We start from the raw sequence: 56,357 nt of genomic DNA on the forward strand, positions 1-56,357 counted from the left end.
CCGTCGGGCTGCTGGTCCTCCTCGGCGGGCTCGCCGTCGGGCTCCTGCGCGGCGGCCGCGGCACGACCAAGGAGCTGCCGCCGCAGCAGCGACCGCCGGAGCGGCCCAAGGGCACGACCGACCACCGCAGCGGCACGATCGTCCTCGACCGGCCGAGCGAGCACGCCCAGCCCCAGGCTCCGCCGGCCGAGGCGAAGGGGGGGGACCAGCCCCCGGCCGATGAGACCCCTGTGGCGAAGCCTGCCGCGGAGAAGCCGGTCACCGAGACGCCGGACGAGAGCGCACCGGCCGAGGACTTCACCCCCGTGGAGTCCGACGCCGACGTCGATCGGGCGCGCACCGTCCCGCCCGTCACCCCGCAGGACGAGACCGCCGAGACGCCGGCCCCGGCCGAGCCGGAGACCACCGAGCCGGAGACCACCGAGCCGGAGGTCACCGAGCCGACCCCCGCCGAGCCCGAGGCCCCCGCCGAGCCCGAGCCGGAGCTCGACACCCCCGCACCCACCCGCGACCGGATGCGTGCGCTGCGCAGCCGCCTGGCCCGCTCCAACGGCGCCATCGGCAAGGGTCTGCTCGCGCTGCTGTCGCAGGGCAAGCTCTCCGAGGAGGACTGGGAGGAGGTCGAGGACACCCTGCTCGTCGCCGACCTGGGCATGGAGCCGACGACCGAGCTCGTCGACTCGCTGCGCAACCACGTCTCTGTCGACGGCACGACCGACCCCGAGGTGGCCAAGGACTGGCTCTACGCCGACCTCCTCCAGCTCGTCGACCCGACGATGGACCGCGGCCTGGCGGCCTCGCGCGTCGACGGTCGCCCCGCGTGCATCCTCGTCGTGGGCGTCAACGGCACCGGCAAGACGACGACCGTCGGCAAGCTGGCGCGCGTCCTCGTCGCCAACGACCGCGACGTCGTGCTGGGGGCGGCCGACACCTTCCGCGCGGCGGCCGCCGACCAGCTGGAGACCTGGGGTGCCCGCGTCGGCGTGCCCACGATCCGCAGCGACCGCGAGGGCGCGGACCCGGCGGCCGTCGCCTTCGACGCGGTCAAGGCCGCGGCCGAGATGGAGTCCGACGCGGTGATCATCGACACCGCCGGCCGGCTGCACAACAAGGTTGGCCTCATGGACGAGCTGTCCAAGGTCAAGCGGGTCATCGAGAAGCAGACCCCCATCGACGAGGTCCTGCTCGTCCTCGACGCGACGACGGGGCAGAACGGCCTGGCCCAGGCCAAGGTCTTCGCCGAGGCGGTCGACGTCACCGGCGTCGTACTCACCAAGCTCGACGGCACCGCCAAGGGCGGCATCGTCGTGGCCGTGCAGCGCACTCTCGGCGTCCCGGTCAAGCTCGTCGGCCTCGGTGAGGGACCCGACGACCTGGCGCCCTTCGTGCCGGAGGCCTTCGTCGACGCGATCGTCGGCTGACCCGCTCGCGCCACCGCGGCGCAGGCAGGGACGGCGAAGGGGGCGCCGGTCGCGACCGGCGCCCCCTTCGATCTGCCCACCGGGCCCTGACGGCACCCGGCGGCACGGATCAGGTGCGCTGGTTGAAGGTCAGGTAGTAGCGCAGCTGGGTCGAGGTGTTGACCGCCCAGGCGACCTTGACGTTGACCGTCGAGGTGCGGCTGGAGTCGCCCGGGACGGGCGCGGTGCACGTGGCGGTGCGGCCCTCGATGAGGACGATCCCGCCGATGCAGTTGATGTCGGACTTGGTGTGGCCGTACTGGCTCATGCCGCGCGCGATCTGGCCCTCGAGCTCGTCGGCGCTCAGCTGGTGCCTGCTGCTCGTGTTGGGCGTGCCGGAGGGGGCCGGCGGGACCGACTGCGTCGTCGAGGAGGGCGGCGTGTACGTCGACGAGGGCGTCGTCGGCTCGGTCGTCGTCGTGGGCTCGGTCGTCGTCGTGGGCTCGGTGGTCGGGTCCTCGGTGGTGGGGTCCTCGGTGGGGTCCTCGGTCGACGACGCGCTCGTCGTCTCCTCGTCACTGTCGTTGAGGGCGACCAGGCCGATGCCGCCGGCGCAGACGAGGGCGAGCACGAGGCCGATGGCGCCGACGACCCAGGCCCACACGGGGACGCCGCCCTTGGCCGGGGGAGTGCCGCCGGGGCCGCCGGGCTGACCGCCGTAGGGGTTGGTCGCCTGCTGACCGTAGGGCTGCTGGCCGTAACCGGGCTGCTGGCCGTAGGGCTGCTGCTGCCCGTAGGGCTGCTGGTGCGGACCGGGCTGTCCCGGAGGGGTGGGGGGCTGCGTCATGACTCTCCCTGCTCGCGATGCGCCGGGAGGCTGCATGCTGGCGTTCCCCCCGGAAATACCTGTCTGTGTCCTGCAACCCAACGGTATCCAACACCTGCCAGTGCGTGCAGACCGGGCAGGCGCAGCAGCAGCGCCACCGGCCTGACCCACCACCGGGAGGCGGCGAGGAGGTCGGCCACCGCGTCGTGCCCAGAGCTGGTCCGCCCGTCGGCGGCCACCCACTGCAGGGCCTCGTCGCACTGCTCCTGCGTCAGGCCGAGCGAAGGGAGGTCCAGCCGCTGGCTCGGGGCGACGTCGTAGTCGTCGGGGGAGCGGCGCAGGCGACGCTGCACGAGGTCGGCGCACGTGGTGCACATGCCGCAGTCGCCGTCGAAGACGAGGATCGGTCGCATGGACCGATCGTCCCACCCAGTGGGACGCACCCGCTCGCGACACAGAGGATTAACACGTACGGGTGAGGGGAAACACCACCGAAACATCTCGCGCGCCGTGGTGAAACTGCGGCGCACGAGTCTTCCACCTATGAGTCCAACCATTGCGCCCCTTGCGGCGACACCACCAGAGATTGACACGTCAGCGACGGCCTTCATGATCATCTGCGCAGCCCTCGTGCTCCTGATGACTCCGGGCCTGGCCCTCTTCTACGGCGGCATGACCCGTGCCAAGTCCGTGCTCAACATGATGATGATGAGCTTCGGTGCCATGGGGGTGGCCGGTGTCGTCTACGTCCTGTGGGGCTACTCGATGTCCTTCGGCGGGTCCGACATCGGCGGTGTCCTCGCCAACCCCTTCGACAAGTTCGGCCTGCGCGGCGTCGCCAGCACGGTCGAGGGCGTCACCGGGACCGTCGGGGCCGACGGCATGCCGGTCATCGACGTCTTCGGTGCCGACGTCTTCATCCCCGAGGTCCTCTTCGCCGGCTTCCAGCTGACCTTCGCGATCATCACGGTCGCGCTCATCAGCGGGGCCATCGCCGACCGGGCGAAGTTCTCCACCTGGTTGGTCTTCGTCGCCATCTGGCTGACGGCCGTCTACTTCCCGATCGCCCACATGGTGTGGGGCGGCGGCCTGCTCTCCGGCGCCGAGCGGAGCGTCGCGTCGTGGATGTTCGGCAGCTCGGACGGTGCAGCCGACGTCGCGCCCATCGACTTCGCCGGCGGCACCGTCGTGCACATCAATGCCGGTATCGCCGGCCTCGTCCTGGCGCTCGTCGTCGGCAAGCGCCTGGGCTTCGGCAAGACCGCGATGCGGCCGCACAACGTCCCGCTCGTGATGATCGGTGCCGGTCTGCTGTGGTTCGGCTGGTTCGGCTTCAACGCCGGCTCCGAGCTGGCCGCGGACGGTGTCGCCAGCCTCGTCTGGGTCAACACCACCGCTGCGACCGCGGCCGCGATCCTTGGCTGGCTGCTCGTGGAGAAGCTGCGTGACGGCCACGCGACCTCGGTCGGCGCAGCCTCCGGTGTCGTCGCCGGTCTTGTCGCCATCACCCCGGCCTGCGGCGCCCTATCGCCGGTCGGCTCGCTGGTCCTCGGTGCCGTCGCCGGTGCCCTGGCCGCCCTCGCCGTCGGCCTGAAGTTCCGCTTCGGCTACGACGACTCGCTCGACGTCGTCGGCGTGCACCTCGTCGCCGGCCTCTGGGGCACCGTCGGTGCCGGCCTCCTCGCCACGGACGGCGGGCTCCTCTACGGAGACGGCTTCGACCAGACGCTCCTGCAGATCGTCGTCGCGCTCATCAGCCTGGTGATCTCCGCGGTCCTCACCTATGTCATCGCCATCGCCCTCAAGGCGACGATGGGCTGGCGGATCACCGAGGAGGACGAGGTGTCCGGCATCGACGCCGCCGAGCACGCCGAGTCCGGCTACGACCTGGGTGGAGTCGGCGCCAGCCGTGCCCGCTCCGTCCTCAGCAGCACCCTCCCCACCACCGCCGCGACGGACACCGAAAGCGAGGTCCGGGCATGAAGCTCGTCACCGCCATCATCAAGCCGCACCAGATCGACGACGTCAAGGAGGCCCTCGAGTCCTTCGGCATCACCGGCATGACCGTGAGCGAGGCGAGCGGCTACGGCCGCCAGCGCGGCCACAGCGAGGTCTACCGCGGGGCCGAGTACACCGTCGACTTCGTCCCGAAGATCCGCCTCGAGGTCCTCGTCGAGGACATCGACGCCGAGTCCGTCGTCGGCGTCGTCGTCTCGGCGGCCCGCACCGGTCGGATCGGTGACGGCAAGGTCTGGGTCACCCCCATCGACGACGTCGTGCGCGTGCGCACCGGGGAGAAGGGAGTCGAGGCGATCTGAGCCTCGGACACCATGACCCGCACCGGAAGCGACATGCGATCCGCGCGGCTCGATCTCGCCGGCACCCGGGAGTTCACGCTCCCGGGTGCCGGCGAGGCCCGCCGCGCCGCGATCAGCGAGGCGACCCGCAGCTGGCTGACCGATCTCCACCTCGACGCCGTGGGGGAGCGCCCCGGCATCGCGCTCGCTGCGGTGGGCTCCCTGGGGCGTGGCTGGTCCGGCCCGCTCAGCGACCTCGACCTCGTCCTCGTCCACGACGGCCGCAGCATCCGCGCCGACGACCTCACGGCCATGGCCGACCGGCTCTGGTACCCGATCTGGGACTCCGGGCTCGCGCTCGACCACTCGGTCCGCTCCGCGGCCGAGTGCCGCAGCGTCGCCCGGGAGGACCTTTCAGCGGCGGTCGGCCTGCTCGACCTCTCCCTCGTCGCCGGCGACGAGGAGCTCGTCGCGGGGGTCCGCTCCACCGTCTCCCACGACTGGCGCTCGGGTGCCCGCACCCGGCTGCCGCAGTTCGTCGAGTCCGTGCGCGCCCGCCACCACCGGCACGGCGACCTCAGCCAGCAGATCGAGCCGGACCTCAAGGAGGCCCTCGGCGGCCTGCGGGACGTCACCGTGCTCGACGCCCTCACCCGGGCCTGGCTCACCGACCGACCGCACGGTGCCGTCGGACCGGCCCTGACCCGGCTGCTCGACGTGCGTGACGCCCTGCACGTCGTGAGCGGGCGCGGCCGCGACCGGCTGCTGCGCGAGGAGCACGACGCCGTCGCCGCACTGCTCGGCCACGCCGACGCCGACGAGCTGCTCACGAGCGTCTCGAGCAGCGCCCGCACCATCGCCTGGGCCCTCGAGTCGACGATGCGCCGTGCCGGTCAGAGCCAGCGTGCCCGCGTCCTGCGGGTCGGCCCGCGCCGCCCGTCGATGACCCCGCTCGGGCACGGACTCTTCGCGCACGACGGCGAGGCCGTCCTCGGTACAACCCGGCTCGTCGGCGTCGACCCGACCCTCCCCCTTCGCGCCGGTGTCGTCGCCGCACGCCACCGCCTGCCGCTCGCGCCGCAGACCCTGACCAACCTCGCCGACTGCCCGGACCTGCCGACACCGTGGGACCGTCAGTCCCGCGACCTGCTCACCGACCTGCTCGCCGCCGGACCCGGGCTCGAGGCCGTCTGGGAGGGGCTCGACCAGGTCGGCGTCGTCGAGCGCTGGCTGCCGGAGTGGGCCGCTGTGCGGTGCCGCCCGCAGCACAACCCCGTGCACCGGCACACCGTCGACCGGCACCTGCTCGAGACCGTCGCGCAAGCCACGGCGCTCGCCCGCGATGTCGCCCGCCCGGACCTGCTGCTGCTCGCCGCGCTCCTCCACGACATCGGCAAGATCGCCGGGGCCCGTGACCACTCCCGCACCGGTGCCGACATCGCCGACACCGTCCTGCGGCGCTGGGGACTGGCCGACGCCGACCGCGAGCTCGTCGTGCTCCTCGTGCGCGAGCACCTGACGCTCATCGAGATGGCCACGCGCCGTGACCTCTCCGACCCGGCGACGTCGGCCGCCGTGTGCGACCTCGTGGGCCAGGACCCGCAGGCCTTCGAGCTGCTGCGGGCGCTCACCGTCGCCGACGCCCGGGCCGCCGGCCCCACCGCGTGGACCGACTGGCGCGCCAGCCTGCTCGACACGTTGACCGGGCAGGTTCGCGACCGGCTCACCGGGGTGGCGCCGCCGGTGCCGCCGCTCGCCCCTGACCCGCAGGTCGACGAGGAGGCCCTCGGCGACGTCGTCGCCGGCCGGCCGCACGTGCGCGTCGACCCGGGGCCGGGTGGCTGGACGCTGACGATCCACGGCCGCGACCGCACGGGGCTCTTCGCCGACACCGCCGGCCTGCTCGCGGCCCACGGCATGACCGTGCGCCGCGCCCGGCTGGCGACGGTCGACGGCATCGCCGTCGACGAGTGGTTCGTCGAGTCGCCAGGGGGAGACCCTCCGGAGCCGCTGCGGATCACGGCCGGGCTGACCCGGCTCGAGGCCGGTGACCGCGCGGCACTCGGCTCGCTCGCGCGCCGTCGCCGCGGCCCGGAGCGTCCGGGGACGGCCGGCGGCACGCGGGCCTTCGTGCTGCCCAGCGCCGGGAGCGGGGCGACGGTCATCGAGGTGCGCTCGCAGGACCGCCCCGGGCTGCTGCACGACCTCGGTCTGGTCCTCGCCGCCGAGGGGATCAGCGTGCGCTCCGCGCACATCTCAACCCACGCGGGGCAGACCCTGGACACCTTCTACGTCACCGACCGGGACGGTCGGGAGCTCGGTCCGGCGGCCGTGGCGCGGGCCGTGTCGGCCGTCATCGACGGGTGTGACGGGGAGGTGGACGAAGGGAGCGCCGCGGGCAGATAACCTTGGCCGGGTGTTCACCAGCCTGTCCGACCGCCTGACCGCGACCTTCAAGAACCTCCGCGGCAAGGGGCGCCTGTCCGAGTCCGACGTCAACAAGACCGTCCGTGACATCCGCATGGCGCTCATCGACGCCGATGTGGCGCTGCCCGTCGTCAAGGAGTTCACCGCCGCCGTCCGCGAGCGGGCCACCGGCGCGGAGGTGAGCCAGGCGCTCAACCCCGCCCAGCAGGTCATCAAGATCGTCAACGACGAGCTCGTGACGATCCTCGGTGGCAACACCCGCACGATCCAGTTCGCCAAGCGGCCGCCGACGGTCATCATGCTCGCGGGCCTCCAGGGCTCCGGCAAGACGACCTTCGCCGGCAAGCTGGGCGCCTGGCTCAAGGAGCAGGGGCACACCCCGCTGCTCGTCGCGGCCGACCTGCAGCGCCCCAATGCCGTCACCCAGCTCGAGGTGACCGGTCAGCGCGCCGGGGTCCCGGTCTTCGCGCCCGAGCGCGGCAACACCGGCGGCCACGACGCGGTCCTCGAGTCGGGGGAGGGCACCCGCTCCTTCGGTGACCCGGTCGGCGTGAGCCGCGCCGGCATCGCGCACGCGCAGGCCCAGCAGCACGACGTCGTCATCGTCGACACCGCCGGCCGCCTCGCCGTCGACGCCGAGCTGATGCAGCAGGCCGCCGACATCCGCGCCGCGATCGAGCCTGACGAGGTCCTCTTCGTCATCGACTCGATGATCGGCCAGGCCGCGGTCGAGACCGCGCGTGCCTTCGCCGAGGGCGTCGACTTCACCGGTGTCGTCCTGTCGAAGCTCGACGGTGACGCCCGAGGTGGTGCCGCGCTGTCCGTCGCGGGCACGACGGGGCGGCCGATCATGTTCGCCTCCACCGGCGAGCAGACCAAGGACATCGAGGTCTTCCACCCCGACCGCATGGCCGGTCGGATCCTCGACATGGGTGACGTCCTCACGCTCATCGAGCAGGCCGAGCGCGCCTTCGAGCGTGGCGAGGCCGAGGAGATGCAGCGCAAGTTCCTCGCCGAGGAGGACTTCACCTTCGACGACTTCCTCCAGCAGATGTCCGCGATCAAGCGGATGGGCTCGCTGAAGTCGATGCTCAAGATGATGCCGGGCATGGGCCAGATGTCGGCCCAGCTCGACGCCCTCGACGAGCGGGAGTTCGACCGGGTCGAGGCGATGGTCCGCTCGATGACCCCCTTCGAGCGCACCCACCCCAAGCAGATCAACGGCTCGCGCCGCTCGCGCATCGCCAAGGGCTCAGGCGTCACGGTCTCCGAGGTCAACCAGCTGCTCGAGCGCTTCACCGAGGCGCAGAAGATGATGAAGCAGATGGCCCGCGGTGGCGGCATGCCGGGCATGCCCGGCGTCCCCGGCATGGGCGGCGGGGGCCGCAAGAAGCAGACCAAGCAGCCGCAGAAGAAGGGCAAGTCCGGCAATCCCGCCAAGCGCGCCCAGCAGGAGCGCGAGGCAGCCGAGCGGGCTGCTGGCCGCGGGCCTGCCGGGTCCTCCTTCGGTGGCGGCGGCGGTGCACAGGGCGGACCGGGCGGCCTCCCGGCCGACCTCGACCCGAGCCAGCTGCCGAAGGGTTTCGACAAGTTCCTGGGCGGGGGCAGCTGAGCCCGGCATGAGCACGCCGATGCTGCACGCCGTGACCTCGGGGGAGTCCGGTCCCCGGGTCGCCTTCTGCCACGGCCTCTTCGGGCAGGGCCGCAACTGGACCCAGATCGCCAAGGGCCTGGTGGACATCTGCCGCCCGACGCTGCTCGACATGCCTGACCACGGGCGCTCGCCGTGGACCGAGCGCTTCGACTACGCCGGGGCGGCCGACCTCGTCGCCGACTCCCTTCGTGCGATCGACGACACCGAGCCGTGGATCGTCGTCGGGCACTCCATGGGCGGCAAGATCGCCATGCTCGTGGCCCTGCGCCACCCCGAGCTCGTCGACCGGCTGTGCGTCGTCGACATCTCTCCGGCCGCGACGACGAGCTTCAGCGAGTTCGAGACGTACATCGCCGCGATGCAGGCGATGGACCTCGGCAGCATCACCACCCGTGAGCAGGCCGACGCGGCGATGCGCGAGGCCGCACCCGATCCGGGGGTGCGGGCCTTCCTCCTGCAGAACCTGCGCCGGGAGGGCGACGGCTGGCGCTGGCAGCCCAACCTCGAGGTGATCGGCCGCGACATCGCCACCATCGGCGGCTGGCCCACCGACGAGGTGGCGGGTCTCGCCCCCTTCGACAAGACGGTGCTGTGGCTCGCCGGCGAGCGATCGCTCTACGTCACCGACGACGACCTCGCCGAGATGCGACGGCTCTTCCCCCGGGTGCGGCTCGTGACCGTCAAGGGTGTCGGGCACTGGGTGCACTCCGAGGCGCCCGAGGTGACGCTCCAGGCGCTGCGGGCGCTCATCACCTCGTCGCGCTGACGCCGGAGTGTGATGGAGTAGAGGGGTCCGGCGGACCAGCCGGGCACCCCGACCGAGAGGACCCGATCATGTCCCGCATCGTCGTCATCGGTGGCCACGGCAAGGTGGCTCTGCTGCTCACCCCGATCCTCGCCGAACTCGGGCACTCGGTGACCTCCGTCATCCGCAACTCCGATCACGCCGCCGACGTCGAGGCGGCAGGGGCGACCCCGCACGTCGCCGATGTCGAGATGCTCGACACCGACGGCATCGCCGAGGTCCTCGCGGGCCACGACGCGGTCGTGTGGTCCGCCGGCGCCGGCGGGGGAGACCCCGAGCGCACCCGGGCCGTGGACCAGGACGCGGCGATCCGCTCGATGGAGGCCGCGCGACAGGCCGGCGTGCGGCGCTACGTCATGCTGAGCTACTGCGGCGCCGGGCCCGACCACGGCGTCGACCCGAGCAACCCCTTCCACGCATATGCCGAGGCCAAGGCCGCGGCCGACGAGCACCTGCGCGGCACCGACCTCGACTGGACCGTCCTCGGGCCGAGCAGCCTGACCCTTGACCCGCCGACCGGCAAGATCCAGGTCGGCCGGGAGGGGAGCGGCCAGGTCTCGCGAGCCAATGTCGCCCGGGTCATCGCGGCGACCCTCGAGGCCAACGGCACCGTGCGGCGCACCATCGAGTTCCACGACGGGGAGACCCCGATCGACGAGGCGATCTCGGGCTAGCCTCGGGTCATGGCTGAAGTGCTGCACGTCAAGGGCGAGGTGCTGGTCTCCGAGCAGGAGAGCGTGCCCGAGCTGTGGATCATCGACGGCAAGGTCTCCTTCACGCCGCCGACCAGCGGTGACGTCGAGACGGTGACCGGCTACGTCCTGCCGGGCTTCGTCGACGCGCACTGCCACGTCGGTCTCGACGCCCACGGGGCGGCCGACGAGGCGACGAGCGAGCAGCAGGCGCTCACCGACCGAAACGCCGGGACGCTGCTCATCCGTGACGCCGGCTCCCCGGCCGACACCCGCTGGATCGACGAGCGCGACGACCTGCCCAAGATCATCCGCGCCGGCCGGCACATCGCCCGGACCAAGCGCTACATCCGCAACTACGCGCACGAGGTCGAGCCCGAGCAGCTCGTCTCGCGTGTGCGGGCCGAGGCCCGTGCCGGCGACGGCTGGGTCAAGCTCGTCGGCGACTGGATCGACCGCGGAGTCGGCGACCTGGCTCCCTGCTGGCCCCGCGAGGTGCTCGTCGAGGCGATCGCCGCCGCCCACGAGGAGGGGGCGCGGGTGACCGCCCACTGCTTCGGCGAGGAGTCGCTCGCCGACTTCGCCGCCGCGGGCACCGACTGCATCGAGCACGCCACGGGGCTGGTGCCGGAGACGATCTCGACCTTCGCCGAGCAGGGCATCGCGATCGTGCCGACCCTGGTCAACATCGAGACCTTCCCGCAGATCGCGGCCCCCGCCGCGGAGAAGTTCCCCGACTACCACCGGCACATGCTGCAGCTGCACGAACGGCGCTTCGAGACGATCGCCGCGGCACACGACGCCGGCATCGACGTCTTCGTCGGCACCGACGCCGGGGGCTCGCTGCCGCACGGCCTCGTCGCGCAGGAGATGGAGCTGCTCACCCGCGCGGGCTTCTCCACCCGCGAGGCCCTGGCGGCCGGCACGTGGCGCTCCCGTGAGTGGCTGGGCCAGCCCGCCATCGTCGAGGGCGAGGACGCCGACCTCGTCGTCCTCGCCGACGACCCCCGCGAGGACGTGCGCGCCTGCGGCACACCGGCACACGTCATCCTGCGGGGCGCTCGCGTGGGCGGTCGCTGACGACCTTCGACCCGTGGGGTCGGCGGGCGGGGGTCAGGCCGGCTCGCCGACGAGCTCGCGCTCGGTCTCGCCGTCGGTGGCTGCCGCGTCGGCGGCGACCTCCGCGCGGTGCGCGCGGATGCTCCAGGCCACGGCACCGATCCACAGGGCGAGGATCAGGACGTAGGCGGTCACGGTGGGGGTGCCGGTGATGCCAACGCTCTCGAGGATCGTCTTGGAGTTGGTGAGGACGATGATCCCGCCGACGGCGGACCCGAGGACGCGCGGGGGGATGGTGCGCACGAGCCACGCGGCGATCGGAGCGGCGATGACGCCACCGAGCAGCAGCATGGCCACCCACGAGAAGTTGATCCCCTGGGAGCCGAGCGCGGCGAGGAAGCCGATGCTCGCGGAGAGGGAGATGAGGAACTCGCTGGTGTCGATGGAGCCGATGACCTTGCGCGGCTCCAGGCGGCCGCTGGCGAGGATCGCCGGGGTGCCGACGGGACCCCAGCCACCGCCACCGGTCGCGTCCACGAAGCCACCGAAGAGCCCCAGGGGAGCGAGGAAGCGCTTGCGCAGCGGGGTGCCGAGGCGATCCTTGCGCAGCCCCTTGAAGGTGAAGCGCAGCAGGACGTAGAGACCCAGGGCCAGCAGGATGCCGGACATGATCGGCTGGGCCGTCGACGTGTCGAGGCTGGCGAGGAAGGTCGCGCCGGCGAAGGCGCCCACCGCGCCGGGGACGCCGATCTTGAGCACGACCGGCCAGTCGACGTTGCCGAAGCGCCAGTGCGAGGCGCCCGAGACGAGCGTCGTGCCGATCTCGGCGAGGTGGACCGTGGCGGAGGCAGCGACGGGGTTGGTGCCGATGGCCAGGAGCAGGGTGGTCGTCGTGACGCCGTAGGCCATGCCGAGCGATCCGTCGACGAGCTGGGCGAGGAGGCCGACGACGGCCAGGAGGACGAGCTTGCGCATACGGAGGACTCTTTCCGTGAGGAGTGTGCGACGGCCCGGGAAGTCAGGACATCTCCCATGGGACTAGAGGGAGTTTTACCTACGGCTCGCTTATGGGTCAAGTAACGGTCAGTTATGTCTCAGGGTGTGGTCCGGGCGTCGGTGGGCGAGCGGCGATACTGGGGGCATGGACATCTCGGCCCGATCGGACTACGCCGTCCGCGCGATGCTCACCCTGGCCGCCTCGGGCGAAGGGGGGACACCCGTCTCCGTCGTCCGGCTGGCTGCGGAGCAGGAGCTGCCGCGCAAGTTCCTCGAGGCGATCCTCGCCGACCTGCGCCGCTCGGGGCTCGTCTCCAGCCGCATGGGCGCCAACGGCGGCTACCTCCTCGCCCGGGCCTCCGCCGACATCACCGTCGGTGATGTCATCCGCGCCGTCGACGGCCCGCTCGCCGAGGTTCGCGGGGAGCGGCCGCAGGCGACGAGCTACGAGGGGGCGGCGACCCACCTGCGCACCGTCTGGGTGGCCGTGCGCTCGAGCGTGCGCTCCGTCCTCGACGGCACGAGCCTCGCCGACGTGCTGAGCGGTGACTTCCCCGACGCGGTCACCGAGGCGGTGGCGGCCCCCGGGGCCTGGGAGAACCGCTGACCGGTTTTTGCCGGGGGTGGCTCCTCGTGGAAGAATCCCCCTTCGTACCCGTCCGCGCCGGGGATCCCTCCTGCGTGCGCCGGATGCCTACACCCCGAGCTCGATACCCCGTGCGATCCGCGCACGGTCTCGCCGTGCTCATGAACTCGAAGGAGACCACGCACCGTGGCCGTCAAGATTCGTCTCAAGCGGATGGGCAAGATCCGCGCCCCCTTCTACCGCGTCGTCATCATGGACTCCCGTGCCAAGCGGGACGGCCGGGCGATCGAGGAGATCGGCAAGTACCACCCCACCGAGGAGCCCTCGGTCATCGACATCGACAGCGAGCGCGCGCAGTACTGGCTCTCCCAGGGCGCCCAGCCCACCGAGGCCGTCGCCGCCCTGCTGAAGGTCACCGGTGACTGGCAGAAGTTCAAGGGTGAGGCCGGCGCCGAGGGCACCCTCAAGGTCAAGGAGCCCAAGACCTCCAAGAAGGACCTCTACGAGGCCGCCCTCGCCTCCTCCGACAAGGAGGGCGCGGAGCACGAGGCCATCACCGCGAAGAAGAAGGCCGACAAGGAGGCCGCCGACAAGAAGGCTGCCGAGGAGAAGGCCGCTGCGGAGAAGGCCGAGGCCGAGGCTGCCGAGGCCCCCGCCGAGGAGACCCCGGCCGAGGCCGAGACCACCACCGAGGCCTGACATGCTCGACGAGGCGCTCGAGCACCTGGTCACCGGCATCGTCGACCACAAGGACGACGTCGTCGTCCGGAGCAAGCAGCTGCGTCGCGGCCAGATCCTCGAGGTGCGCGTGCACCCCGACGACCTGGGCCGCGTCATCGGTCGCTCCGGCCGCACCGCCTCCGCCCTGCGCACCGTCCTCGGCGCGCTCTCCGGCGGGGAGAACGTGCGGATCGACATCGTCGACACCGACCGCGAGCGCTGAGGGCAGCGCCCACGTCATGACGGATGGCCGTCACCCTGCGGGGTGGCGGCCATTCGCCATGTCGGGGCGCGGGTACATATCTTGTCCGGCATGACTTCCACGCAGGGCCACGTCGTCGCCCGCATCGGCAAGCCGCACGCGCTGCGCGGCGAGGTGACCGTCCAGCTGCACACGGACGACCCCGAGAGCCGGCTGGTGCCCGGCGCCGTCTTCGAGACGCGGGCCGAGCCCGGGTCCGGCGTGCCGCGTCGCCTCACCCTGGCGACGACGCGTGTGCACCGCGGCATCTGGCTGCTCGGGTTCGAGGAGATCCCCGACCGCACGGGCGCCGAGTCGCTGCGCGGGACCCGGCTCGTGCTGTCGGCCGACGAGCCGGACCCGACAGCCGACGACGAGGGCTGGTACGAGGCGGACCTCGTGGGCCTGACCGCGGTCGCGCCCGACGGCACCACGGTCGGCGAGGTGGTCGCGCTCGAGCTCGGCGCCGCCCAGGACCGGCTGCGACTGCGGCGACCCGACGGCAGCGAGGCGCTCGTCCCCTTCGTCGAGGTGCTCGTCCCGGAGGTCGACCCCGAGGCCGGCCGACTCGTCGTCGACGCGCCCCCCGGTCTGCTCGACATCGACGCGAAGGGGGAGTGAGCCGTGCGCATCGACGCCGTCTCGATCTTCCCCGACTACCTCGCGGCCCTCGACATCTCCCTCATCGGCAAGGCCCGTCGCGAGGGGATCATCGACCTGCGGGTCCACGACCTGCGCGACTTCGCCCACGACCGGCACCGCACCGTCGACGACACCCCCTACGGCGGGGGAGCGGGCATGGTCATGAAGCCGCAGCCGTGGAGCGAGGCCCTCACGCACGTCCTCGACTCGGCGGACGAGACGACCGGCCCGGCGCCGGTGCTCGTCGTGCCCGGGCCCGGCGGTGAGCGCTTCACCCAGGCGACCGCGCGCGAGCTCGCGCAGGCGCCCTGGCTGGCCTTTGCCTGCGGCCGCTACGAGGGCATCGACGAGCGGGTCTACGAGTGGGCGGCCGAGCGGATGCCCGTGCGGGTGGTCTCGCTCGGCGACTACGTGCTCAACGGCGGCGAGGTCGCCGTCCTGGCGATGGTCGAGGCCATCGGTCGGCTCCTGCCGGGCGTCGTCGGCAATGCCGAGTCGCTCGTCGAGGAGTCGCACGAAGGGGGTCTGCTCGAGTACCCGATCTACACCAAGCCCGCGGTGTGGGACGGCGGTGACGGGGTCGAGCGCACCGTGCCCGACGTCCTGCTCGGCGGCAACCACGCGGCCATCGCGCAGTGGCGCCATGAGCAGCGGCTCGCCCGCACCGCCGCCCGTCGTCCCGACCTGCTGCACGTGGCGGCGACGACGGAGGAGCTCGCCGGGCTCGAGCACTCGGTCGCCACCCGGGCGGATGCCGCGGAGCTGACCGTGCTGCAGAAGGCCTGCTGGATCGAGATGGTCACGCCCGAGCAGCACTGGTGGGGCGCGCCCGCCGAGGACGCCGCGACCGTCGCCGACGACCTCGAGCACTGGACGACGCACCTCTTCCGCTCGCAGGGGCGTCTCGTCGGATCGGTCCGGGTGCGGCGCGACCCGCAGGAGCCGACGACCTGGCAGATCGGGCGGCTCATGGTCGCGCCCGATCTGCAGGGACGCGGGCTGGGACGGGCGCTGCTCGCGCACGCCGAGGCCCTCGCCCCGGCCGACGTGCGGGCCTACTGGCTCAACACCGGGGCCGACCAGTCGCGTCTGCTGCGGCTGTACAAGAAGGCCGGGTACCGGGTGTGCGGTCCCGGCGAGTGCCCGGGCACGGTCGACCTCAGCCGTCCCGTGCACAGGTGAGTCACCCCCTTCGTCACGAAGGGAGGGGTCACAGGCAGGCCGGGAGCCAGACGCGCAGGGCGACCTCGAGCGCGGCGGTGCCCACGAGGGCCGCGAACAGCCAGACCCACCCACGCGCCCGGTGACCCAGCGAGAGCAGGGCGACCGGGATCGCCAGCACGAGGAAGACCACGGGCAGGCTGGTCCGCAGGGCCGGGCCGAGGGCGTCGATGCCACCGCACTGCGACCCGAGCCCGGCCTCGAGGTCGATGAGCCCGCGCAGCCGCGAGGTGAGGACGGCAGCCGCCGGCGCGAGGAGGGTCACGGTGAGCACGGCACCGACGGCACGGCCGAGACGCGTGCCGCCGACGGACGTCGCCTCGTCGGCGGTCGGTCGATTTCTGGTCACGCGCTCCCTCTGGCAGACTTGGACATCGCGCTCATGGACACCGCCCCTGCCACAGGGGGAGTGCCGGGAGCGACGAGGCCGACAGGCATCGTCACCCGCTGCACGCGGCGGTGGGCGCGACACCTCACACAGTACTGACGAGGGCGGACGACCTGTGGCGTCTGCAAGAAAGCGACAGCGCCATGCAGCGTTTCGACGAGATCGACAAGGCGTCCCTGCGGGACGACGTCCCCGAGTTCCGGGCCGGCGACACCGTCAAGGTCCACGTCAAGGTCATCGAGGGCAACCGCTCCCGTGTCCAGGTCTTCCAGGGCGTCGTCATCCGCCGCCACGGCGGCGGCGTGGGCGAGACCTTCACCGTCCGCAAGGTCTCCTTCGGCGTCGGTGTCGAGCGCACCTTCCCGCTCCACACGCCGGTCATCGAGAAGATCGAGGTCGCCACCCGTGGTGACGTCCGCCGCGCGAAGCTGTACTACCTGCGCAACCTGCGCGGCAAGGCGGCCCGCATCCGCGAGCGTCGCGAGACCCCCGCGAGCTGACCCTCGCCCTGCTGCGGGCTCTAGGCTGACCCCGATGTCGACCGAGCCCACCCAGGACACCAGCGCCTCGACCCCCGCCGGAGACCCGGCGGGGGTCGACGCGCGTCCGGCCCGCCGGCTCCTGCTCGAGATCGGCATCGCCGTGCTCCTCGTCGTGCTGCTGCGAGCCTTCGTCATGCAGTCCTTCCACGTCCCGAGCGGGTCGATGGAGCCGACGATCATGCCGGGCGACCGGGTCGTCGTCACCAAGATCGGCGCGGGCGAGGTGGAGCGCGGTGACGTCATCGTCTTCGACGGCACCGACACCTTCGCGGCCGCCGACCGCACCCCCTTCGCCTCCGACGGGGTCATCGGGCGCACGCTGTCCGCGATCGCCTCGACCCTGTCGATCGACCTGGGCGAGCAGGACTTCCTCAAGCGGGTCGCCGGGGTCGGGGGAGACCGGGTGACGTGCACGCCCGACGACGGTCTGCAGGTCGACGGCCAACCCGTCGACGAGCCCTGGCTGGAGCCGGGGACGACCGCCTGCGACACCCCCTTCGACGTCACCGTCCCGCAGGGGCGCCTCTTCGTCCTCGGCGACAACCGAGGCGACTCCGCCGACTCCCGTGCCCACCTCGGTGACCCCGGCGGTGGCATGGTCCCCGTCGACGACGTCGTCGGCCACGTGGCGTGGCGCTACTGGCCGCTGGACCGGATCGGTGGCCTCGGGGACCACGCCGGGTGAGCGACCGGCTGCCGGGACACGGCGGTCACGGATGCGCCGAAGCGGGCGTCGAGCAGCAATACTGGAGCGGATGACGCCCGAACCCGGGGCGCGGTAGAGGAAGAGACCTGTGGCACACGATCCTGATTCGGCCCACGCAGAGGCCGAGGACGCCGAGCGGGAGCGGGCCCGGGACGAGCGGACGACCAACGAGCGCGGCTTCGGCGCCCGGCTCGGCGCGGTGGTCAAGGAGATCGTCGTCGTGCTGGCGATGGCCCTGACCCTGTCCTTCATCGTCAAGACCTTCCTCGTCCAGGCCTTCTTCATCCCCAGCGAGTCGATGCAGGACACCCTCCTCGTCGGCGACCGGGTCGTCGTCTCCAAGCTCACGCCGGGTCCCTTCGACATCAAGCGCGGCGACATCGTCGTCTTCGAGGACCCGGGCGACTGGCTCAGCCCGACCCCCGAGACGAGCCGCGGGCCGGTGCTCGACGGGGTGCGTGACGCGCTGATGTTCGTCGGCCTGCTCCCCGACACCTCCGAGGGGCACCTCATCAAGCGGGTCATCGGCCTGCCGGGTGACCACGTGCAGTGCTGCGACGCCGAGGGGCGCCTGCTCATCAACGGCGAGCCGGTCGACGAGTCGCCCTACCTCAAGCCCGGGGTCGAGGCGAGCGAGCAGGAGTTCAACATCACCGTGCCGAGCGGGAGCCTGTGGGTCATGGGTGACAACCGCAGCGACTCGAGCGACTCGCGCTTCCACGACCCGGGCGGCACCGGCGACAAGGGGTCCGTCCCGATCGACCTCGTCGTCGGTCGTGCCGTCGTCACCGTCTGGCCCTTCGACCGCATGACGACGCTGAGCGACCACAGCGAGGTCTTCTCCGAGGTCCCCGACGCGGGCAGCAACCGCTCGCTCGGCCCGCCCGCGCGCGAGCCGCACACGTCGTGACGCCCGCTCGCCGCGGGCCTCGCTCCGGGCGTGGCCTCTCCGGCAAACCCAGCCTGCGCGTCGAGCGCGAGCTGCAGCGTGCCGGGCACCGGGTGCTCGCCGGCATGGACGAGGTGGGGCGCGGTGCGCTCGCCGGGCCGGTGAGCGTCGGGGTCGTCGTCATCGACGAGACCTGCCGCACCGCGCCGGCCGGTGTGCGCGACTCCAAGCTGCTCACGCCCGCGGCGCGTGAGGCGATGGTGCCGCGGCTGCACCGCTGGGCCCTCGGGCACGCGGTCGGGCACGCCTCGCCGGCGGAGATCGACGAGATCGGGATCATCGCCGCGCTGCGCATCGCGGGTCAGCGGGCGCTCGGCCAGCTCGACGTGGTCCCCGACCTCGTCCTGCTCGACGGCAACCACGACTGGCTCACCGACCCCGACGAGGTGGGGCTCTTCGCCGAGCTGTCGGGTGGTGCCTCGACGCCGCCGGTGCGCACGATGATCAAGGCGGACATGCGGTGCAGCTCGGTCGCGGCGGCGAGCGTGCTGGCCAAGGTCGAGCGCGACTCCCGCATGGTCGAGCTCGCGCAGACACACCCGCACTACGGCTGGGCCGACAACAAGGGCTACTCCGCGAGTGCCCATCTCGACGCGCTCGCGGCCCACGGGCCGAGTGAGGAGCATCGCCGCTCGTGGTCCCTGCCGGGGGTGGCGGCCGTCGTGCCGCAGGCCGTGGGGGATGATGAGGTCGGACCGGGCGAGGGCCACGAGCTGCTCGCCGGCACGGTGAGCGAAGGGAGGTCCCGGTGAGCTCTGAGGACCTGGAGAAGTACGAGACCGAGATGGAGCTCGCGCTCTATCGCGAGTACCGCGACGTGGTGCACCTCTTCAGCCACGTCGTCGAGACCGAGCGGCGCTTCTACCTCGCCAACAGCGTCGACGTCACGGTCCGCGGCGAGGGAGCCGAGGTCTACTTCGAGGTGACGATGCAGGACGCGTGGGTGTGGGACATCTACCGTCCCGCGCGCTTCGCCAAGCAGGTGCGAGTCGTCACCTTCAAGGACGTCAACGTCGAGGAGCTCGCCAAGTCCGAGCTCGAGATGCCCGACGGCGGCTTCTAGCCGAGTCGGGACCCCGTCCCCAGACCCGGTGCGGCGAGCGGCGGTGTCCACAGCCGCGAGGTGATGGCCTCGTCGGAGCCACCGGCCACCTTGACTGGAGGTCGGAGGTGGTCGCAGATGACCGAGGTGGAGCCCACACGGGCGAGCGTGGGAGCGGACGGCGAGGACTTCGCCGTGACCTTCCTGACCAGGCAGGGCATGCAGCTGCTCGACCGCAACTGGCGGTGCAGCGAGGGCGAGATCGACCTCGTCATGAGAGACGGCGACGTGGTCGTCGTCTGCGAGGTCAAGACGCGGCGCAGCCGTGCCTTCGGTGACCCCGTGCACGCGATCACCCGGGCCAAGCTCGCGCGGCTGCGTCGGCTGGCGGGGCGGTGGCTCGCCGAGCACCGGGTCGACGCCCGGGGCGTGCGGCTGGACTTCGTCGGGCTGGTCCGCGACCCCGACGGCCTCTACGAGGTCGACTTCCGGCCCGGGGTGGGGCAGTGAGCATCGGGGTGACCCGCGGGGTGGCGCTGCGCGGGATCACCGGTCATCTCGTCGACATCGAGTGCCACGTCGGGCGAGGGCTCCCGGCCTTCGACATCAGCGGCCTGCCCGACGCGGCGCTGCGTCAGGCACCCCAGCGGGTGCGGGCAGCGTCGATCTCCGCCGGCTTCTCGCTCAACTCCCGCCAGCTGACGGTCAACCTGTCGCCCGCGTCGATCCCCAAGCACGGCACGGGCTTCGATCTCGGCATCGCCGTCGCCGTCCTCGCCGCCTGCGAGGAGCTGCCGGCGGCGCTCGTACGACCCGTCGTGCACCTCGCCGAGCTCGGCCTCGACGGGCGGCTGCGGCACGTCACCGGGGTGCTGCCGGCGGTGCTCGCCGCGCAGGCCGCCGGCTGCGGGCACGTCGTCGTCGCACCCGAGGACGTGGCCGAGGCCCGGCTCGTCGAGGGGGTGCGGGTCTCCACGGCCGGCACGCTCGGGGAGCTCGTGCTCGCCTACCGCTCGGCGCAGCGCGAGGGCGGCGGGCTCCACCCGGCCGACGAGGCATCCGTGGCGCCCAGTGGGCCGGCAGCTCGACGGCTGGACCTGGCCGAGGTGTCCGGCCAGCACGAGGCCCGCACGGCACTCATGCTCGCAGCGGCGGGCGGGCACCACCTGCTGCTCAACGGTCCACCGGGTTCGGGCAAGACGATGCTCGCCGAGCGACTCGTGACGATCCTGCCGCCGCTGACCCGCGAGCAGGCGCTCGAGACCCTGGCCGTGCGCTCCCTCGTCGGGGTGGCACCGCCGACCGGCCTCGACGTCGTGCCCCCCTTCGTCGCGCCGCACCACTCCGCGAGCGTCGCAGCCCTCGTCGGCGGGGGCTCGGGCGTCGTGCTGCCGGGCGCGCTGTCCCAGGCGCACCACGGCGTGCTCTTCCTCGACGAGGCGGCTGAGTTCGGCAGCGCGGTGCTCCAGGCCTTGCGGCAACCGCTCGAGTCCGGGCGGGTCGTCATCGCCCGGGCCCGCGAGCGGGTGACCTACCCGGCCCGGGTCCAGCTGGTCCTCGCGGCCAACCCGTGCCCGTGCGGCGAGGGGCACGGCAAGGGACTGGCCTGCCGGTGCAGACCGACCGAGCGGCGGGCCTATGCGGCCCGGCTCAGCGGACCGCTGCTCGACCGGGTCGACATCCAAGTGCAGGTCCCCAAGGTCAGCCTGGCCGACCTCAGCGAGGACCCACCCGACTCGAGCGAGGCGGTCGCCGCCCGCGTGCTGGCCGCCCGCGAGGTGCAGCGACGCAGGTGGGAGCCGCTCGGCTGGTCGCTCAACAGCCAGGTCCCCGGGCCGCAGCTGCGCCGCCGACCGTGGCGCCTGCCGTCGGCCACGACTGCCACGCTCGATCGGGCGCTCGACCTGGGGCAGGTGACGGTCCGCGGCTACGACCGGATCCTGAGGTTGGCGTGGACCTCGGCGGACCTCAACGGCCGTACCGTCCCGAGCCCGACCGATGTGGGTCTGGCGCTGATGTACCGCACGCAGGGCGCGGTGGCGGCATGAGCCGGTCCCAGGTCGATGGCATCCCGACGAGTGCCGAGGTCGCTCGCGCCCACGCGATGGTCGGGTCCGACGAGCGGCGGGCGCGGGTCGCCTGGTCGCGGGTGCTCGAGCTGCGCCGCGAGCGGGTGAGCGATGCACCACACGCCCTGCAGTCCGTCCTCGCAGAGGTCGGTCACGTCGAGGCCTGGCACCGCCTTGCCGACGGCGACCTGCCCCGCTCGGCGAGTGCCCGCGCGCACGTGGTCGGGGTCGACGTCGACGGCGAGCTGGACCGCGTCGAGCGCTCGGGGGCCCGGGTCGTGATCCCGGGAGACGCCGACTGGCCCGAGGTCCTCTCGCACCCCCTCGTCTCCCCGCACCTGCTCCACGTGCGGGGGCAGGGGTCGCTCACCGACCTGTCGACCCGGGCCGTCGCCATCGTCGGTTCGCGCGCGAGCACGGGCTACGGCGAGGCCATCGCCCGGGAGATCGGGGCGGGCGCCGCGGGTCGGGGCTGGACGGTCGTGTCCGGTGCGGCCTTCGGCATCGATGCCGCGGCCCACCAGGGGGCGCTCGCCGTGCACGGGCCGGCCATCGCCGTGCTCCCGTGCGGGCCCGACCGGGTATACCCGGAGGGCAACCGGCGGCTCGTCGACGCCGTCGCCGAGCAGGGGGTCGTCATCACGGAGCTGGCCATCGGGACCGTGGGCATGCGGCACCGCTTCCTCTCGCGCAACCGGATCATCGCTGCCCTGTCGCAGGCGACGCTCGTCGTCGAGGCGGGGCTGCGGTCCGGCTCGCTCAACACCGCCGGTTGGGCCGAGGCGATGCGCCGCCCCGTCGGGGTCGTGCCCGGTCCGGTGACCCAGATGTCGTCGGCGGGCTGTCACGAGTGGATCCAGAAGCACCGCGGCAGTCTGGTCACCGACACCGCGGACCTGCTCGCCCTGGCCGGACGCGTGGGCGAGGAGGTCGACCAACCGGTCGAGCTCCTCGGTCCAGCCCGTGACCTCGACGTGCTCCGGCCGCCGCACCGCCGCATCCACGACCTACTGAGCAGCCGCAGGGGAGTCCCGGTCGGCGAGCTCGCGGTCGAGCTCGTGGTGCCGCTCGAGGAGGTGCTCGCCGACCTGGCGGAGATGTCGCTCGAGGGGTGGGTGGTGCAGGACGACACCGGCGGCTGGCGTCGCGGCCCCGGCCCGAGGCGCTGACGATGGAGGACGGCGTGACCTCCGGGACGCGCGGGTCAGACCGTGGCACCGTGGGGGAGTGAGCGCTGCGTCGACCTCGGAGCCGGCGCCGACCCCTGCGTGGGTCGGCGAGGTCGTCGACGCCTATGCCGCGCACCTGCTGCGTGAGCGCGATCGATCGGAGCACACGATCAGGGCCTATGCGGGCGACGTGCGCGCCTGCCTCATGTGGTGTGCCCACGACGGCAGCGACGCGCTCGCCGACGTCACGCTGGCGCAGCTGAGGTCCTGGCTCGGCAGCCTCGCCTCGGGGGGCGCCGCCCGCGCGACCCTCTCCCGCCGGTCGGCCGCGGTACGCACCTTCTTCGCCTGGACGACGCGCACCGGCCGCACCGCCACGGACCCCGCACTGCGGCTGGCGTCCCCCAAGCGGCAGCGCACCCTGCCCGACGTCGTCTCCCGCGACGGCATGAGTGCCGTGCTCGACGTCGCGGCAGTCGCCGCGGACGACGAGGACCCGATCCACCTGCGCAACCGCGCCGTGCTCGAGCTGCTCTACGCGAGCGGGATCCGGGTCAGCGAGCTCACCGGCCTCGACGTCGACGACCTCGATCGCGGTCGACGGGTCGTGCGGGTCCTCGGCAAGGGTCGCAAGGAGCGCGTGGTGCCCTATGGCGCGCCCGCCGACGAGGCTCTCGGCGAGTGGCTGGAGCGTGGACGACCCCGGGTGGTCGTCGAGGGGTCGGGCCCGGCGCTCTTCCTCGGCCGTCGGGGCCGCCGGGTCGACCCGCGCCAGGTCCGAGAGGTCGTCCACTCCCTGCTCGCCCACGTGCCCGATGCGCCCGATGTGGGGCCGCACGGCCTGCGCCACTCGGCCGCGACGCACCTGCTCGAGGGTGGCGCTGACCTGCGCATGGTCCAGGAGCTCCTCGGCCACAGCTCGCTCGCGACGACCCAGATCTACACGCACGTCTCGCTCGACCGCCTGCGCCGCAGCTACGAGCAGGCGCACCCCCGCGCCTGAGCCCTGCGGGCGTCACCGACCGGATGGACGGTCGGGATTCTCTCGACCCGGCGGCAGGGGAGGGGCGCTCAGGGGACGGGCAGGAGGATCACCCGGCGGGCACCGAAGAAGGTCATCGGGTCGAGGTAGGTCGGCCCGCGACGCGCACCCAGGTGGAGGCAGGCCGCGGGAGCGCAGTGCCCCGACTCCGGCCCGATCGTGCCGATCCGCTGGCCACGCGCCACCCGGTCACCCATCGAGACGGCGGCGTCGACCGGCTCGTAGGTGCTGCGCACACCGTCGGCGTGGGTGACGCTCACCGTGCCCCGACCGGCGATCCGACCCCGATGGGTCACCACCCCGTCGGCGACCGCGGTGACCGGCGCGCCCCGCGCGGTCGACAGGTCGATGCCGCGATGACCGGCGCCCCACTGCTCCTCCGGCGCGTCGAAGGGGGCCGCCACGGCCGGGCGGGCACCGCCCCCGACCGGCCACGACCAGCGAGCCGCGGCAGGTGGGGCGGGTGGACCGGTGAGGGCCCCGGCCAGGGCGAGGGCGACGAAGGTGACGGTGCTCATGGGGTGAGCGTGACCCCCTTCGCGCCGCCGCCGGTGGCGCCCGGCAGACCTGTGGACGGGGCCGCCGCCCCGCCGAGGACTGTGGATCAGCCGGTGAAGGCCGCGAGACGGCGGCAGGCCTCCTCGATGACCGGCACCTGCTTGCAGAAGGCGAAGCGCACGAGGGTCGCCATCCGGTCGGGCTCGTCGCAGAAGACCGAGACCGGCACGGCGGCGACCCCGGCCGCAGCGGGCAGGTCGAGGCACCACTGGAGCGCATTGGTCACGCCGAGCGGTGCGGCGTCGGCGACGACGAAGTAGGTCCCGTCGCTCGGGCGCACCTCGAGCCCGGCGTCGGCCAACCCGGCGACGAGCAGGTCACGGCGTGCCCGCAGCGATTCGGTGAGGTCGGTGAGCACCTGCGGCCCCAGGTCGAGTGCCTGGGCGACCGCGTGCTGCAGGGGAGAGGCGGTGGTGAAGGTCAGGTACTGCTTGACCACGCGGGCGGCCCGCACGAGCGGTGCGGGGCCGGTGACCCAGCCGACCTTCCAGCCGGTGACGGAGAAGAACTTCCCAGCGGACCCGATCGTCAGCGTCCGCTCGGCCATCCCCGGCAGCGTCGCGATGGGCACGTGCGGCACGTCGAAGGTCAGGTGCTCGTAGACCTCGTCGCTGATGACCCATGCGTCGTGCCGACGGGCGAGATCGGCGATGACCTCGAGCTCGGCGCGGGTGAAGACCTTGCCGAGGGGGTTGTGCGGCGTGTTGAGCAGGACCACCCGGGTGCGCTCGGAGAAGGCCGCGGCGAGCCGCTCCGGGTCGAAGGTCAGGTCCGGGTACGACAGCGGGACGGTCCGCCGGACCCCTCCGGCCAGGTCGATGCCCGCGGCGTAGCTGTCGTAGTAGGGCTCGAAGGTGACCACCTCGTCGCCGGGGGAGACGAGTCCGAGCAGGCTCGCGGCGATCGCCTCGGTCGCCCCGGAGGTGATGAGCACCTCCGTCGCCGGGTCAAGGCGAAGGGAGTGGTGGCGCGCCTGGTGCGCGGCCACCGCCTCGCGCAGCGCCGGGATGCCGATCGACGGCGGGTACTGGTTGTGGCCGGCCGTGATCGCCGCCCGGGCCGCCTCGAGGACCTCCTCGGGTCCGTCGATGTCCGGGAAACCCTGGCCGAGGTTGACCGCGTCGTGCTCGAGCGCCAGCGCCGACATCGTCGCGAAGATCGTCTCGGCGTGCGGCTCCATGCGGTCGACGAGGGGTGAGCTCATGCCCGCAGGCTACGCGGGGCGACGATTTCCCCCCTTCGCCCTGCAGCCGTAGGATGAGGGGCACATCCAGTCTGTCTGGATGAATTCGCGTGTTCCCCGCCGGGTGATCAGATCACTGTGAATCCGGGGCCACACCACGGCAGTCCCGACCTCGGTCGGGCGGGGTGGGTCGGAGCACCAGGAGACAACTGACAACCTACGAGAGAGGACTTCGGCATGGCCGTCGTCACCATGCGCCAGCTCCTGGAGAGCGGCGTCCACTTCGGGCACCAGACCCGCCGGTGGAACCCCAAGATGAAGCGCTTCATCATGACCGAGCGCAACGGCATCTACATCATCGACCTGCAGCAGTCGCTGACCTACATCAACGACGCCTACGAGTTCGTCAAGCAGACCGTGTCCCACGGCGGCACGATCCTGTTCGTCGGCACCAAGAAGCAGGCCCAGGAGCCCATCGCCGAGCAGGCGACGCGCGTCGGGATGCCCTACGTCAACCACCGCTGGCTCGGTGGCATGCTCACCAACTTCCAGACGATCTCCAAGCGTCTCACCCGCCTGAAGGAGCTCGAGGAGATCGACTTCGACACCGTCGCCGGCTCCGGCTACACGAAGAAGGAGCTCCTCATCCTTCGCCGTGAGAAGGACAAGCTGGAGAAGACCCTCGGCGGTATCCGCAACATGGCCAAGGTTCCCTCGGCCGTGTGGATCGTCGACACCAAGAAGGAGCACCTGGCCGTCGACGAGGCCCGCAAGCTCGGCCTCCCGGTCATCGCGATCCTCGACACCAACTGCGACCCCGACGAGGTCGACTACAAGATCCCGGGCAACGACGACGCGATCCGTTCGGTCACCCTGCTCACCCGCGTCGTCGCCGACGCGGTCGCCGACGGCCTGATGGCCCGTGGTGGCGGCAACGCCACCGGGGGTGCCTCCGCCGCCGAGGCCGAGCCGATGGCCGAGTGGGAGCGCGAGCTCCTCGCCGGTGAGGGCACCGAGGCTGCGGCTCCCGCCGCCGAGGCTCCCGCCGCCGAGGCCGCTGCGACCGAGGCGCCCGCCGCCGAGGCCCCCGCGACCGAGGCGCCCGCCGCCGAGGCCACCCCCGAGGCCTGAGCACCACCTCACCGACCACCGTCAACCTCTCTCGAAGGAGAACGGGACACACATGGCGAACTACACCGCCGCTGACATCAAGGAGCTGCGCGAGCGCACCGGCGCCGGCATGCTCGACGTGAAGAAGGCGCTCGACGAGGCCGAGGGCGACAAGTCCAAGGCCCAGGAGCTGCTGCGCATCAAGGGCCTCAAGGGCGTGACCAAGCGCGAGGGCCGCACGACCTCCAACGGTCTGGTCGTCGCCAAGGCGGAGGCCGGCGTCGGCACCCTCGTCGAGGTCCTCTGCGAGACCGACTTCGTCGCCAAGGGCGAGAAGTTCGGCGCCCTCGCGGACGAGGTCCTCGCCGCGGCCGTCGCGGCCAAGGCCACCGACGCGGAGACCCTGCTGGCTGCCCCCGCCGGGGACAAGACCGTCAAGGAGCTCCTCGACGACGCCAACGCCACCATCGGCGAGAAGATCGAGGTCAAGCGGGTCGCCCGCGTCGAGGCCCCCAACGTCTCGGCGTACCTGCACAAGACCAGCCCCGACCTGCCGGCCCAGATCGGTGTCCTCCTGGGCACCGAGGGTGGCGACGACCAGGTGGCCCGTGACGTCGCGATGCACATCGCCGCGTTCAGCCCCAACGTCCTCACCCGCGACGAGATCGACGCCGACGTCGTCGCCAACGAGCGTCGCATCGCCGAGGAGACGGCCAAGGAGGAGGGCAAGCCCGAGGCTGCCCTGCCCAAGATCGTCGAGGGCCGGGTCAACGGCTTCTTCAAGGAAAACGTCCTGCTCGACCAGCCCTTCGCCAAGGACTCCAAGAAGTCCGTCGGCAAGGTCCTCGAGGAGGCCGGCGCGAGCGCGACCCAGTTCGCTCGCTTCCGCGTCGGTTCCTGACGAACCTCGCACAGCCGAAGGGCGCCGCACCCCAGCCGGGGGGCGGCGCCCTTCGTCATGCCGGGAGGCAGGTCACGGCGAGCGCCGCGGCTGCGTCCACGGCAGGAAGAGCCGCGTGACGAAGGGGAGGAAGACGTACGTCATCCACGGGATGGCGATGGCGCAGGTGAGCAGCACGCGGCCCCACGCCGGCCACCCCTCGGTGACCACGGCGAGCACGTAGGTGAGCACCAGGCTCGTGGGGAAGAAGGCGCAAAAGATGACGACCATCTGCTTCCACCGCGGCGGCGGGGGAGGGGCGATGTCGCCCCCGGTCACCTCGTGCGGCTCGTCGAACCACCCCTCGATGCCGGTGCGCGACTCCATCCGGGTCGCCTCGACGAGGCGGGCGGCGGCACCGAGCCACCGGGCCCGCTCGTGGGACTCCTGCCACTGCTCGAGGGCGTCGGCGTCGGCGAAGCGGTAGAGCATGTGCCACTGATCGGACCCGAGCGACGGGCGCACCCACCCCGAGCCGAGGAAGCCGGGGAAGCGCCGCGCGAGGGTGGTCCCGGCGTCGGCCCACACCTGCATGAGGGCCTCGTCCTCCGGGCGGACGGTGCGGGTGATCGAGACGGTGACAGGGGCCGACCGGTCGGCGGGTGCGGTGCTCACGACCGGCAAGGATAAGCGGCCTCGTCATCGTGCGTGCGTCCGCAGGCCTGCACCTGTGGAAGGATCTGAGCGAATCCCCGACCTCGACCCACAGGGAGCACACCCGTGTCCGACGAGACCCCCACCCCCTACCGACGCGTCCTCCTCAAGCTGTCCGGCGAGGCCTTCGGTGGCGGCAAGGTCGGCGTCGCCCCCGACGTCGTGCGCGGCATCGCCGAGCAGATCGCAGCGGCCGTGCGCGAGGGCATCCAGGTCGCGATCGTCGTCGGCGGCGGCAACTTCTTCCGCGGGGCCCAGCTGCAGGAGCAGGGCATGGACCGCACGCGTGCCGACTACATGGGCATGCTCGGCACCGTGATGAACTGTCTGGCCCTCCAGGACTTCCTTGAGGACGCGGGCGTCGACACCCGGGTCCAGACCGCCATCACGATGGGCCAGGTCGCCGAGGCCTACATCCCGCGCCGGGCCATCCGCCACCTCGAGAAGGGCCGGGTCGTGATCTTCGGCGCCGGCGCCGGCATGCCCTTCTTCTCCACCGACACGGTGAGCGCCCAGCGCGCCCTCGAGATCAAGTGCGATGCGGTCCTGATGTCCAAGAACGGCGTCGACGGGGTCTACGACTCCGACCCGCGGACCAACCCCGACGCCCGCAAGCTCGAGCGCGTCACCTACGAGGAGGCCATCCAGCAGGACCTCAAGGTGGTCGACGCCGCGGCCTTCAGCCTCTGCCGGGAGAACGAGCTGCCGATGGTCGTCTTCGGCATGGAGGGCGAGGGCAACGTCACCCGTGCCCTGCTCGGCGAGTCCATCGGCACGGTCGTGCACGCCTGAGTGAGAGACTGACCCCAGACCACCGCGGCGCCGCCGCACGCGAGGCCCCCGTGGCCGGACAGGAGAGGACGCACATGATCGAGGACGCACTGCTCGAGGCCGAGGACAAGATGACCAAGGCCGTCGAGGTGGCCAAGGACAACTTCGCCGGCATCCGCACCGGCCGCGTCAACCCCGGCCTCTTCAGCGGGGTCATGGTCGACTACTACGGGTCGCCGACGCCGCTGCAGCAGCTCGCCTCCTTCGCCACGCCCGAGGCGCGGACGCTGCTCATCACGCCCTTCGACAAGTCGTCGATGGGCGCGATCGAGAGCGCGCTGCGCGACTCCGACCTCGGGGCCAACCCGAGCAACGACGGCACCGTGATCCGGGTGACCATGCCCGAGCTGACGGCCGAGCGCCGCAAGGAGTACATCAAGCTCGCGCACAGCCAGGGCGAGGACGCCAAGGTCTCGATCCGGCACGTCCGCCGGGCGGCCAAGGACACCATCGACAAGCTCGTCAAGGACGGCGAGGTCGGCGAGGACGACGGCACCCGGGGCGAGAAGGAGCTCGACGCGCTGACGAAGAAGTACGTCGAGACCGTCGACTCGCTGCTCAAGGCCAAGGAAGCCGAGCTCTCCGAGGTCTGATGTGACCGAGCCCGAGTTCGCGACCCGTCGCTCCGCCCGCGCGGCCGCGCCCGCGACGGCTCCGGCGCCGACGGGTCGCGCCGGGCGCAACCTGCCGGTCGCCATCGCCACGGGCGTCGGCCTGGGGGCCGCCGCCGCCGCGGCGCTGGTGATCCACCCCGTCGCCTTCGTCGTCGTCATCTGCATCGCCATGGTCGTGGCGGTGTGGGAGATGCGCCAGGCCCTGAGCGAAGGGGGGCTGTTCGCCCCCTTCGTCCCGGTCGCCATCGGGGCGGTGAGCATGACGGTCGCCGCCTACCTGCGCGGAGCCGAGGCGCTGGTCTTCGCCGCCGCCCTGACGCTCGTCGCCACGCTCATCTGGCGGGTGGCCGACGGGCTCTCCGGTGCGCTGCGCGATGTCGGTGCCGGCGCGCTGATCCTGCTCTACCCCTGCCTGCTCGCCGGCTTCGCGGCGCTGATGCTCGCCGAGCCCCAGGGGCAGTGGCGCATCCTCGTCTTCATCCTCATCACGATCTCCTCCGACATCGGCGGTTACGCCTTCGGGGTGCTCTTCGGCAAGCACCCGATGGCGCCCAAGCTCTCGCCCAAGAAGTCCTGGGAGGGCTTCGCCGGGTCGGTCCTCTCGTGCGCCGCCGTCGGGGCGATCGTCATCCCGCTCACCCTCGACGGCCTGTGGTGGCAGGGCGCGATCCTCGGGGCCCTCACCGCCCCGGTCGCGACGATCGGGGACCTCATCGAGTCCAGCCTCAAGCGCAACCTCGGGATCAAGGACATGTCCAACATCCTCCCGGGGCACGGGGGCCTCATGGACCGGCTCGACTCGCTCGTCCTCGTCATCCCGCTCATGTGGGTGGCGCTGCGGATCATCGCCCCGCACTGACGGCCCTGACCGACCTCTGACGGGGTCCCCGACGGCGCCTGACCGCGTGTTCACCCGCGGTCTCTCACCCGGCCCTAGCGTCGCTCGTGCCCGGCACCCGACCGCCAAGGACCCGTCATGCGCCTGCGCACCACCTGCTCCGTCCTCGCCGCCACCGCGGCCACGTCCATCGCGCTGGCGCCGGCGGCGTCGGCCACCGCCGCACCTCCCGGCATCCCCTCGACGGACACCGCCATCAGCCAGCTCGCCGCCCTCCCCGTCGAGACGGAGGGCTCGATGACCGGCTACGACCGCGACGAGTTCAACCACTGGATCGCCGTCGACGGGTGCGACACCCGCGAGACCGTCCTGGCCCGCGACGGCGACGACGTCGAGGTCGGCTCCGACTGCCGCCCCACCTCGGGGGACTGGTACAGCGAGTACGACGGCGAGTACTTCACGGACGGCAGCGACCTCGACATCGACCACGTCGTCCCGCTCGCCGAGGCGTGGCGCTCGGGCGCCGACTCGTGCTCGGACCAGGAGCGGGAGGACTTCGCCAACGACCTCGAGGGTCCGCAGCTCATCGCGGTCTCGGCCTCGTCCAACCGGTCGAAGGGGGACCAGGACCCGTCGACGTGGTGGCCGACCCGCACGACCTACGCGTGCACCTACGCGAAGATGTGGGTCGCGACGAAGTACCGCTGGGGCCTGGCCCTGCAGACGGCGGAGAAGACCGCGCTGAGCACCCGACTCGAGAGCTGCTGACGACGATGAGCCGTACGAGCACCTTCACTGCCCGACCCGGTGGCGTGACCACGCGCGAGGTCGGCACCATCACCGGCCGCATCGAGCTCGAGACGGGCGAGCAGGACGGGGTGGTCGTCGCCCGGGTGCGCTACGAGGGAGCCGACGAGTGGTACCACCTCGCGGACCAGCCGAGCGTCGGCAGCGCCGAGGCGGTGCACGAAGCCCTCGTCGGCGCGCTCTCCGGTCCGGATCCTGCCCCGGCGCCCGGCGAGGCTGCACACGGCGAGGGCCGGGGGCGCGACGCCGCCGACCCGGCAGCGGGCAGCTTTGGTGGGGCACGCTCCTGACCTGAGATGATGGTCGGGATGACCGACCTGCCCACGCCCTCGACCGCCCGCCCGGCGCCCGGCCAGCTGACGATGACCGCGCCCCGGCGCGGCAAGCCGCCGCGCCATCTCGCCGACCTCGACCTCGCCGGTCGGGTCGAGTGGGCCAAGGAGCTCGGTCTGCCGGGCTTTCGCGCCAAGCAGCTGTCGACGCACTACTTCGCCCACCACACCGACGACCCCGAGCAGATGACCGATCTGCCCAAGGCAGCCCGTGACGAGCTCGCCGCCGCGATGCTCCCGCGCCTGCTCGCACCGGTGCGCACGATCACCGCCGACCGTGGCGCGACCCTGAAGTCGGTCTGGCGCCTCCACGACGGCGCCCTCGTCGAGTCGGTCCTCATGCGCTACCCCCGGCGGGCGACCATCTGCATCTCCAGCCAAGCCGGATGCGGGATGAACTGCCCCTTCTGCGCCACCGGCCAGGAGGGCCTGACGCGCAACATGTCGACGGCCGAGATCGTCGACCAGGTCGTCGCTGCCAACCGGCTGCTGGCCGAGGCCGGCGACCTGCCGCTGGGTGACGAGGCCGGCGCCGCGCTCGGGGCCGAGGCCGATGACGAAGGGGAGTCCCTCCCTTCGTCCTCCGGTCGCCGGGTCACCAACGTCGTCTTCATGGGCATGGGGGAGGCGCTGGCCAACTACAAGGCCGCGATCGGTGCCATCCGCCGGATGGTCGACCCCTCGCCCGAGGGGCTGGGCATGAGTGCCCGCGGCATCACGATGTCGTCGGTCGGGCTGGTCACCGGCATCGACCGACTCACCGAGGAGGGCATCCCGGTGACGCTCGCGCTGTCGCTGCACGCGCCCGACGACGAGCTGCGCGACGAGCTCGTGCCGATCAACACCCGCTTCAAGGTCGACGAGGCGATCGACGCCGCCCACCGCTACTACCTGCGCACCGGGCGGCGGGTGAGCATCGAGTACGCGCTGATCCGCGACATCAACGACCAGGCGTGGCGCGCAGACCTCCTCGGCAAGAAGCTCACCGCCCGCGGCAAGGGCTGGGTGCACGTCAATCCGATCCCGCTCAACCCGACGCCGGGCTCGAAGTGGACCGCGTCGCGGCGGGGCGTCGAGCAGCAGTTCGTCGAGCGGCTGCGCGCCCACGGCATCCCGACGACGGTGCGCGACACCCGTGGCAGCGACATCGACGGGGCCTGCGGCCAGCTCGCGGCGGCCACGGCATGAGCACGGCGACCCCGGGCGGCCTCGGCCGCGAGATCGTCCTGACCCTGAGCGGCCCCGACCGGCGCGGCATCGTCCACGCGGTGACCGGCGCGATGGTCGGGCTAGACCTCAACATCCTCGACAGCCAGCAGTTCGGCGACCCGTCGACGGGGGAGTTCCACCTGCGGATGCACCTGCAGGCCGATGCCCCGATCGACGTCGACCGACTCGAGGCCGAGCGCCAGCGGATCGTGGCCGAGCTCGGCGTCGACGTCGACGTCCACGACCCGCACGAGCCCCACCGGCTGCTCATCATGGTCAGCCGCCAGGGGCACGTGCTCAACGACCTGCTCTTCCGGGTGCGCACCGGCCAGCTCAACGTCGTCGTGCCGGCGGTCGTGTCCAACCACGAGGACTTCCGGGCCGAGGTCGAGTGGCACGGCATCCCCTTCCACCACGTGCCGGTGACGCGCGAGACCAAGCCGCAGGCCGAGGCACGGCTGCGCGAGATCATCGAGACCGAGCGGGTCGAGACCGTGGCGCTCGCGCGCTACATGCAGGTGCTCTCCGAGGACCTCTGCGCCGACTTCCCCGGTCGGATCATCAACATCCACCACTCGTTGCTGCCCTCCTTCAAGGGGGCGCGGCCCTACTCGCAGGCCCACGAGCGCGGGGTCAAGGTCATCGGGGCCACGGCCCACTACGTGACCTCCGACCTCGACGAGGGCCCGATCATCGAGCAGGACTTCCGCCGGGTCGACCACCGGATGTCCCCGGCGCAGCTCGCCGCGACGGGTGCCGAGCTCGAGGCGATGGCCTTCGCCCGCGCCCTGCGCTGGCACGTCGAGCGCCGGGTCGTCCTGCGCGGCCGGCGCACGATCGTCTTCGACTGATCTCCCTTCGCATCGCCGTTGGGTCATGCGACGGGGGCAGGTCTCGCCACTCCCGCTCGTCATCGACTCGGTGCTAAGGTCAGCCGAGCAGGAGTGCCGCCGCCTCCTCGGGCGTCTCGACGAGGTGCAGCACCTCGCCGAGGGGGCGGCCGGCCCCCAGCGCCCGCAGCGCGGGCCACACCGGCACGGTCTCGGTCCAGTGCTCGAGGCCGACGAGCACGAGCGGCGGCAGCGGCTCACCCTCGGGCGCGTAGTACAGCGGCGTGCACGCCTGGAAGATCTCCTGCACCGTGCCCGCCGCGCCCGGCAGCACGACGAGCCCGCCGGCGCTCTGCGCGAGCAGCACGTCCTCGCGCAGCGCATTGGAGAAGTACTTGGCGATGCCGTCGCAGAAGACATTGGGTGGCTCGTGCCCGTAGAACCACGTCGGGATGCCGTAGCTGCGGGCCGGGCCGTCGCCGGCCCCAAGATCATCGCGCACCTGCAGCGCCAGCTCGGCCCAGGCCTCGACCGACGGGCGGAAGCTCGGCACGGCGGACAGTCGACCGAGGGCCGTCTCGACGGCGTCGGCGGTCGGGGCGAGTGCGCCGAGGTTGGCCGCCTCCATGGCCCCCGGGCCACCACCGGTGAGCACGACGCGACCGGCGTCGGCCAGCGCGTGGCCGAGGCGGGCGGCGTCGGCGTAGTCGCTGCTCCCGCGCTCCAGCGCGTGCCCGCCCATCACCCCGACGACGTCGAGTCCGTGCAGCGCCTCGACGAGCGCGTCCTGCACCGCGTCGTCGTGGACCGCCCGCAGCAGCGTCGCCCAGGCGTCGTGCTGGGTGCGCGCCTCACGGCTCCACGCGTAGGCGCGGGCGTCGACCGTGCTCGGGTAGCCGGCGGTCTCGAGTCCGCCGTAGAGGTCGAAGGGGGAGTACAGCCGCGCGCGGAAGGGCTCGACCGGGCAGGTCGGGTCGGGCGGGATGATCACCGCGCCACGCGCGACGAGGTCGCGGGCGAGCTCGTCGGGCACCCGACCACCGAGCACGACGAGGCCGCGCACGTCGGCGCGGGCGAGGTGTGCGGCGTGGGGCTCGAGGTCCAGGCCCTGCAGGCGCCAGCCGGCGAGCGGGGTGCCCGAGGCGGTGAGGCGACGCAGACCCCCTTCGTCGTGGACCTCGCGGTAGGCGGGGTGGTCCGGCCGGCGGCCCAACCGGTCGCGCAGGGGGTGGCGGCGGGTCTCCCGAGTCATGCCGACAACCTTGCCAGCCGCCCTGACTTCGCGGCGTCGACCGACCAGGACGGCAATGCGAGCTTCTCCAACTACGGCTCGGTCGTCGAGGGCTATGCCCCCGGCCAGGACATCGAGTCGACCGTGCCCGGCGGCGGCACCGACACCTACAGCGGTACGTCGATGGCCAGCCCGCACATCGCCGGCGGGGCCGCCCTCTACCTCGAGGGCAACGCGGGGGCGACGCCCGACGCGGTGAGCCAGGGGCTGCAGGACGCGTCGGTCGACGCGATCACCGACGCGCCGTCCGGCACGCCGACCGGCCTGCTCCAGGTGGCCGCCGGCTGATCCGAGGTGGGACAGCCAGCGGGCCCGCCCCCTTCGTCACGAAGGGGGCGGGCCCGCTGCTCGTCAGGAGGCTGCATTGCCGTACGGCAATGCAAGGTCGGGGGGTCGGGAGGCTGCATTGCCGTAGGGCAATGCAGCCTCGGGGTCAGAGATGGTTGGGGGCCTCGGTGAGGACCGTGCGCAGCCGCTGCTCGATGTCGTCGAACTCGGCCTGGCCGATCGTCAGCGGGGGAGCGAGCTGGACGACCGGGTCGCCGCGGTCGTCGGCGCGGCAGTACAGGCCCGCGTCGAAGAGCGCCTTGGACAGGTAGCCGCGCAGCATCGACTCCGACTCTGCGGCATTGAAGGTCTCGCGGGTCGCCTTGTCCTTGACCAGCTCGATCCCGTAGAAGTAGCCCTCGCCGCGCACGTCGCCGACGATCGGCAGGTCGAGCAGCCGCTCGAGGGTGCGGCGGAAGGCCGGAGCATTTTCCTTCACGTGGGCGTTGAGGCCCTCGCGCTCGAAGATGTCGAGGTTGGCCAGGGCGACGGCCGCGCTCACCGGGTGACCACCGAAGGTGTAGCCGTGGGCGAAGCTGTTGGTCCCGCTCTTGTACGGCTCGAAGAGCCGGTCGCTCGCGATCATCGCGCCGATGGGGGAGTAGCCGGAGGTCATCCCCTTGGCGCAGGTGATGATGTCGGGCGTGTAGCCGAAGTCCTCGCAGGCGAACATCGAGCCGATCCGGCCGAAGGCGCAGATGACCTCGTCGGAGACGAGCAGCACGTCGTACTCGTCGCAGATCTCGCGCACCCGCTCGAAGTAGCCGGGGGGCGGCGGGAAGCAGCCACCGGCATTCTGGACCGGCTCGAGGAAGACGGCGGCGACGGTGTCGGGACCCTCGAACTCGATCGCCTCGGCGATGCGGTCGGCGGCCCAGCGGCCGAAGGCCTTGGGGTCGTCGCGCAGGTCCTCGGAGGCGCGGTAGATGTTGGTGTTGGACACCTTGTGGGCACCCGGCACGAGCGGCTCGAAGTCCTCCTTGAGCGGCGGCAGGCCGGTGATCGACAGGGCGCCGTGGGGGGTGCCGTGGTAGGCGATCGAGCGGGAGATGACCTTGTGCTTCTTCGGCTTGCCGGTGAGCTTGAAGTACTGCTTGGCCAGCTTCCACGCGGACTCGACGGCCTCGCCGCCGCCGGTGGTGAAGAAGACCCGGTTGAGGTCGCCGGGGGCACCCGCAGCGAGACGCTCGGCGAGCTCGATCGCCGCCGGGTGGGCGTAGGACCAGATGGGGAAGAAGGCCAGCTTTTCGGCCTGCTTGAGCGCGGTCTCGGCGAGCTCGGTGCGGCCGTGGCCGACCTGGACGACGAAGAGGCCGGCGAGGCCGTCGATGTACTCGCGCCCGGTGTCGTCCCAGATCTTGTGCCCCTCGCCGCGGACGATCGTCGGGACGTGCCCACCCTCCTCGTAGACGGAGTGGCGGGTGAAGTGCATCCACAGGTGGTCGCGGGCGGCCTGCTGCAGGTCGGTGCCTCGAGCAGTACGGGAGGTGGTGCCGTGTTCGGTGGTCATCTGGTCCCCCAGTTGTAGTGCTGCTTGTTGAGCTTGAGATAGACGAAGGTCTCGGTGGAGCGCACGCCCGGCAGGGTGCGGATGCGCTCGGTGAGCAGGCTGAGCAGGTGCGCGTCGTCCTCGCAGACGACCTCGACGAGCAGGTCGAAGCTCCCGGCGGTGGTCACGACGTAGTCGACCTCGGGGATCTCGGCGAGAGCATCGCCGACCGGCCCCATGTCGCCGTCGACGGTCAGGCCGATCATGGCCTGGCGGCGAAAGCCCACCTGGAGCGGGTCGGTGACCGCGACGATCTGCATGAGACCACCGTCGATGAGCCGGCCGACCCGCTGGCGCACCGCGGCCTCGGAGAGGCCGACGGCCCGGCCGATCGTCGCGTAGGACTGGCGGCCGTCCTCCTGGAGGTGCTCGATGATCTGCTTGCTCATCTCGTCGAGCGGAGCAGGGGTGGTCATGGCGCCATCGTGGCGTGATCCCGGTCGCATGGCAAGCCGAGCGCGACGAAATCCGCACGAAACGCCGGCGATCGCTGATGTTTTCACAAATCTGAGTGCCAAAGCCTGTCGATTTCGTCGACGGCGCACTATCGTCTGGGTCACATTCCCGATCGGAAGGACCCAGTCGTGACCCAGCCCCGGACCCTGCGCAACTTCATCGGTGGCGAGTACGTCGACGCCACCGGCGATGCGAGCATCGATCTGGTCAACCCCGCGACCGGGCAGGTCGTCGCCCACGCTCCTGTCTCCACGCAGGCCGATGTCGACGCGGCCTACGCCAGCGCCGAGGCCGGCTTCGCCGAGTGGTCCGAGGCGACGCCGGGCGAGCGGCAGAGCGCGCTGCTCAAGTTCGCCGATGCCCTCGAGTCCCGCGCCGACGACCTCATCCGGCTCGAAGGGGAGAACACCGGCAAGCCGCACGCCCTCACCGCCACCGAGGAGGTGCCGGTCATGTGCGACCAGCTGCGCTTCTTCGCCGGTGCCGCCCGCGTGCTCGAGGGCCGCGCCTCCGCCGAGTACATGAAGGGCCACACGAGCTGGATCCGCCGCGAGCCCATCGGCGTCGTCGGCCAGGTGACCCCGTGGAACTACCCGATGATGATGGCCGCGTGGAAGATCGGCCCCGCGCTGGCCGCCGGCAACTCGATCGTCCTCAAGCCGAGCGACACCACGCCCGAGACCACCCTGCTCATGGCAGAGGTCGCCAGCGAGTTCCTTCCCGCCGGCACCTTCAACGTCATCACCGGTGACCGCGACACCGGCCGCATGGTCGTCGAGCACGACACCCCCGGCCTCGTCGCGATCACCGGCTCGGTGCGTGCCGGTGTCGAGGTCGCCGCCTCCGCGGCGCGCAACCTCAAGCGGGCCCACCTCGAGCTCGGCGGCAAGGCGCCGGTCGTCGTCTTCGATGACGCCGACATCGAGGCCGCGGTCGAGGGCATCGCCACGGCCGGCTACTTCAACGCCGGCCAGGACTGCACCGCCGCGACCCGCGTGCTCGCCGCCCCCGGCATCCACGACGACTTCGTCGCCGCCCTGGCCGAGTACGCCCGCGACAACGCCAAGGTCGGCATGCCCGACGACGCCGACGCGCTCCTCGGCCCGGTCAACAACAGCAACCAGCTGGCCAAGGTCGCCGGCTTCATCGACCGGCTGCCCGACCATGCCAACCTCGCGCAGGGCGGCGAGCGACTCACCGCGATGGGCGAGGGCTTCTTCTACGCGCCCACCGTCGTCTCCGGCCTGCAGCAGGACGACGAGGCGATCCAGGACGAGATCTTCGGACCGGTCATCACCGTCCAGCGATTCACCGACGAGGACCAGGCCGTCGCCTGGGCCAACGGTGTCGAGTACGGCCTGGCGTCGTCGGTGTGGACCAAGGACTTCGGGCGCGCGATGCGCATGAGCAAGCGCCTCGACTTCGGCTGCGTCTGGATCAACACCCACATCCCGCTCGTCGCCGAGATGCCGCACGGCGGCTTCAAGAAGTCCGGCTACGGCAAGGACCTGTCGATGTACGGCTTCGAGGACTACACCCGGGTCAAGCACGTCATGGCCAACATCGAGAGCTGACCGGCTCCTCGCCGGCGGCACACCCCCTTCGTCCCTCCTCACGGAAGCGAGGTCCGAGATGGACCGCCTCCGGCGACCTGCCGACCCCAGAACCGCCGCGCTGATCCGGGCCGCGCAGGCCTCGGCCCGCTCGCGCGGCTCCTTCCAGCCGAGCCGACGCACGATGCTCGGGGCCGGCGCCCTCGGGCTCGGGGCCACCCTCCTCGCAGGGTGCGCCCCGCCCGAGCCGCCGGCCGGCGGCGTCGCCGAGCTCGACCTGCCCGAGGACCGGTCCGAGCGGGAGAAGACGGTGCGGTGGGCCAACTGGACCGCCTATCTCGACATGGACGACGCGGGCAAGACCTACCCGACGCTCACCGCCTTCGAGAAGCAGACCGGCATCAAGGTCTCCTACACCGAGGACGTCGACGACAACGACACCTACTTCAACAAGATCGCGCCGCAGCTGCGGGCCAAGCAGGACATCAACCGTGACATCTTCACCTTCACCGACTGGATGGCCAACCGGATCATCCGCGAGGGGCTGTGCCAGCCGCTCGAGCTGATCCAGATGCCCAATGCGAGCAACCTCCTGGCCCCGCTCAAGGACGTCTCCTTCGACCCCGGCCGGCAGTTCTCCCTCACCTGGCAGTCCGGCTTCGCCGGCATCGGCTACCACAAGGGCAAGGTCGGCCGGGAGCTCAAGGCGATCGAGGACCTGTGGGCCGACGACCTCAAGGGCCGCATCTCGGTGCTCAGCGAGTTCCGCGACACCCTCGGCCTGATCATGCAGTCGCAGGGCGTCGACCCCTCCGGTGACTTCGACCAGGCCGCCTTCGAGGCGGCGATCGGTGAGATCGACAAGCGCCTCACCGAGGGCTACATCCGCCGGGTCAAGGGCAACAGCTATCTCAACGACCTCAAGAGCGGCAATGCCGTGGCCGGCATCGTCTGGTCCGGTGACCTCTTCGTCCTGCGGGCCGAGACCGAGGACGACGACTGGGAGTTCGTCATCCCCGAGTCCGGCGGGATGCTCTGGAGCGACAACCTCATGGTGCCGATCACGAGCCACCACCGGCGCAATGCCCAGCAGGTCATGGACTACTACTACGACCCCAAAGTGGCCGCCGAGGTCGCCGCGTGGGTCAACTACATCTGCCCCGTCGAGGGCGCCCGGGCGGCGATGGAAAAGATCGACCCCGACCTCGCGGAGTCGCCCTTCATCTTCCCGAGCGAGGACTACATCGCCGACCACGACATCGTCGGCTTCAGGGCACTGTCCTCCCAGGAGGACGCGGACTACAGCGCGCTGTGGGCGAAGGCGGTGGGCAACTGATGGGCCTGTTCACACGATCCTCGGCCGGTGGTGTCCGCGAGGCCAAGGGAGATCTCGTCCTGGAATCGGTGACCAAGACCTTCGGGGACTTCACCGCCGTCGACGACCTCGACCTGCGGGTGCCGCGCGGTTCCTTCTTCGCCCTGCTCGGCCCCTCGGGCTGCGGCAAGACGACGACCCTGCGGATGGTGGCCGGCCTCGAGCAGCCCTCTGCCGGAAGGGTGCTCATCGGCGACACCGACCTCACCGGCTCGCGTCCCTACGAGCGCCCGGTCAACACCGTCTTCCAGAGCTATGCGCTCTTCCCGCACCTGAGCATCCGCGACAACGTCGCCTTCGGACCGAAGCGCCGCGGCGAGGGTGACGCAGTCCGCCTCGCCGACGAGGCGCTCGAGCTGGTCCAGATGGCCCACCTGGCCGGGCGTCGCCCCGCGCAGCTCTCCGGCGGCCAGCAGCAGCGCGTGGCCCTCGCCCGGGCGATCGTCAACCGCCCGGAGGTGCTGCTGCTCGACGAGCCGCTCGGTGCCCTCGACCTGAAGCTGCGGCGCCAGATGCAGGTCGAGCTCAAGCGGATCCAGACCGAGGTCGGCCTGACCTTCATCCACGTCACCCACGACCAGGAGGAGGCCATGACGATGGCCGACACGGTCGCGGTGATGAACAAGGGGCGCATCGAGCAGATGGGTGCCCCCGAGGAGCTCTACGACCTGCCGGGCACCGCCTTCGTCGCCGGCTTCGTCGGGCAGTCCAACCTCGTGCCCGCGACGGTCACCGGCAGCGACGGTGACCACCTCGTCGCCGACGCGGCGGGCACGACCGTGCGGGTGCCGCGCTCGCGGGCCGCGGTGACCGAGGGACAGGTGCTCTTCGGCGTCCGTCCCGAAAAGGTGCGGCTGCACCCCCTTCGGCCCGAGTCGGCAGGGAGCGACGTGCGGGCGACGGTCACCGACGTCTCCTTCACCGGCGTCGCCACCCAGTACCTCGTCACGGTGCCCTCGGGCGGCCAGTGGTCGGTCTACGAGCAAAATCTCGACGTCGAGCCGCAGTCGACCCGGCCGGGCGACGAGGTCTGGCTGTCGTGGAACCCCGCCCACGCCTTCGTCGTGGCCGCCGACGACGTGCCCGAAGGGGCGGAGGGCAAGGCCTTCATCGCCACCGCGGGGGAGGCATCGTGACCACCTCGACGGCGGGCGGACCCCCGTCGGCCGCAGTCGATCCCGACGTCGTCGAGGGCCGGCGCTCCCGCCGGATCGCCTACCTGCTGCTCCTGCCGGGCGTGCTGTGGCTCGTCGTCTTCTTCGTCGTGCCCGTCGTGCAGCTCTTCACCGTCAGCCTGCAGAGCGACTACCCGGGGGCGCCCGGCTACTACTACCGCGACGTCAACTTCTCCAACTACGTCGACGCGCTCGTGGAGTTCTGGCCGCACATGCTGCGCTCGCTGCTCTTCGGGGCCCTGGCGACCTTCTTCGCCTTCGTCCTGGCCTACCCGCTCGCCTATGCGATGGCCTTCAAGGCGGGTCGGTGGCGCTCGGTGATGCTCATCTGCGTCATCGCGCCCTTCTTCACCTCCTTCATCCTGCGGACCATCGCCTGGCGGCAGATCCTCGCCGACGACGGCGTCGTCGCCAGCGTGCTCACCTCGCTGCACCTGCTCCCCGGCGGGCGGATCACCGAGACCTGGGTGGCGGTCGTCGCGGGCCTGACCTACAACTTCCTGCCCTTCATGGTGCTGCCGATCTACGCCTCGCTCGAGCGCGCCGACCCGCGGGTCATCGAGGCCGGCGGCGACCTCTACGCGAGCGGCCTGACGACCTTCGCGCGGGTGACGCTGCCGATGTCGATGCCGGGCGTGCTCGCCGGCACGCTGCTCACCTTCATCCCTGCCTCCGGCGACTACGTCAACGCCGAGCTGCTCGGCTCCGACCGAAGTACCAAGATGGTCGGCAACGTCATCGAGAGCCAGTTCTTCAAGGTGCCGGGCGGCTACGACACCGCTGCGGCGCTGAGCTTCACGCTCATGGCGATGATCCTCGTGCTCGTCTTCTTCTACGTCCGGCGCTTCGGCACCGAGGAGCTGGTCTGAGATGCGCACCGTGACCCGCTGGATCGGCGACCGCTTCGCGATGATCGCCGCGCTCCTCGTGCTCTTCTACCTCTTCCTGCCGGTCCTCTACACCTTCATCTTCAGCTTCAACGACTACCGCAAGTCCAACATCACGTGGAACTCCAACGCCGGCCCGACGCTCAAGCACTGGCAGAACCCGTGCGGCGCCCCCGGCATCTGCGACTCGCTGGCCACCTCGCTGCAGGTGGGGCTGCTCGCGACCCTCGTCGCGACGGTGCTCGGCACGATGATCGCCTTCGCGATGGTGCGGCACCGTTTCCGTGGTAAGTCCGCGAGCAATGTCCTGGTCTTCGTGCCGATGGCCACGCCCGAGATCGTCCTCGGCGCGAGCCTGCTGACGATCTTCGTGCAGGGCTTCTCGCAGGTCGGTCTGCGGCTGGGCTTCTGGACGATCGTCATCGCGCACATCATGTTCTGCCTGAGCTTCGTCGTCGTCACCGTCCGGGCGCGGCTGCAGAGCCTCGACCCGCGGATGGAGGAGGCCGCCCAGGACCTCTACGCGGGCCCCGGCGACACCTTCTGGCGGGTGACGCTGCCGCTCGTGCTGCCGGGCATCGTCGGCGCGGCGATGCTCGCCTTCAGCCTGAGCTTCGACGACTTCATCATCACCAACTTCGTCTCGGGTGACACGAGCACCTTCCCGAAGTTCGTCTACGTCAGCTACCTGCGCGGCATCCCGGCGCAGGCCAATGTCATCGGCTTCTCGCTCTTCGTCATCGCGGTCCTGCTGGTCGTGGTGGGCCAGCGCGTGGCGAGCAGCCGGACCTCGAAGTGAGTCGGGAGGCTCTCATGCGTGTGCTCATGATCGGTGCCGGCGGGGTCGGTGACGCGGCGGCCAAGATCGCCGCCGAGCGCGACTTCTTCGAGCTGTGGGTGGTGGCCGACTACTCGCTGGAGCGGGCCGAGGCGACGGTTGCCGCAGCGACGGCACGAAGGGGGAAGGAGGGAGCGTTCGTCGCGGCGCAGGTCGACGCCTCCGACCCGGCGGCCGTGACGGCCCTGGCCCGCGAGCACGGTGCGACGCACGTCTTCAACGCCGTCGACCCGCGCTTCATCATGCCGATCTTCGACGGGGCGCTCGCCGCCGGGGCCGACTACCTCGACATGGCGATGTCGCTGTCCACGCCGCACCCGGAGCGACCGCACGAGCTGCCCGGGGTCAAGCTCGGTGACCTGCAGCTGGCCCGGTCGGGGGAGTGGGAGGCGGCGGGCCGGCTCGCGCTGCTCGGCATCGGGGTCGAGCCGGGACTGTCCGATGTCTTCGCCCGCTACGCGGCCGACGAGCTCTTCGACGAGATCGACGAGCTCGGCACCCGCGACGGGGCCAACCTCGTCGTCCACGACGACGACGGCAACGAGGTCTTCGCCCCAGGCTTTTCGATGTGGACGATCATCGAGGAGTGCCTCAACCCACCGGTGGTGTGGGAGCGCGAGCGGGCCGGCGGTGACGTCGAGGCAGGCTTCGCGACGTTGCCTCCCTTCGCCGAGCCGGAGGTCTTCGACTTCCCCGAGGGGATCGGGCCCGTCGAGTGCGTCCACGTCGAGCACGAGGAGGTCCTGCTCATGCCGCGATGGGTCGACGCCGGGCGCGCGACCTTCAAGTACGGCCTGGGCGAGCAGATGATCTCCATGCTCAAGATGCTCCACGAGCTCGGCCTCGACTCGACCGACCCGGTCGACGTCAAGGGGGTGCAGGTCAGCCCCCGCGACGTCGTCGCGGCCGTGCTGCCCGACCCGGCGACGATCGGCCCGCGGATGACCGGCAAGACCTGCGCCGGGCTGCTCGTCACGGGCACCAAGGACGGCGCGCCGCGGGCGGTCTACCTCTACCACGTGGCCGACAACGAGGTCTCGATGCGCGACTACGACGCCCAGGCGGTCGTGTGGCAGACGGCGATCAACCCCGTCGTCGCGCTCGAGCTGCTCGCGACGGGCGTCTGGTCGGGTGCGGGGGCAAAGGGGCCGGAGGCCTTCGATGCGAGGCCCTTCCTCGAGCTGCTCGCTGCTCCCGCCCCGCAGGGCTACGGCTCGCCGTGGGGGATCGAGGAGCGGGACCCGGCCGCCCCCAACCGGTCCCCTGGGTGACCGCGTCGATGGTTGTGTCGTGAAGTGGTAGTCGGGGGAGCCGGCAAACCCCCACCAACGCCTGCCGGCTTCCAGACCTACCGGTTCACCACACAACCATGCGGGTCGCGGCGCAGGATCAGTGCAGCTGAAGCTCGCGCTCGGGTCGCCGGTGCGTGGGCGTGCCGGGAGTGCGCACCGACCACTGCGCGGTGAGCGGGCGCAGGTGCTGCACCGACGGCCGCGGCAGGTCGAAGGGGGAGGTGCGCAGCCAGACCGCAGCGGGCACGGGCACCGGCTGGGGGCGCGGGGTCGGCGCCGGCGCGACCTCGGGCTCGCTGTCGCGGCCACGGCGGCCCGGCAGGTCGTAGCTCCAGCCGAAGGGGAGGCCCCGCCGGGTGAGCGCACGGTCACCGTTGACGATCAGGCGCAGCACGAGCCCACCGGCGAGCAGCCCGGCGATGAGGTCGGTGGGCCAGTGGAAGCCGAGGTAGAAGGCGACCACGATCGCCTGCAGCGCGATGAGCGTGACGAGCCAGGTCAGGCGGCGGCGCAGGCGGGCGTCGGGACCGGCGTAGGTGAGGATCAGGTAGGCCGCGGCGCCGTAGATGAGGACCGCCTCGGCGGCGTGGCCGGAGGGGTAGGCGATGCCGTACCAGCCGTGGGCGATCGGACCGCCGTCCCAGAAGCCACCGCCGGTGCCGTTGATGGGTGCCGAGCGACCGAGCAGGACCTTCATCCCGCCGATGCCGACGTAGAAGCCGATCTCGGCCGCGGCGACGATCGCCAGCGGGTGCCAGGTGCGGTGGCGCCAGGCGAGCACGAGGGCGACGGCGAGCAGGACCGGCAGGCAGACCGCCTGGCCGGCGACGGCATTGGGCACCGAGTCGAGGAACTGCCACCAGTTGGGCGTGTAGCGCTTGGCCCAGTAGCCCTGGAAGCGCTCGTCATAGGGCTGGAGAGGGCCCGCTGCCAGCAGCGTGAACACGACGAGCGCACCGGCGAGGACCGGTGCGCTGGTCAGTCGAGGGAGTCGGGCCACCCTCTAGGGATAGTGGACGAGTCTGAACGGAACCTGAAGAACACGCCATCTGTGAGCAATTGCACAGGTCCACCCGGAACCCACGTCCGGCCCCTCAGGACAGCTCGGCGCGCACCGCCTCGACGAAGGCGTCGACGTCGCTCTCGGTCGTGTCCCAGGCGCACATCCAGCGCACCTGTCCGGTCGTCTCGTCCCAGAAGTAGAAGCGGAAGGACTCCATGAGCCGCTCGCTCGACTCCCGGGCGAGGATCGGGAAGACGGCATTGGCCTCGACCTCGGTGGGCAGGGTGATCCCGTCGATGTCGGCGACGCCGTCGGCGAGGCGCCGGGCCATCGCGTTGGCGTGCTCGGCGTTGCGCCGCCACAGGTCGCCCTCGAAGATCGCGAGCAGCTGCGCCGAGACGAAGCGCATCTTGCTCGCCAGCTGCATCGACTGCTTGCGCAGGAAGGTCGCCCCGGTCACCCGGTCGGGGGAGAGGACGACGACCGCCTCGGCGAGCATCGCGCCGATCTTGGTCCCGCCGAGGGAGAGGATGTCGACTCCGGCGTCGGTCGTCAGCTCGCGCAGCTCGACCCCCAGGGCTGCCGCGGCGTTGGACAGGCGCGAGCCGTCGAGGTGCAGCACCCACCCCATCTCGTGGACGACGTCGGCGATCGCCCGGATCTCGGCCGGCGTGTAGACGGTGCCGACCTCGGTGGAGTTGGTGATCGAGACGACGCCGACCTGGGCGAAGTGCTCGTCGCCGACCCGGGCCGGGTAGGCGCGGATGAGCTCGGGCGTCAGCTTGCCGTCGGGCGTGTCGATGACGTTGACCTTGAGCCCACCGACCCGCTCGGGCGCGGCGGCCTCGTCGACGTGGATGTGGGCGCTGCTCGTCGTGAGCACCGACCCCCAGCGCGGCGTGCACGCCTGCAGCGCAAGGACGTTGGCCCCCGTGCCGTTGAAGACCGGGTAGACCTGCGCCGCCGTGCCGAAGACCTCGGAGAGCACCTCGGTCAGGCGCGCGGTGTAGACGTCCTCGCCGTAGGCGACCTGGTGACCGCCGTTGGCCGCGACGATCGCCGCGAGCACCTCGGGGTGCACGCCGGCGTAGTTGTCGCTGGCAAAGCCTCGGCTCGACGGGTCGTGGATCGGGGCGAAGGGGGAGGCCTGGGTGGTCGTGTCGGTCACGCGGGGATCCTCTCAGCCGCGGCGGCCTCCGCCGCGCGGGGGTCGAGGGTGCCCGTGATGCCGCGGGTGGCCTCGATGACCGGCGCGAGCTTCTTGCGCAGCGCCTCGTAGAAGACGTTGAGCGGGAACTCGTCCGGCTGCACGAGGTCGGTCAGACCCTTGGGCGGGCCGTCGAGGGGGAGGTTCTCGGCCCCCTTCGCCCAGGCCGACGCCGGGTGCGGCGCGACGTAGCTCGCGATGAACTGGTGCGCGGCCATCCAGTGCCCGACGCGGGAGCGGTCGATGCCCTCGCGGTAGAGGGTCTCGACCTCGTCGGAGAGGGCGACCACCGCCGCCGGGACCTGCGCCCAGTCGAAGGTCAGCGTGTTGTCGGTCCAGCGCATCGCCCCGCGCTTGTGCAGCCACGCGAAGAGCAGCTGCCCGCCGAGGCCGTCGTAGTTGCGCACCCGGTCACCGGTGACGGGGAAGCGGAAGAGCCGGTCGAAGAGGATCGCCAGCTGCACGGCGCGGGCGTAGGGGTGCCCCGCCTCCGCGAGCGTCACGCTCTGCCGGAAGGTGCCCAGGTCGCAGCGCAGCTCCTCGAGGGCGTACATCCAAAAGGGCATGCGCTGCTTGATCATGAAGGGGTCGAAGGGCAGGTCCCCGTGGCTGTGCGTGCGGTCGTGGATGAGGTCCCACATCGCGAAGGTCGCCTGGGCGACCTCCTGGGAGGCGACGAGCCGCTCACCCTCGGGCGGCAGGTCGAGGCCGAGCACCTCCGCGGAGGCGGAGGTCACGCGACGGAAGCGGGCGGCCTCGCGGTCGCAGAAGATCGCGCCCCAGCTGAACTTCGGCACCTCGCGCACGGCGACCGTCTCGGGGAAGAGGACGGCCGAGTTGGTGTCGTAGCCGGGGGTGAAGTCGATGAAGCGGACCGGCAGAAACATCGGGTTGTCGTAGGTCGCCTCGACGTCGGCGAGCCACTGCGGCCACATGACGTCGAAGAGCACGGCCTCGAAGACCCGGTCGAGGTTGCCGTTTTGCGTGTACATCGGGAAGACGGCGAGGTGCTGCGCGCCGTCGACGCGGTGCTGGTCGGGGCGGAAGGCCATGAGCGAGTCGAGGAAGTCGGGCACCCCGAAGCCGCCGTCGACCCACCGCTGCAGGTCGACGGGCAGCGCCGCCAGGTAGTCGGCGTCGTGCGGGAAGCGCGGCGCGATCTCGGCGATCCGCTCGGCCATGACGGCCACGAGCGCGCTCGCCCGCTCGCGGTCGGCGTCCTCGGCGAGCGAGCCGTCCTTGGTCTGCATGAGCCGCAGCTCCTCCACGGCGGCCTTCAGCGCGACCCATGCGGGGCTCCCTTCCACGTTGGTCGAGGCGGTGAGGCCGCCCGCGGCCGAACCCTCGAGACCCGCCACTCCGCTGGCTGAGGTGCGGAGGCCGCCCGCGGCCGGAGCCTCGAAGCCACTCCCGTTCCCCGCCCACGTCACGAGATTCACCCAGAACTCCTCGTGGTCGAGCTCACCGATCGAGTCGTCCCCGACGAGGTCGGAGTCGGCGAGCACGACGACGCGGCCGGCGCCGTGCTGCACGGTGACGGCGAGCGGCTGGGCCGCGGGGTGGGCGGTGGCGGAGGTGCGGGCGAGGACGCGCGCACCCGGGGCGTCGGAGACGTCGATGGTCCCGGCGCGGTAGAAGCACAGCTCGTCGATGCCGGCCATGACGCCCTGCCCGGGGCCGGTGCTCGTCTCGCCGAGGACCCAGGTCGCGTTGCCCTGGTGGCGGCGGCCGCCGTCGGCGCGCTCGTGGACGAGGGTGGAGACGATCTTCAGGCCGAAGGGAGCCAGCAGCTCGTTGAGGTTGTTGCCGTGGGCGTCGTGGTCGCACTCGCCGAGGACGACGAGACCGCCCCCCTTCGCCACGTGGTCGGTGACGGCGGTGATCTCGGCGGGGGTCAGGACCGGCGGCAGGTCGCCGGCGACGCGCTCGCTGGAGGCGGCCGCGGGGTGGGCGATGACGAGGACGTCGGCGCCGGCCAGCGCCGCCGGGGTCAGCTCACCGTCGGTGTGGGCCAGGACCTCGGTGCCGCGCTCGCGCAGGACCGCGGCGGCGCGGGCGAGGCTCGCGTCGCCGGGGTTGGCGGGGTTCATCCGCTCGGCGAGCTCGGGGTCGATGGACCACGCGCTGCTGTGCGCCTGGTCGAGGAGCACCCGGGCGAAGGGGGTCGTGACAGTCATTGCGGCCTCCGGCGGCGAAATCTGGAAGTTCAACGCTCCTAGCGTGACAAAACCGGAGGATTTACGCCAGTCCGACGCAGGGTGGGGTGAACCTGCATGCGGGTGGCGGGTGAGTGATGCCGATTGTTCATGTTGGGGTCGGCGGGTCGGTGGGTGGTGGGGGTGTGGTGGGTGAGACTGCGGGTGTTGCCGGTGTGTGGGCCTGTTGGGGGTTCGACGGCGTGTGCCTGGGGAGGCGTGTGGTGGTGCGGCGTTGGTTGGTGGCTGTGGTTGTGGTGGTTGCTGTTGTGGTGGGGGTGGTGGTGCCGGCGGGGGCGTCGGGTTCGGGTGTGGGGGTGTCCTCGGGGGTTGTTCCTGGGGTGGTTGGGCGTGTGGATGCGCCGTCGGTGTCGTGGTCGTATGACCAGAAGTTTCCTGGGGGGTCGTCGGCGTATTGGGGTGATATGTCGGTGGTGGTGGATTTGGGGTCGTCGACGTCGCCGGGTGGGTTGCCGTGGATGGTGGAGGCGTATGCGGTGGATGTGTCGCGTCCTGATGATGTGGTGGAGCTGTTTTTCGATCCGTTGCCGACGTCTTCGTCGACGTGGCGGCATGTGTTTGATTCGGATTCGTCGAACTCGGGGTGGAGTCCGGTGCGGGGGCGTGAGTACTACGTCTCGTTGTCGTTGCGGTCGATGCCGGATGGGGATGTGACGACGTGGCGTAGTCCGCGGTATCGGGCGGTGACGTCGCAGGATGCTCGGCTTCCGGTGGTGCCGGTGGAGCAGTCGGGTCCGTGTTCGTGTCCGGATGTGCAGGGTTATGCGTTGGATCCGGTGAATACGGCTACGGGGGCGTTTTTCGAGAGTTTTGTTGATGTGCCGGGTGTGGGTGCGGGGGTTGCGGGTGGGGTGGCGCGTTCGTATGCGTCGTCGTCGAGCGTGGATGTGGGGTTTGGTAGGGGCTGGTCGTGGCTGTATGGGTCTGCTCTGGTGGTGTCGGCGTCGGAGGTGGTGTGGCGTGCTCCGGATGGCACGGTCACGCGGTTTGTGAAGGATGGGGCTTCGTGGGTGACGCCGCCGGGTGCGTCGGGGGTGTTGTCGCAGTCGTCGTCGGGGTTTGTGTTGCGTCTTCCGGGGGGTGTGGAGCACCACTTTTCGTCGGCGGGTGATCTGCAGAGGGTCACGGACGCGGATGGGGTGGGTGTCACGGTCACCTCCAGTGGTGGTGTGGTGTCGAAGGTGACGGATGCTGTGGGTCGTGCGGTGACCTTCACTGTCTCCGGTGGTGTGGTGACCAGGGCGCGTACGTGGGATGGGCGTGAGGTTTCGTACGGGTACACCTCGGGTCGGTTGACGTCGGTGACGGATGTGCGGGGCAAGACGACGTCGTATCGGTATGACGGGTCTGGTCGTTTGGATCGTGTGACTGCGCCCAGTGGGCGGGTGTTGGTGGAGAACACGTACGACGGTTCGGGGCGGGTGACGCGGCAGGTTGATGGTGCGGGTAAGACGTGGACGTTGGCGTGGGATGCCACGGGTGATGTCGCGACGGTCACGGATCCCGCGGGCGGGAGGTGGGTGGACACGTACTCCGGTCGGGTGTTGATGAGCCGGAAGGACCCGGCGGGCAATGTCGAGAGCTTTCAGTACGACCAGGACCTCAACCGCACGGTGATCGATGCCGGCGGGCCGACGCAGGTGCGGCAGACCTTTGATGCGCGGGGCAATGTGCTCACGCGTACGGCCCCGGGCGACTCGAGCGCGGTGCAGACGTTGACGTACAACGCGAAGGACCAGGTCACCTCGCGTACGGACTATCGCGGGAACAAGACCACGATGTCCTACTCGGGTCACCGGTTGGCGTCGGTGACCTCACCGAAGGGGGAGGTGACGAAGTACTCGTGGACTGCACTTGGGTTGCCGGCCACGGTGACTGCTGCTGGGGGTGGGGTGACTCGCCTGACGTATGACGCGGTGGGGCAGGTGGTGACGATGACCGCGCCCGGCGGTCAGGTGACCACGTACACCCACGATGCGGCGGGGCGGGTGGCGAGTGTGGCCGACCCCCGATCGGTGGGTGCCGCTGACCCGGATGACTTCACGAAGCGGTTGACCTATGACGCGGCGGGGAATCTGGCCACGGTCACGGCCACCGATGGCGCGAAGACCACGTTGACGTATGACGTGGACGGTCGTGTGTCGTCGTCGCAGACGGCCTCGGCGACCGGGGCCGTGCTGACCAGCCATGTGTTGGAGCGCGATGGCTTGGACCGGGTGACGAAGACGACGGACGCGGGCGGCAATGTCGAGTCCTTTGTGTATGACTCCCGGGGAAACCTGACGGCTGTCACCGATGCCGCGGGCGCAAAGACGACGTATGGGTACGACGCGCGGAACCTGATGACGTCGAAGGTCACGGCCCGCGGCAACGCGGCGGGCGCGAACGCGGCCGACTACAGGTGGACGTACCTGTACGACTCGCGGGGCCGGATGGTCAAGCAGACCGATCCCACGGGTGCGGTCACGAGCTATGTGCGCGACGGGTGGGGCGGGGCGACGAGGGTGACCGACCCTGACGGGCGCGTGACGTCCATGGCCTATGACGGGGATGGGCAGCTGACGAAGGTCACGGACGCGTTGTCGCGGGTGAGCGAGTACAGCTATGACGTCAACGGGCGTCAGGTCGGGGTGAAGGAGCCCGGCCTGGGGGCGCGCACGTCGACGTATGACGCGGACGGCAATGTGACGAGGACGGCTTCCCCGTCGGGTTCGTCTGTCACGGCGTACGCGTATGACGCGAACGGCCTGGTGGAGTCGGTCACGTCGCCGCGTGGGACCGCGACCGCGACGGCCGATGACTACGTGACCTCGTTCGAGCGTGACGCGGCGGGCAATGTGATCACCAGCACGAACGCGTTGGGCCGGGCGACCCGGGCCAGCTATGACGGTGAGAACCGGGTGCGTACGCGCACCAGCGCGCGGGGTGGGAAGACGTCGTGGACGTATGACGGTCTGGGTCGCGCGGTGACGGTCACGACCCCGTCGGGCGCGGTGACGTCGTGGACGTATGACGACGTGGGCAACGTGTCGAAGCTGACCAATGGGCGGGGCAAGTCCACGACCTACACCCATTCCCCGCGGGGGGAGGTCACCTCCAGCACCGACCCGTTGGGCCGCAAGGAGACCTTCACGTATGACGAGGAAGGGCTGCTGGTCAAGACGGTCACGGCGCGTGGGCACGCCGACGGCGGCGCGAGGATGGACGAGTACACCATCCGCGCGAGCTACGACCCGCGGGGTCTGCGCACGTCGGTGACCACCAGCAGCGCGGACTCGTCCTCGACCTGGTCGTACTCGCCCGGGGGAGATCTGACCAAGGTCGTCGATGCCACGGGCACCACGACGATGACCTATGACGCGGGCCACCAACTGACTGGGGTGGCTTCCCCGATGGGCGCGTTCGCGTACACCTACAGCCCGTGGGGCGCGGTGGCCTCGCGGACCCTGCCCAACCACGGGAGCGTCGAGTTCGGGTTCGACACCGACGGGCGGGTCACCTCGTCGAAGAGCAACACCGAGACGACCACGTTCGGGTACGACCGCGATGACCACCTGACGAGCATCACCTACCCCGCGGGCAGCGGCCTGTCGCAGACGCGCGCGTACAACCAGGTCGGGGCCACCACCGACGTGCACACCACCAGGGCCGGGGCGCTGGTCAGCCGGTACCAGTACACCTACGACACCACGGGCAACCCCTACCGGGAGACGATCTCGCGGGGCACGAAGGTCACCCAGACCAGCTACAACCACGATCTGGACGACCGGTTGATCAAGGAGTGCCACAACGCCAGTGGCTGCACCTCGGCCACGGATGTCGACGAGTACACGTACAACGCGACCTCGGGGATCACCCGGATCAAGTACGGCAACGGTGTCGACGCGCGGGTGGCGTACGACGACGCGGACCAGCCGGTCAAGATCTGGGACGCGGCCACCGGGAGCGAGCCTGCTGCCCCGACCGCGGTGTTCGACGCGGACGGGTACCCGATCGGTAACGCTGATGGTGACGTCGAGTTCGACCCGTTGGGTCGGATGGTCAAGAACGAGCCGTGGCAGGCCAGCTACCAATACAACGCGTTCGGTAACCGGGTCGGGGTCACCCGCGGTGGGTCGAGCACGACGCTGGCGTGGGACAACAACAACCCGTTGCCGATGCTGGCGCAGCAGGGTCCCTCGGGTGGTGAGCCGACCCGCACCTACCGGTACGACCCCACGGGTGCGCCGATCTCCTCGACGCATCCCTCGGGGGCGTACGGGCGTTCGTGGTTCGTCACCGACCGGCAGGGCTCGGTCCGCGAGGCCCTCAAGACCGACGGGGCCGTCGCCTACCGCCACGACTATCAAGGCTTCGGGCGGCAAGAGACCCCGAGCAAGGCCACCGCACGAGTTGCCACGCAGCTGGGGTACACCGGCGAGTACACCGACACCTTCACCGGCACGGTCCACCTGCGCGCCCGCGACTACCTCGGTACCGGGGCGTTCTACGCTCCCGACCCGATCACCCTCGGCCCACCCGCCCCGAGCGTCAACCCCTACCAGTACGTCGGCGGCAGGCCCTTGACCGACGCCGACCCCTCGGGGTTGCGGCCCATCGGGGGCACTGACGACGTGGCGTGCATGAACTGTCGCCTGACCAGCAACGGGTGGTCCTTCGGTAACGAGAACGTCGTGCGCGACGTCTATGACAAGACGGTGCGGTACGACACCCGCGGAGGGTCGGGTCTGCCCTCGGTGTGGGGCAGCACCTATTCCGGCGACAAGTACACCGGCGCCGGCCGCCACTACACCGAGACCTACGTCCCAGAGGTCCGGACTCGGGGCGAGCAGATGACGATGGCAGTCATCATGGGTGTCGCCTACATGACACCGATCTACGGGCAGTTCCTGATGGCGATCGACATCGCCGACATGAGCCAGGACGGCTTCACCCAAGAAGAATGCGCCGAGATCGCCATCGGTTTCGTTCCGGGCAGCAAGCTTGGCCGAGGTGTGTCCGGTGCAGCAAAGGCCGATGTCGGCTTGTCAGGCCGTGGTCTGGTGCCCGCAGCGGGCACGCGAATCAAACCGGTAGGGATTCCGGAAGGCTGGCGCATCACCGGTACCAAATCTTCGGGCGGCGTGCTGTACAGAGATCCCACCAACGCGGGCAACTCCGTCCGGGTGATGCAAGGCAACCCGAACAGTCCTTTCCCCAACTCACAGGCGCCCTACGTCAGATGGCAGCGGAATGGTCGGCCGCTTGATCAGTACGGGAATGAGCTTCCGTCGGCGAAGGTTCCCGAGGCCCATATTCCGCTCAGCAACTTCCGCTTCGTGCCTGAGGTGTTCGGACCGTGAACGGCGACGGCGACGTCATCGTGGACGCACTCCGCGAGCTAGCGGACGCCGAATACCAAGAACGGGTCTGGGCGGGACACTCGCTGACTGAGATGTCCTCGTTCGACGAATGTGTGGAGAGGCTTTTCGACGACAGCGGATTGGCGATCGCAATGGCAAAAGGCCCCGTCTACGGCGACGGGCCTGACGGCCTTCTCCGTGAACTTGACACACTCGTCGGCTCCGTACGGGCTGACGGCCGTGTGGAAGAGTTCCTGCGCGACCCGGTCTTGGTTCGCTGTCGATCCTTGGCGGCGCGCATCCTCGAGATGTTGACTGATCCGGGAACCGCCGATAGCTAACCTTCGCCCTTCTGCTCCTACTCGTCACTGCCATGGCAACGCTGCTCTTGGCGGCAACGTCGGCCACAGCACGGGAGCCGCCGGTCGCATCCGCTCCCGTCGTCTAGGGGACTGCTGCACGGATAGGTGACAGTCGGTAGCCAGGCAGCCAGGTCGGCTCCGCGCCTGCAGTCGGTGCCCCGGGACAATCTTCGGGACTGCGCGCTCCCCCGTGGAAGAGGTCCCACACATCGAAGGTTGGCCGGGGTCCTGATTCGCTTCACGAAGGGCACTGCATGCTCAGAGCACGCCGTACCGTAGCCCCCATGGCAGCCGTGACGCAGAAGTCAGCCCTCGAGTACGCCCCCACCCAGCTCTACATCGGGGGGCAGTGGCGCGACGCCGGTGACGGCGCCACCTTCGCCGTGAGCGACCCGGCGACGGGCAAGACCCTCGTCGAGGTCGCCGACGCGACCGTCGCCGACGGCAAGGCGGCGCTCGACGCGGCCGTCGCCGCGCAGGCCGAGTGGGCCGCGACCGACCCGCGGGTGCGCTCGGAGATCCTGCGCTCGGCCTTCGAGCTCATCACCGAGCGGGCCGACACCTTCGCCATGCTCATGACCCTCGAGATGGGCAAGCCCCTGGCCGAGGCGCGCGGCGAGGTGACCTACGGCGGCGAGTTCTTCCGCTGGTTTGCCGAGGAGGCCGTGCGCATCCACGGCCGCTACGCCGTCGCCCCGAGCGGCGGCACCCGCCTGATGACGATGAAGCAGCCCGTCGGGCCGGTCTTCGCCATCACGCCGTGGAACTTCCCGCTCGCCATGGGCACCCGCAAGATCGGCCCCGCGATCGCCGCCGGCTGCACCACCGTCGTCAAGCCGGCCCACGAGACGCCGCTGACGATGCTCGCCCTGGCCCGCCTCCTCGAGGAGGTCGGCCTGCCCGCCGGCGTGCTCAACGTCGTGCCGACGACCTCCTCCGGCGAGGTGAGCGAGCCGATCATCCGCGACCCGCGCCTGCGCAAGCTGACCTTCACCGGCTCCACCCCCGTCGGCAAGAAGCTCGTCGAGCAGTCCTCCGAGCAGCTGCTGCGCACCTCGATGGAGCTCGGGGGCAATGCCCCCTTCGTCGTCTTCGAGGACGCCGACCTCGAGCGCGCCGTCGAGGGCGCGATGCTCGCCAAGATGCGCAACATCGGCGAGGCCTGCACCGCCGCCAACCGCTTCATCGTCCACGAGTCGGTCGCCGCCGACTTCGCCGCGGCCCTGGCCGACCGCATGGGCGCCCTGACCATGGGCAAGGGCACGACGAAGGGGGTCGACGTCGGCCCGCTCATCACCGAGAAGGCGCGCACCGGCGTCGCCGAGCTCGTCGACGACGCGGTCTCGCAGGGCGCCCGCGCCCTCGTCGGCGGCGAGGTGCCCTCGGGCAAGGGCTGGTTCTACCCACCGACCGTCCTCACCGACGTCCCGGCGAGCGCCCGCGTGCTCACCGAGGAGATCTTCGGCCCGGTCGCCCCGATCACGACCTTCAGCACCGAGGAGGAGGCCGTGCGCCTGGCCAACTCCACCGAGTACGGCCTCGTCGCCTACGTCTTCACCGAGAACACCTCTCGCACCATCCGGGTCGCCGAGGCGCTCGAGTTCGGCATGGTCGGGATCAACCAGGGCATCGTCTCCAACCCCTCGGCCCCCTTCGGCGGGGTCAAGCACTCCGGCTTCGGCCGCGAAGGGGGATTCGAGGGCATCGAGGAGTACCTCGAGACCAAGTACGTCGGCCTGGCGCTCTGACCGTGTCGAAGACCTGGCGCACCCGGCTGCAGCTCGCCGGGGGAGTCCTGCTGATCCTGCTCGCCGCCTGGATCGTCATCACCGGCGGCACCGGGGGCGACTCCTCGCCCGGCGGGTCGACCACCTCCGCCGCGACGTCGGCGACCTCGCAGACCGAGGCGGGGGAACCCCCTTCGGGCACAACGGAGTCGGGCTCCACGCCCGAATCCGGGCTGGACACGATCGCCGAGTCGCAGCTGCCGCCGGAGGGCCGGGAGACGCTCGAGCTGATCCGCTCCGACGGCCCCTTCCCCTACGACCGCGACGGCATCACCTTCGGCAACCGCGAGGGGATCCTGCCCGACCAGTCGCAGGGCT

The 56,357-nt window shown here is 71.2% G+C and carries 55 protein-coding genes and 1 pseudogene (2 of these 56 running past the window's edge); 42 read left to right on the forward strand and 14 right to left on the reverse strand.

Features of this window, described 5'->3' with window-relative positions; all coding sequences use genetic code 11:
• On the forward strand, window positions 1–1,421 hold the 3' portion of the coding sequence (gene ftsY / locus B9B60_RS01060) for a signal recognition particle-docking protein FtsY (RefSeq protein WP_084449462.1). Its footprint begins 37 nt before the window's first position; only the last 1,421 of its 1,458 coding nucleotides appear in the window; its start codon lies off the left edge, out of view; it ends in the stop codon at window positions 1,419–1,421.
• Between the two features lie 109 nt (window positions 1,422–1,530).
• On the opposite strand, the gene B9B60_RS17270 is transcribed toward ftsY, so the two are convergent.
• The gene (locus tag B9B60_RS17270) at window positions 1,531–2,247 is read right to left on the reverse strand and encodes a DUF4333 domain-containing protein (protein ID WP_084449463.1); all 717 of its coding nucleotides are present in this window, start codon (window positions 2,245–2,247) and stop codon (window positions 1,531–1,533) included.
• On the reverse strand, window positions 2,244–2,639 hold the full coding sequence (locus B9B60_RS01070; RefSeq protein ID WP_072624121.1) for a thiol-disulfide oxidoreductase DCC family protein: 396 nt from the start codon (window positions 2,637–2,639) through the stop codon (window positions 2,244–2,246). Before B9B60_RS01070 ends, B9B60_RS17270 begins: the two co-directional genes overlap by 4 nt.
• Before the next feature lie 130 nt (window positions 2,640–2,769).
• Between B9B60_RS01070 and B9B60_RS01075 the strand changes: the two genes are divergently transcribed.
• The 7 genes from B9B60_RS01075 to B9B60_RS01105 all read left to right on the forward strand — a co-directional run bounded on the left by B9B60_RS01075 (window position 2,770) and on the right by B9B60_RS01105 (window position 11,181).
• Window positions 2,770–4,209, forward strand: coding sequence for an ammonium transporter (locus tag B9B60_RS01075; protein WP_084449464.1), 1,440 nt, complete (start codon window positions 2,770–2,772; stop codon window positions 4,207–4,209).
• Complete coding sequence (locus B9B60_RS01080; protein WP_007927419.1) at window positions 4,206–4,544, forward strand: P-II family nitrogen regulator; 339 nt, start codon at window positions 4,206–4,208, stop codon at window positions 4,542–4,544. The genes B9B60_RS01075 and B9B60_RS01080 overlap by 4 nt, the downstream gene beginning before the upstream one ends.
• 12 nt (window positions 4,545–4,556) lie before the next feature.
• Window positions 4,557–6,929: a [protein-PII] uridylyltransferase gene (locus tag B9B60_RS01085; RefSeq protein ID WP_084449465.1), complete on the forward strand. Its 2,373-nt coding sequence runs from the start codon at window positions 4,557–4,559 to the stop codon at window positions 6,927–6,929.
• 10 nt (window positions 6,930–6,939) lie between these two features.
• Window positions 6,940–8,562 carry a signal recognition particle protein gene (gene ffh / locus B9B60_RS01090; RefSeq protein WP_084449466.1) on the forward strand — a complete coding sequence of 541 codons (1,623 nt, stop codon included), beginning with the start codon at window positions 6,940–6,942 and terminating at the stop codon, window positions 8,560–8,562.
• A 7-nt stretch (window positions 8,563–8,569) separates the two neighbouring features.
• Complete coding sequence (locus B9B60_RS01095; protein WP_084449467.1) at window positions 8,570–9,370, forward strand: alpha/beta fold hydrolase; 801 nt, start codon at window positions 8,570–8,572, stop codon at window positions 9,368–9,370.
• Between the two features lie 68 nt (window positions 9,371–9,438).
• Window positions 9,439–10,083, forward strand: a complete 645-nt coding sequence (locus tag B9B60_RS01100) for an SDR family oxidoreductase (RefSeq protein WP_084449468.1) — start codon at window positions 9,439–9,441, stop codon at window positions 10,081–10,083.
• A gap of 9 nt (window positions 10,084–10,092) precedes the next feature.
• Entirely contained in the window at window positions 10,093–11,181 is a 1,089-nt protein-coding gene (locus B9B60_RS01105; RefSeq protein WP_084449469.1) for an amidohydrolase family protein, read from the forward strand.
• 33 nt (window positions 11,182–11,214) lie between these two features.
• On the opposite strand, the gene B9B60_RS01110 is transcribed toward B9B60_RS01105, so the two are convergent.
• Window positions 11,215–12,135 (reverse strand): sulfite exporter TauE/SafE family protein, encoded by a 921-nt coding sequence (locus B9B60_RS01110; RefSeq protein ID WP_084449470.1) that lies wholly within the window; start codon window positions 12,133–12,135, stop codon window positions 11,215–11,217.
• Between the two features lie 166 nt (window positions 12,136–12,301).
• On the opposite strand from B9B60_RS01110, the gene B9B60_RS01115 reads away from it, so the two are divergent.
• The 5 genes from B9B60_RS01115 (at window position 12,302) to trmD (ending at window position 15,527) form a co-directional block, all read left to right on the forward strand.
• The gene (locus tag B9B60_RS01115; protein ID WP_084449471.1) at window positions 12,302–12,763 is read left to right on the forward strand and encodes an RrF2 family transcriptional regulator; all 462 of its coding nucleotides are present in this window, start codon (window positions 12,302–12,304) and stop codon (window positions 12,761–12,763) included.
• A gap of 165 nt (window positions 12,764–12,928) precedes the next feature.
• On the forward strand, window positions 12,929–13,441 hold the full coding sequence (gene rpsP / locus B9B60_RS01120) for a 30S ribosomal protein S16 (RefSeq protein ID WP_072624130.1): 513 nt from the start codon (window positions 12,929–12,931) through the stop codon (window positions 13,439–13,441).
• A 1-nt stretch (window position 13,442) separates the two neighbouring features.
• On the forward strand, window positions 13,443–13,685 hold the full coding sequence (locus tag B9B60_RS01125) for an RNA-binding protein (RefSeq protein ID WP_072624131.1): 243 nt from the start codon (window positions 13,443–13,445) through the stop codon (window positions 13,683–13,685).
• Window positions 13,686–13,775: 90 nt separating this feature from the next.
• Window positions 13,776–14,324, forward strand: coding sequence for a ribosome maturation factor RimM (gene rimM, locus B9B60_RS01130; protein WP_084449472.1), 549 nt, complete (start codon window positions 13,776–13,778; stop codon window positions 14,322–14,324).
• 3 nt (window positions 14,325–14,327) lie between these two features.
• Entirely contained in the window at window positions 14,328–15,527 is a 1,200-nt protein-coding gene (gene trmD, locus B9B60_RS01135) for a tRNA (guanosine(37)-N1)-methyltransferase TrmD (protein ID WP_084449473.1), read from the forward strand.
• A 28-nt stretch (window positions 15,528–15,555) separates the two neighbouring features.
• Here trmD and B9B60_RS01140 read toward each other — a convergent pair whose 3' ends face one another.
• Window positions 15,556–15,915: a hypothetical protein gene (locus B9B60_RS01140; RefSeq protein ID WP_084449474.1), complete on the reverse strand. Its 360-nt coding sequence runs from the start codon at window positions 15,913–15,915 to the stop codon at window positions 15,556–15,558.
• Between the two features lie 182 nt (window positions 15,916–16,097).
• On the opposite strand from B9B60_RS01140, the gene rplS reads away from it, so the two are divergent.
• The 9 genes from rplS to B9B60_RS01185 all read left to right on the forward strand — a co-directional run bounded on the left by rplS (window position 16,098) and on the right by B9B60_RS01185 (window position 23,434).
• A complete protein-coding gene (gene rplS, locus B9B60_RS01145; protein ID WP_072624135.1) occupies window positions 16,098–16,454 on the forward strand; it encodes a 50S ribosomal protein L19 in 357 nt (118 codons plus the stop codon).
• Between the two features lie 34 nt (window positions 16,455–16,488).
• Window positions 16,489–17,181, forward strand: a complete 693-nt coding sequence (lepB, locus tag B9B60_RS01150) for a signal peptidase I (RefSeq protein ID WP_084449475.1) — start codon at window positions 16,489–16,491, stop codon at window positions 17,179–17,181.
• Window positions 17,182–17,290: 109 nt separating this feature from the next.
• Complete coding sequence (gene lepB / locus B9B60_RS01155) at window positions 17,291–18,112, forward strand: signal peptidase I (RefSeq protein WP_072624136.1); 822 nt, start codon at window positions 17,291–17,293, stop codon at window positions 18,110–18,112.
• The gene (locus B9B60_RS01160) at window positions 18,109–18,903 is read left to right on the forward strand and encodes a ribonuclease HII (protein ID WP_084449476.1); all 795 of its coding nucleotides are present in this window, start codon (window positions 18,109–18,111) and stop codon (window positions 18,901–18,903) included. Before lepB (B9B60_RS01155) ends, B9B60_RS01160 begins: the two co-directional genes overlap by 4 nt.
• A complete protein-coding gene (locus tag B9B60_RS01165) occupies window positions 18,900–19,214 on the forward strand; it encodes a DUF2469 domain-containing protein (RefSeq protein ID WP_072624137.1) in 315 nt (104 codons plus the stop codon). The genes B9B60_RS01160 and B9B60_RS01165 overlap by 4 nt, the downstream gene beginning before the upstream one ends.
• A gap of 117 nt (window positions 19,215–19,331) precedes the next feature.
• Window positions 19,332–19,703 (forward strand): YraN family protein, encoded by a 372-nt coding sequence (locus B9B60_RS01170; RefSeq protein WP_084449477.1) that lies wholly within the window; start codon window positions 19,332–19,334, stop codon window positions 19,701–19,703.
• Window positions 19,700–21,241 carry a YifB family Mg chelatase-like AAA ATPase gene (locus B9B60_RS01175; protein WP_084449478.1) on the forward strand — a complete coding sequence of 514 codons (1,542 nt, stop codon included), beginning with the start codon at window positions 19,700–19,702 and terminating at the stop codon, window positions 21,239–21,241. Before B9B60_RS01170 ends, B9B60_RS01175 begins: the two co-directional genes overlap by 4 nt.
• Window positions 21,238–22,431, forward strand: a complete 1,194-nt coding sequence (gene dprA, locus B9B60_RS01180) for a DNA-processing protein DprA (protein ID WP_084449479.1) — start codon at window positions 21,238–21,240, stop codon at window positions 22,429–22,431. Before B9B60_RS01175 ends, dprA begins: the two co-directional genes overlap by 4 nt.
• Window positions 22,432–22,489: 58 nt before the next feature.
• The gene (locus B9B60_RS01185) at window positions 22,490–23,434 is read left to right on the forward strand and encodes a tyrosine recombinase XerC (protein ID WP_084449480.1); all 945 of its coding nucleotides are present in this window, start codon (window positions 22,490–22,492) and stop codon (window positions 23,432–23,434) included.
• A gap of 68 nt (window positions 23,435–23,502) precedes the next feature.
• Here the strand turns inward: B9B60_RS01185 and B9B60_RS01190 are convergent, their stop codons facing one another.
• Window positions 23,503–23,991, reverse strand: coding sequence for a murein hydrolase activator EnvC family protein (locus tag B9B60_RS01190; RefSeq protein WP_084449481.1), 489 nt, complete (start codon window positions 23,989–23,991; stop codon window positions 23,503–23,505).
• A gap of 86 nt (window positions 23,992–24,077) precedes the next feature.
• Window positions 24,078–25,235, reverse strand: coding sequence for a pyridoxal phosphate-dependent aminotransferase (locus B9B60_RS01195; protein ID WP_084449482.1), 1,158 nt, complete (start codon window positions 25,233–25,235; stop codon window positions 24,078–24,080).
• A 216-nt stretch (window positions 25,236–25,451) separates the two neighbouring features.
• On the opposite strand from B9B60_RS01195, the gene rpsB reads away from it, so the two are divergent.
• Window positions 25,452–26,345 carry a 30S ribosomal protein S2 gene (gene rpsB / locus B9B60_RS01200; RefSeq protein ID WP_084449483.1) on the forward strand — a complete coding sequence of 298 codons (894 nt, stop codon included), beginning with the start codon at window positions 25,452–25,454 and terminating at the stop codon, window positions 26,343–26,345.
• 52 nt (window positions 26,346–26,397) lie between these two features.
• Window positions 26,398–27,225 (forward strand): translation elongation factor Ts, encoded by an 828-nt coding sequence (gene tsf, locus B9B60_RS01205; RefSeq protein ID WP_084449484.1) that lies wholly within the window; start codon window positions 26,398–26,400, stop codon window positions 27,223–27,225.
• Between the two features lie 72 nt (window positions 27,226–27,297).
• On the opposite strand, the gene B9B60_RS01210 is transcribed toward tsf, so the two are convergent.
• Window positions 27,298–27,879 carry an antibiotic biosynthesis monooxygenase gene (locus tag B9B60_RS01210; RefSeq protein WP_327078563.1) on the reverse strand — a complete coding sequence of 194 codons (582 nt, stop codon included), beginning with the start codon at window positions 27,877–27,879 and terminating at the stop codon, window positions 27,298–27,300.
• Between the two features lie 105 nt (window positions 27,880–27,984).
• Here B9B60_RS01210 and pyrH point away from each other — a divergent pair, with 105 nt between their 5' ends.
• The 7 genes from pyrH to purU all read left to right on the forward strand — a co-directional run bounded on the left by pyrH (window position 27,985) and on the right by purU (window position 33,400).
• The gene (gene pyrH, locus B9B60_RS01215; RefSeq protein ID WP_084449486.1) at window positions 27,985–28,710 is read left to right on the forward strand and encodes a UMP kinase; all 726 of its coding nucleotides are present in this window, start codon (window positions 27,985–27,987) and stop codon (window positions 28,708–28,710) included.
• A 74-nt stretch (window positions 28,711–28,784) separates the two neighbouring features.
• Entirely contained in the window at window positions 28,785–29,342 is a 558-nt protein-coding gene (frr, locus tag B9B60_RS01220) for a ribosome recycling factor (protein WP_072624147.1), read from the forward strand.
• A gap of 1 nt (window position 29,343) precedes the next feature.
• Window positions 29,344–30,222, forward strand: a complete 879-nt coding sequence (locus B9B60_RS01225; RefSeq protein ID WP_084449487.1) for a phosphatidate cytidylyltransferase — start codon at window positions 29,344–29,346, stop codon at window positions 30,220–30,222.
• 117 nt (window positions 30,223–30,339) lie between these two features.
• Window positions 30,340–30,969: an HNH endonuclease family protein gene (locus B9B60_RS01230; RefSeq protein ID WP_084449488.1), complete on the forward strand. Its 630-nt coding sequence runs from the start codon at window positions 30,340–30,342 to the stop codon at window positions 30,967–30,969.
• Window positions 30,970–30,974: 5 nt separating this feature from the next.
• Window positions 30,975–31,298, forward strand: coding sequence for a hypothetical protein (locus B9B60_RS01235; protein WP_143445379.1), 324 nt, complete (start codon window positions 30,975–30,977; stop codon window positions 31,296–31,298).
• 18 nt (window positions 31,299–31,316) lie between these two features.
• A complete protein-coding gene (gene rlmN / locus B9B60_RS01240; RefSeq protein WP_084449595.1) occupies window positions 31,317–32,528 on the forward strand; it encodes a 23S rRNA (adenine(2503)-C(2))-methyltransferase RlmN in 1,212 nt (403 codons plus the stop codon).
• Window positions 32,525–33,400 carry a formyltetrahydrofolate deformylase gene (gene purU / locus B9B60_RS01245; RefSeq protein WP_084449489.1) on the forward strand — a complete coding sequence of 292 codons (876 nt, stop codon included), beginning with the start codon at window positions 32,525–32,527 and terminating at the stop codon, window positions 33,398–33,400. The genes rlmN and purU overlap by 4 nt, the downstream gene beginning before the upstream one ends.
• 79 nt (window positions 33,401–33,479) lie before the next feature.
• Here purU and B9B60_RS16760 read toward each other — a convergent pair whose 3' ends face one another.
• Window positions 33,480–34,631 (reverse strand): SLOG cluster 4 domain-containing protein, encoded by a 1,152-nt coding sequence (locus B9B60_RS16760; RefSeq protein WP_223277784.1) that lies wholly within the window; start codon window positions 34,629–34,631, stop codon window positions 33,480–33,482.
• On the opposite strand from B9B60_RS16760, the gene B9B60_RS16765 reads away from it, so the two are divergent.
• Window positions 34,608–34,958: a S8 family serine peptidase gene (locus B9B60_RS16765; RefSeq protein WP_200811100.1), complete on the forward strand. Its 351-nt coding sequence runs from the start codon at window positions 34,608–34,610 to the stop codon at window positions 34,956–34,958. The genes B9B60_RS16760 and B9B60_RS16765 overlap by 24 nt on opposite strands.
• Window positions 34,959–35,103: 145 nt before the next feature.
• Here the strand turns inward: B9B60_RS16765 and B9B60_RS01255 are convergent, their stop codons facing one another.
• Both B9B60_RS01255 and B9B60_RS01260 read right to left on the reverse strand, forming a co-directional pair.
• Complete coding sequence (locus B9B60_RS01255) at window positions 35,104–36,507, reverse strand: aspartate aminotransferase family protein (RefSeq protein WP_084449491.1); 1,404 nt, start codon at window positions 36,505–36,507, stop codon at window positions 35,104–35,106.
• Window positions 36,504–36,962 (reverse strand): Lrp/AsnC family transcriptional regulator, encoded by a 459-nt coding sequence (locus B9B60_RS01260; protein ID WP_185221842.1) that lies wholly within the window; start codon window positions 36,960–36,962, stop codon window positions 36,504–36,506. The genes B9B60_RS01255 and B9B60_RS01260 overlap by 4 nt, the downstream gene beginning before the upstream one ends.
• A gap of 168 nt (window positions 36,963–37,130) precedes the next feature.
• Here B9B60_RS01260 and B9B60_RS01265 point away from each other — a divergent pair, with 168 nt between their 5' ends.
• From B9B60_RS01265 to B9B60_RS01290, 6 genes are read left to right on the forward strand one after another with little or no spacing between them, the layout of a single operon-like run.
• Window positions 37,131–38,576, forward strand: a complete 1,446-nt coding sequence (locus B9B60_RS01265) for a gamma-aminobutyraldehyde dehydrogenase (protein WP_084449492.1) — start codon at window positions 37,131–37,133, stop codon at window positions 38,574–38,576.
• A 58-nt stretch (window positions 38,577–38,634) separates the two neighbouring features.
• Window positions 38,635–39,891, forward strand: a complete 1,257-nt coding sequence (locus B9B60_RS01270) for a polyamine ABC transporter substrate-binding protein (RefSeq protein ID WP_084449493.1) — start codon at window positions 38,635–38,637, stop codon at window positions 39,889–39,891.
• Complete coding sequence (locus B9B60_RS01275; protein WP_084449494.1) at window positions 39,891–41,066, forward strand: ABC transporter ATP-binding protein; 1,176 nt, start codon at window positions 39,891–39,893, stop codon at window positions 41,064–41,066. Before B9B60_RS01270 ends, B9B60_RS01275 begins: the two co-directional genes overlap by 1 nt.
• Window positions 41,063–41,974 carry an ABC transporter permease gene (locus B9B60_RS01280; RefSeq protein WP_084449495.1) on the forward strand — a complete coding sequence of 304 codons (912 nt, stop codon included), beginning with the start codon at window positions 41,063–41,065 and terminating at the stop codon, window positions 41,972–41,974. The genes B9B60_RS01275 and B9B60_RS01280 overlap by 4 nt, the downstream gene beginning before the upstream one ends.
• Window position 41,975: 1 nt before the next feature.
• Window positions 41,976–42,791 carry an ABC transporter permease gene (locus B9B60_RS01285; protein WP_084449496.1) on the forward strand — a complete coding sequence of 272 codons (816 nt, stop codon included), beginning with the start codon at window positions 41,976–41,978 and terminating at the stop codon, window positions 42,789–42,791.
• A 14-nt stretch (window positions 42,792–42,805) separates the two neighbouring features.
• Window positions 42,806–44,101 (forward strand): saccharopine dehydrogenase family protein, encoded by a 1,296-nt coding sequence (locus B9B60_RS01290; protein ID WP_084449497.1) that lies wholly within the window; start codon window positions 42,806–42,808, stop codon window positions 44,099–44,101.
• Between the two features lie 118 nt (window positions 44,102–44,219).
• Here B9B60_RS01290 and B9B60_RS01295 read toward each other — a convergent pair whose 3' ends face one another.
• The 4 genes and pseudogenes from B9B60_RS01295 to B9B60_RS17730 all read right to left on the reverse strand — a co-directional run.
• Window positions 44,220–45,122, reverse strand: a complete 903-nt coding sequence (locus B9B60_RS01295; RefSeq protein WP_084449498.1) for a phosphatase PAP2 family protein — start codon at window positions 45,120–45,122, stop codon at window positions 44,220–44,222.
• Between the two features lie 94 nt (window positions 45,123–45,216).
• The gene (locus B9B60_RS01300; protein WP_084449499.1) at window positions 45,217–46,293 is read right to left on the reverse strand and encodes a threonine aldolase family protein; all 1,077 of its coding nucleotides are present in this window, start codon (window positions 46,291–46,293) and stop codon (window positions 45,217–45,219) included.
• Entirely contained in the window at window positions 46,290–47,690 is a 1,401-nt protein-coding gene (locus B9B60_RS17385; protein WP_407656439.1) for a DUF6421 family protein, read from the reverse strand. The genes B9B60_RS01300 and B9B60_RS17385 overlap by 4 nt, the downstream gene beginning before the upstream one ends.
• Window positions 47,691–47,819: 129 nt before the next feature.
• A pseudogene (locus B9B60_RS17730) lies at window positions 47,820–48,509 on the reverse strand (DUF6421 family protein); the annotation flags it as partial.
• Window positions 48,510–48,880: 371 nt separating this feature from the next.
• On the opposite strand from B9B60_RS17730, the gene B9B60_RS01310 reads away from it, so the two are divergent.
• The 4 genes from B9B60_RS01310 to B9B60_RS01325 all read left to right on the forward strand — a co-directional run.
• Window positions 48,881–53,890: an RHS repeat-associated core domain-containing protein gene (locus B9B60_RS01310; RefSeq protein ID WP_143445380.1), complete on the forward strand. Its 5,010-nt coding sequence runs from the start codon at window positions 48,881–48,883 to the stop codon at window positions 53,888–53,890.
• The gene (locus tag B9B60_RS01315) at window positions 53,887–54,231 is read left to right on the forward strand and encodes a hypothetical protein (protein ID WP_084449502.1); all 345 of its coding nucleotides are present in this window, start codon (window positions 53,887–53,889) and stop codon (window positions 54,229–54,231) included. Before B9B60_RS01310 ends, B9B60_RS01315 begins: the two co-directional genes overlap by 4 nt.
• Before the next feature lie 305 nt (window positions 54,232–54,536).
• A complete protein-coding gene (locus B9B60_RS01320) occupies window positions 54,537–56,000 on the forward strand; it encodes an NAD-dependent succinate-semialdehyde dehydrogenase (RefSeq protein WP_084449503.1) in 1,464 nt (487 codons plus the stop codon).
• Window positions 56,001–56,002: 2 nt separating this feature from the next.
• Window positions 56,003–56,357, forward strand: partial view of a guanyl-specific ribonuclease gene (locus tag B9B60_RS01325; protein WP_084449504.1) — the 5' portion only. It continues 137 nt past the right edge of the window; the window shows 355 of its 492 coding nt (coding positions 1–355); the start codon lies at window positions 56,003–56,005; the stop codon falls past the right edge of the window.

Origin of the sequence: Janibacter indicus (genome assembly GCF_900176385.1) — a bacterium.
Classification (GTDB): Bacteria; Actinomycetota; Actinomycetes; order Actinomycetales; family Dermatophilaceae; genus Janibacter; species Janibacter indicus.

Coding starts and splice junctions, on each gene's coding strand:
- B9B60_RS17270 (WP_084449463.1), bottom strand. CDS start 2,247: ATGACGCAGCCCCCCACCCCTCCGGGACAGCCCGGTCCGCACCAGCAG.
- B9B60_RS01070 (WP_072624121.1), bottom strand. CDS start 2,639: ATGCGACCGATCCTCGTCTTCGACGGCGACTGCGGCATGTGCACCACG.
- B9B60_RS01075 (WP_084449464.1), top strand. CDS start 2,770: ATGAGTCCAACCATTGCGCCCCTTGCGGCGACACCACCAGAGATTGAC.
- B9B60_RS01080 (WP_007927419.1), top strand. CDS start 4,206: ATGAAGCTCGTCACCGCCATCATCAAGCCGCACCAGATCGACGACGTC.
- B9B60_RS01085 (WP_084449465.1), top strand. CDS start 4,557: ATGACCCGCACCGGAAGCGACATGCGATCCGCGCGGCTCGATCTCGCC.
- B9B60_RS01095 (WP_084449467.1), top strand. CDS start 8,570: ATGAGCACGCCGATGCTGCACGCCGTGACCTCGGGGGAGTCCGGTCCC.
- B9B60_RS01100 (WP_084449468.1), top strand. CDS start 9,439: ATGTCCCGCATCGTCGTCATCGGTGGCCACGGCAAGGTGGCTCTGCTG.
- B9B60_RS01105 (WP_084449469.1), top strand. CDS start 10,093: ATGGCTGAAGTGCTGCACGTCAAGGGCGAGGTGCTGGTCTCCGAGCAG.
- B9B60_RS01110 (WP_084449470.1), bottom strand. CDS start 12,135: ATGCGCAAGCTCGTCCTCCTGGCCGTCGTCGGCCTCCTCGCCCAGCTC.
- B9B60_RS01115 (WP_084449471.1), top strand. CDS start 12,302: ATGGACATCTCGGCCCGATCGGACTACGCCGTCCGCGCGATGCTCACC.
- B9B60_RS01125 (WP_072624131.1), top strand. CDS start 13,443: ATGCTCGACGAGGCGCTCGAGCACCTGGTCACCGGCATCGTCGACCAC.
- rimM (WP_084449472.1), top strand. CDS start 13,776: ATGACTTCCACGCAGGGCCACGTCGTCGCCCGCATCGGCAAGCCGCAC.
- rplS (WP_072624135.1), top strand. CDS start 16,098: ATGCAGCGTTTCGACGAGATCGACAAGGCGTCCCTGCGGGACGACGTC.
- lepB (WP_084449475.1), top strand. CDS start 16,489: ATGTCGACCGAGCCCACCCAGGACACCAGCGCCTCGACCCCCGCCGGA.
- B9B60_RS01170 (WP_084449477.1), top strand. CDS start 19,332: ATGACCGAGGTGGAGCCCACACGGGCGAGCGTGGGAGCGGACGGCGAG.
- dprA (WP_084449479.1), top strand. CDS start 21,238: ATGAGCCGGTCCCAGGTCGATGGCATCCCGACGAGTGCCGAGGTCGCT.
- B9B60_RS01190 (WP_084449481.1), bottom strand. CDS start 23,991: ATGAGCACCGTCACCTTCGTCGCCCTCGCCCTGGCCGGGGCCCTCACC.
- B9B60_RS01195 (WP_084449482.1), bottom strand. CDS start 25,235: ATGAGCTCACCCCTCGTCGACCGCATGGAGCCGCACGCCGAGACGATC.
- rpsB (WP_084449483.1), top strand. CDS start 25,452: ATGGCCGTCGTCACCATGCGCCAGCTCCTGGAGAGCGGCGTCCACTTC.
- tsf (WP_084449484.1), top strand. CDS start 26,398: ATGGCGAACTACACCGCCGCTGACATCAAGGAGCTGCGCGAGCGCACC.
- frr (WP_072624147.1), top strand. CDS start 28,785: ATGATCGAGGACGCACTGCTCGAGGCCGAGGACAAGATGACCAAGGCC.
- B9B60_RS01230 (WP_084449488.1), top strand. CDS start 30,340: ATGCGCCTGCGCACCACCTGCTCCGTCCTCGCCGCCACCGCGGCCACG.
- B9B60_RS01235 (WP_143445379.1), top strand. CDS start 30,975: ATGAGCCGTACGAGCACCTTCACTGCCCGACCCGGTGGCGTGACCACG.
- rlmN (WP_084449595.1), top strand. CDS start 31,317: ATGACCGACCTGCCCACGCCCTCGACCGCCCGCCCGGCGCCCGGCCAG.
- purU (WP_084449489.1), top strand. CDS start 32,525: ATGAGCACGGCGACCCCGGGCGGCCTCGGCCGCGAGATCGTCCTGACC.
- B9B60_RS16760 (WP_223277784.1), bottom strand. CDS start 34,631: ATGACTCGGGAGACCCGCCGCCACCCCCTGCGCGACCGGTTGGGCCGC.
- B9B60_RS01255 (WP_084449491.1), bottom strand. CDS start 36,507: ATGACCACCGAACACGGCACCACCTCCCGTACTGCTCGAGGCACCGAC.
- B9B60_RS01260 (WP_185221842.1), bottom strand. CDS start 36,962: ATGACCACCCCTGCTCCGCTCGACGAGATGAGCAAGCAGATCATCGAG.
- B9B60_RS01270 (WP_084449493.1), top strand. CDS start 38,635: ATGGACCGCCTCCGGCGACCTGCCGACCCCAGAACCGCCGCGCTGATC.
- B9B60_RS01275 (WP_084449494.1), top strand. CDS start 39,891: ATGGGCCTGTTCACACGATCCTCGGCCGGTGGTGTCCGCGAGGCCAAG.
- B9B60_RS01285 (WP_084449496.1), top strand. CDS start 41,976: ATGCGCACCGTGACCCGCTGGATCGGCGACCGCTTCGCGATGATCGCC.
- B9B60_RS01290 (WP_084449497.1), top strand. CDS start 42,806: ATGCGTGTGCTCATGATCGGTGCCGGCGGGGTCGGTGACGCGGCGGCC.
- B9B60_RS01320 (WP_084449503.1), top strand. CDS start 54,537: ATGGCAGCCGTGACGCAGAAGTCAGCCCTCGAGTACGCCCCCACCCAG.